52 protein-coding genes and 3 pseudogenes (1 of these 55 only partly in view) are annotated in these 56,940 nt (G+C 62.3%); 26 read left to right on the top strand and 29 right to left on the bottom strand.

Annotated elements, in window-relative coordinates; all coding sequences use genetic code 11:
* The 11 genes and pseudogenes from ABIE33_RS27580 to pcaF form a co-directional block, all read left to right on the top strand.
* Positions 1-82, top strand: partial view of a GntR family transcriptional regulator gene (locus ABIE33_RS27580; protein WP_429130983.1) — the final stretch only. 692 nt of this gene lie to the left of the window's left edge; the window shows 82 of its 774 coding nt (coding positions 693-774); the start codon falls outside the window, past its left edge; its stop codon occupies positions 80-82.
* Between the two features lie 107 nt (positions 83-189).
* Positions 190-711 (top strand): MarR family winged helix-turn-helix transcriptional regulator, encoded by a 522-nt coding sequence (locus ABIE33_RS27575; RefSeq protein WP_429131090.1) that lies wholly within the window; start codon positions 190-192, stop codon positions 709-711.
* Positions 712-932: 221 nt separating this feature from the next.
* Complete coding sequence (locus ABIE33_RS27570) at positions 933-3,254, top strand: bifunctional salicylyl-CoA 5-hydroxylase/oxidoreductase (RefSeq protein WP_429130982.1); 2,322 nt, start codon at positions 933-935, stop codon at positions 3,252-3,254.
* Positions 3,251-4,027, top strand: a complete 777-nt coding sequence (locus ABIE33_RS27565) for an SDR family NAD(P)-dependent oxidoreductase (protein ID WP_429130981.1) — start codon at positions 3,251-3,253, stop codon at positions 4,025-4,027. Before ABIE33_RS27570 ends, ABIE33_RS27565 begins: the two co-directional genes overlap by 4 nt.
* A gap of 2 nt (positions 4,028-4,029) precedes the next feature.
* Positions 4,030-4,872, top strand: a complete 843-nt coding sequence (locus tag ABIE33_RS27560) for an enoyl-CoA hydratase family protein (RefSeq protein WP_429130980.1) — start codon at positions 4,030-4,032, stop codon at positions 4,870-4,872.
* Positions 4,873-4,874: 2 nt separating this feature from the next.
* A complete protein-coding gene (locus tag ABIE33_RS27555; RefSeq protein WP_429130979.1) occupies positions 4,875-6,071 on the top strand; it encodes an acyl-CoA dehydrogenase family protein in 1,197 nt (398 codons plus the stop codon).
* Between the two features lie 58 nt (positions 6,072-6,129).
* Positions 6,130-6,267: pseudogene (locus tag ABIE33_RS27550) on the top strand (acyl-CoA dehydrogenase); the annotation flags it as partial.
* A 51-nt stretch (positions 6,268-6,318) separates the two neighbouring features.
* The gene (locus ABIE33_RS27545) at positions 6,319-6,747 is read left to right on the top strand and encodes an acyl-CoA thioesterase (RefSeq protein ID WP_429130978.1); all 429 of its coding nucleotides are present in this window, start codon (positions 6,319-6,321) and stop codon (positions 6,745-6,747) included.
* Positions 6,725-7,120, top strand: a complete 396-nt coding sequence (locus ABIE33_RS27540) for a RidA family protein (protein WP_429130976.1) — start codon at positions 6,725-6,727, stop codon at positions 7,118-7,120. Before ABIE33_RS27545 ends, ABIE33_RS27540 begins: the two co-directional genes overlap by 23 nt.
* Before the next feature lie 11 nt (positions 7,121-7,131).
* A complete protein-coding gene (locus ABIE33_RS27535; RefSeq protein WP_429130975.1) occupies positions 7,132-9,114 on the top strand; it encodes a 3-hydroxyacyl-CoA dehydrogenase NAD-binding domain-containing protein in 1,983 nt (660 codons plus the stop codon).
* The gene (pcaF, locus tag ABIE33_RS27530; RefSeq protein WP_429130973.1) at positions 9,107-10,309 is read left to right on the top strand and encodes a 3-oxoadipyl-CoA thiolase; all 1,203 of its coding nucleotides are present in this window, start codon (positions 9,107-9,109) and stop codon (positions 10,307-10,309) included. The genes ABIE33_RS27535 and pcaF overlap by 8 nt, the downstream gene beginning before the upstream one ends.
* Positions 10,310-10,871: 562 nt before the next feature.
* Here pcaF and ABIE33_RS27525 read toward each other — a convergent pair.
* The 12 genes from ABIE33_RS27525 to ABIE33_RS27470 all read right to left on the bottom strand — a co-directional run bounded on the left by ABIE33_RS27525 (position 10,872) and on the right by ABIE33_RS27470 (position 24,184).
* Complete coding sequence (locus ABIE33_RS27525; protein WP_429130971.1) at positions 10,872-12,989, bottom strand: carboxy terminal-processing peptidase; 2,118 nt, start codon at positions 12,987-12,989, stop codon at positions 10,872-10,874.
* An 82-nt stretch (positions 12,990-13,071) separates the two neighbouring features.
* The gene (locus ABIE33_RS27520) at positions 13,072-13,221 is read right to left on the bottom strand and encodes a hypothetical protein (RefSeq protein WP_429130970.1); all 150 of its coding nucleotides are present in this window, start codon (positions 13,219-13,221) and stop codon (positions 13,072-13,074) included.
* Positions 13,222-13,467: 246 nt separating this feature from the next.
* On the bottom strand, positions 13,468-14,391 hold the full coding sequence (locus ABIE33_RS27515; protein WP_429130969.1) for an FAD:protein FMN transferase: 924 nt from the start codon (positions 14,389-14,391) through the stop codon (positions 13,468-13,470).
* 5 nt (positions 14,392-14,396) lie between these two features.
* Complete coding sequence (locus ABIE33_RS27510) at positions 14,397-14,978, bottom strand: nitrous oxide reductase accessory protein NosL (protein WP_429130967.1); 582 nt, start codon at positions 14,976-14,978, stop codon at positions 14,397-14,399.
* Positions 14,975-15,796 (bottom strand): ABC transporter permease, encoded by an 822-nt coding sequence (locus ABIE33_RS27505; RefSeq protein WP_429130966.1) that lies wholly within the window; start codon positions 15,794-15,796, stop codon positions 14,975-14,977. The genes ABIE33_RS27510 and ABIE33_RS27505 overlap by 4 nt, the downstream gene beginning before the upstream one ends.
* Positions 15,793-16,692: an ABC transporter ATP-binding protein gene (locus ABIE33_RS27500; RefSeq protein ID WP_429130964.1), complete on the bottom strand. Its 900-nt coding sequence runs from the start codon at positions 16,690-16,692 to the stop codon at positions 15,793-15,795. The genes ABIE33_RS27505 and ABIE33_RS27500 overlap by 4 nt, the downstream gene beginning before the upstream one ends.
* Entirely contained in the window at positions 16,658-17,986 is a 1,329-nt protein-coding gene (locus tag ABIE33_RS27495; protein ID WP_429130962.1) for a nitrous oxide reductase family maturation protein NosD, read from the bottom strand. Before ABIE33_RS27495 ends, ABIE33_RS27500 begins: the two co-directional genes overlap by 35 nt.
* A 3-nt stretch (positions 17,987-17,989) precedes the next feature.
* Positions 17,990-19,921: a TAT-dependent nitrous-oxide reductase gene (nosZ, locus tag ABIE33_RS27490; protein ID WP_429130961.1), complete on the bottom strand. Its 1,932-nt coding sequence runs from the start codon at positions 19,919-19,921 to the stop codon at positions 17,990-17,992.
* A gap of 33 nt (positions 19,922-19,954) precedes the next feature.
* A complete protein-coding gene (locus ABIE33_RS27485; protein ID WP_429130959.1) occupies positions 19,955-22,111 on the bottom strand; it encodes a 4Fe-4S binding protein in 2,157 nt (718 codons plus the stop codon).
* Between the two features lie 501 nt (positions 22,112-22,612).
* Complete coding sequence (gene ric, locus ABIE33_RS27480) at positions 22,613-23,320, bottom strand: iron-sulfur cluster repair di-iron protein (RefSeq protein WP_429130958.1); 708 nt, start codon at positions 23,318-23,320, stop codon at positions 22,613-22,615.
* Positions 23,321-23,645: 325 nt separating this feature from the next.
* Complete coding sequence (locus tag ABIE33_RS27475; RefSeq protein WP_429130956.1) at positions 23,646-23,975, bottom strand: DUF6522 family protein; 330 nt, start codon at positions 23,973-23,975, stop codon at positions 23,646-23,648.
* Positions 23,969-24,184: a hypothetical protein gene (locus tag ABIE33_RS27470; RefSeq protein ID WP_429130955.1), complete on the bottom strand. Its 216-nt coding sequence runs from the start codon at positions 24,182-24,184 to the stop codon at positions 23,969-23,971. Before ABIE33_RS27470 ends, ABIE33_RS27475 begins: the two co-directional genes overlap by 7 nt.
* Positions 24,185-24,384: 200 nt before the next feature.
* On the opposite strand from ABIE33_RS27470, the gene ABIE33_RS27465 reads away from it, so the two are divergent.
* The 5 genes from ABIE33_RS27465 (at position 24,385) to ABIE33_RS27445 (ending at position 30,341) form a co-directional block, all read left to right on the top strand.
* Positions 24,385-25,410 (top strand): BMP family protein, encoded by a 1,026-nt coding sequence (locus ABIE33_RS27465; RefSeq protein ID WP_429130953.1) that lies wholly within the window; start codon positions 24,385-24,387, stop codon positions 25,408-25,410.
* 130 nt (positions 25,411-25,540) lie between these two features.
* A complete protein-coding gene (locus tag ABIE33_RS27460; protein ID WP_429130951.1) occupies positions 25,541-27,070 on the top strand; it encodes an ABC transporter ATP-binding protein in 1,530 nt (509 codons plus the stop codon).
* Positions 27,060-28,109: an ABC transporter permease gene (locus ABIE33_RS27455; RefSeq protein WP_429130949.1), complete on the top strand. Its 1,050-nt coding sequence runs from the start codon at positions 27,060-27,062 to the stop codon at positions 28,107-28,109. The genes ABIE33_RS27460 and ABIE33_RS27455 overlap by 11 nt, the downstream gene beginning before the upstream one ends.
* Position 28,110: 1 nt before the next feature.
* Positions 28,111-29,052: an ABC transporter permease gene (locus ABIE33_RS27450; protein ID WP_429130947.1), complete on the top strand. Its 942-nt coding sequence runs from the start codon at positions 28,111-28,113 to the stop codon at positions 29,050-29,052.
* Positions 29,049-30,341, top strand: coding sequence for an amidohydrolase family protein (locus ABIE33_RS27445; protein ID WP_429130945.1), 1,293 nt, complete (start codon positions 29,049-29,051; stop codon positions 30,339-30,341). The genes ABIE33_RS27450 and ABIE33_RS27445 overlap by 4 nt, the downstream gene beginning before the upstream one ends.
* Positions 30,342-30,370: 29 nt before the next feature.
* On the opposite strand, the gene ABIE33_RS27440 is transcribed toward ABIE33_RS27445, so the two are convergent.
* Together ABIE33_RS27440 and ABIE33_RS27435 are read right to left on the bottom strand one after the other, a co-directional pair.
* Positions 30,371-30,496 carry a hypothetical protein gene (locus ABIE33_RS27440; protein WP_429130944.1) on the bottom strand — a complete coding sequence of 42 codons (126 nt, stop codon included), beginning with the start codon at positions 30,494-30,496 and terminating at the stop codon, positions 30,371-30,373.
* Between the two features lie 125 nt (positions 30,497-30,621).
* Entirely contained in the window at positions 30,622-31,473 is an 852-nt protein-coding gene (locus tag ABIE33_RS27435) for a LysR substrate-binding domain-containing protein (RefSeq protein ID WP_429130942.1), read from the bottom strand.
* A 135-nt stretch (positions 31,474-31,608) separates the two neighbouring features.
* Here ABIE33_RS27435 and ABIE33_RS27430 point away from each other — a divergent pair, with 135 nt between their 5' ends.
* The 5 genes from ABIE33_RS27430 (at position 31,609) to ABIE33_RS27410 (ending at position 37,732) form a co-directional block, all read left to right on the top strand.
* Positions 31,609-33,135: an ABC transporter substrate-binding protein gene (locus ABIE33_RS27430; protein ID WP_429130941.1), complete on the top strand. Its 1,527-nt coding sequence runs from the start codon at positions 31,609-31,611 to the stop codon at positions 33,133-33,135.
* Between the two features lie 68 nt (positions 33,136-33,203).
* Positions 33,204-33,875 (top strand): dimethylsulfonioproprionate lyase family protein, encoded by a 672-nt coding sequence (locus tag ABIE33_RS27425; protein ID WP_429130939.1) that lies wholly within the window; start codon positions 33,204-33,206, stop codon positions 33,873-33,875.
* Positions 33,872-34,825 (top strand): ABC transporter permease, encoded by a 954-nt coding sequence (locus ABIE33_RS27420; protein ID WP_429130938.1) that lies wholly within the window; start codon positions 33,872-33,874, stop codon positions 34,823-34,825. The genes ABIE33_RS27425 and ABIE33_RS27420 overlap by 4 nt, the downstream gene beginning before the upstream one ends.
* Positions 34,822-35,715, top strand: a complete 894-nt coding sequence (locus tag ABIE33_RS27415) for an ABC transporter permease (protein WP_429130937.1) — start codon at positions 34,822-34,824, stop codon at positions 35,713-35,715. The genes ABIE33_RS27420 and ABIE33_RS27415 overlap by 4 nt, the downstream gene beginning before the upstream one ends.
* Before the next feature lies 1 nt (position 35,716).
* Positions 35,717-37,732 carry a dipeptide ABC transporter ATP-binding protein gene (locus ABIE33_RS27410; RefSeq protein ID WP_429130936.1) on the top strand — a complete coding sequence of 672 codons (2,016 nt, stop codon included), beginning with the start codon at positions 35,717-35,719 and terminating at the stop codon, positions 37,730-37,732.
* A gap of 319 nt (positions 37,733-38,051) precedes the next feature.
* On the opposite strand, the gene ABIE33_RS27405 is transcribed toward ABIE33_RS27410, so the two are convergent.
* From ABIE33_RS27405 to ABIE33_RS27375, 7 genes and pseudogenes are all read right to left on the bottom strand, one after another.
* Positions 38,052-39,107, bottom strand: a complete 1,056-nt coding sequence (locus tag ABIE33_RS27405) for an ABC transporter substrate-binding protein (protein ID WP_429130935.1) — start codon at positions 39,105-39,107, stop codon at positions 38,052-38,054.
* A gap of 17 nt (positions 39,108-39,124) precedes the next feature.
* A complete protein-coding gene (locus ABIE33_RS27400) occupies positions 39,125-40,267 on the bottom strand; it encodes an NAD(P)/FAD-dependent oxidoreductase (RefSeq protein ID WP_429130934.1) in 1,143 nt (380 codons plus the stop codon).
* Positions 40,264-41,661 carry an FAD-dependent oxidoreductase gene (locus tag ABIE33_RS27395; protein ID WP_429130933.1) on the bottom strand — a complete coding sequence of 466 codons (1,398 nt, stop codon included), beginning with the start codon at positions 41,659-41,661 and terminating at the stop codon, positions 40,264-40,266. Before ABIE33_RS27395 ends, ABIE33_RS27400 begins: the two co-directional genes overlap by 4 nt.
* Positions 41,654-41,962 (bottom strand): (2Fe-2S)-binding protein, encoded by a 309-nt coding sequence (locus tag ABIE33_RS27390; RefSeq protein ID WP_429130932.1) that lies wholly within the window; start codon positions 41,960-41,962, stop codon positions 41,654-41,656. The genes ABIE33_RS27395 and ABIE33_RS27390 overlap by 8 nt, the downstream gene beginning before the upstream one ends.
* An 8-nt stretch (positions 41,963-41,970) precedes the next feature.
* Positions 41,971-42,765: pseudogene (locus tag ABIE33_RS27385) on the bottom strand (ABC transporter permease).
* A 4-nt stretch (positions 42,766-42,769) separates the two neighbouring features.
* A complete protein-coding gene (locus ABIE33_RS27380) occupies positions 42,770-43,645 on the bottom strand; it encodes an ABC transporter permease (RefSeq protein WP_429130931.1) in 876 nt (291 codons plus the stop codon).
* The gene (locus tag ABIE33_RS27375) at positions 43,642-44,703 is read right to left on the bottom strand and encodes an ABC transporter ATP-binding protein (protein WP_429130930.1); all 1,062 of its coding nucleotides are present in this window, start codon (positions 44,701-44,703) and stop codon (positions 43,642-43,644) included. Before ABIE33_RS27375 ends, ABIE33_RS27380 begins: the two co-directional genes overlap by 4 nt.
* 327 nt (positions 44,704-45,030) lie before the next feature.
* Between ABIE33_RS27375 and ABIE33_RS27370 the strand changes: the two genes are divergently transcribed.
* The 4 genes and pseudogenes from ABIE33_RS27370 (at position 45,031) to ABIE33_RS27355 (ending at position 47,469) form a co-directional block, all read left to right on the top strand.
* Entirely contained in the window at positions 45,031-45,864 is an 834-nt protein-coding gene (locus ABIE33_RS27370) for an IclR family transcriptional regulator (protein WP_429130929.1), read from the top strand.
* A gap of 57 nt (positions 45,865-45,921) precedes the next feature.
* Positions 45,922-46,065, top strand: a pseudogene (locus ABIE33_RS27365) (IS3 family transposase); the annotation flags it as partial.
* A 152-nt stretch (positions 46,066-46,217) separates the two neighbouring features.
* Positions 46,218-46,556: a ferredoxin gene (gene fdxA / locus ABIE33_RS27360; RefSeq protein ID WP_429130928.1), complete on the top strand. Its 339-nt coding sequence runs from the start codon at positions 46,218-46,220 to the stop codon at positions 46,554-46,556.
* Between the two features lie 25 nt (positions 46,557-46,581).
* A complete protein-coding gene (locus ABIE33_RS27355; protein ID WP_429130927.1) occupies positions 46,582-47,469 on the top strand; it encodes a dihydrodipicolinate synthase family protein in 888 nt (295 codons plus the stop codon).
* Here the strand turns inward: ABIE33_RS27355 and ABIE33_RS27350 are convergent.
* The 8 genes from ABIE33_RS27350 to ABIE33_RS27315 form a co-directional block, all read right to left on the bottom strand.
* A complete protein-coding gene (locus tag ABIE33_RS27350; RefSeq protein WP_429130926.1) occupies positions 47,454-48,851 on the bottom strand; it encodes an amidohydrolase family protein in 1,398 nt (465 codons plus the stop codon). The two genes, ABIE33_RS27355 and ABIE33_RS27350, sit on opposite strands and share 16 nt — an antisense overlap.
* The gene (locus ABIE33_RS27345) at positions 48,848-49,771 is read right to left on the bottom strand and encodes a LysR family transcriptional regulator (RefSeq protein WP_429130925.1); all 924 of its coding nucleotides are present in this window, start codon (positions 49,769-49,771) and stop codon (positions 48,848-48,850) included. The genes ABIE33_RS27350 and ABIE33_RS27345 overlap by 4 nt, the downstream gene beginning before the upstream one ends.
* 44 nt (positions 49,772-49,815) lie before the next feature.
* Positions 49,816-50,589: an enoyl-CoA hydratase-related protein gene (locus ABIE33_RS27340; RefSeq protein ID WP_429130924.1), complete on the bottom strand. Its 774-nt coding sequence runs from the start codon at positions 50,587-50,589 to the stop codon at positions 49,816-49,818.
* Positions 50,586-51,743: a CaiB/BaiF CoA transferase family protein gene (locus ABIE33_RS27335; protein WP_429130923.1), complete on the bottom strand. Its 1,158-nt coding sequence runs from the start codon at positions 51,741-51,743 to the stop codon at positions 50,586-50,588. The genes ABIE33_RS27340 and ABIE33_RS27335 overlap by 4 nt, the downstream gene beginning before the upstream one ends.
* Entirely contained in the window at positions 51,740-53,095 is a 1,356-nt protein-coding gene (locus ABIE33_RS27330; RefSeq protein ID WP_429130922.1) for an FAD-dependent oxidoreductase, read from the bottom strand. The genes ABIE33_RS27335 and ABIE33_RS27330 overlap by 4 nt, the downstream gene beginning before the upstream one ends.
* A 110-nt stretch (positions 53,096-53,205) precedes the next feature.
* Positions 53,206-53,979 (bottom strand): ABC transporter permease, encoded by a 774-nt coding sequence (locus ABIE33_RS27325; RefSeq protein WP_429131088.1) that lies wholly within the window; start codon positions 53,977-53,979, stop codon positions 53,206-53,208.
* A gap of 62 nt (positions 53,980-54,041) precedes the next feature.
* A complete protein-coding gene (locus tag ABIE33_RS27320) occupies positions 54,042-54,854 on the bottom strand; it encodes an ABC transporter ATP-binding protein (RefSeq protein ID WP_429130921.1) in 813 nt (270 codons plus the stop codon).
* Between the two features lie 4 nt (positions 54,855-54,858).
* A complete protein-coding gene (locus tag ABIE33_RS27315) occupies positions 54,859-55,893 on the bottom strand; it encodes an ABC transporter substrate-binding protein (RefSeq protein WP_429130920.1) in 1,035 nt (344 codons plus the stop codon).
* A gap of 268 nt (positions 55,894-56,161) precedes the next feature.
* Here ABIE33_RS27315 and ABIE33_RS27310 point away from each other — a divergent pair.
* Positions 56,162-56,940: aldehyde dehydrogenase family protein (locus ABIE33_RS27310; RefSeq protein ID WP_429130919.1), on the top strand; the 779-nt coding region annotated here is incomplete at its 3' end.

Below are 56,940 nucleotides of genomic sequence, written 5' to 3'. Positions count from 1 at the left end.
CAATGTCTATGTCCAGTCCGAGGATGGCCGCCGCTCCTCGCCGGCCGGGCGTCAATCATTGCCGCGGCATGCGCTCAAATGACAGCGCGTGACAGCCTGTCCAAGAGCCGAAAACGTCTCTAAAAGCAAAGGGACGGGCAAGTGCCCACCGATGTGTGGGCGCAGGATGAGAAGCGGACGTTTGCTATGATGGGTGAAGACAAGTTCGACACTTCGGCGGAATGGGTGGATGGCGAGACCAAGGCGCTCGAGGCTCCGGGCGATCACCGCGCCGAGCTCAGGCTATGGCTGCGCTTGCTGACCTGTTCGACGCTGGTCGAGAGCGAGATCCGTCGTCGGCTCCGGGAGGAATTCGACTCGACCCTGCCGCGTTTCGACCTGATGGCGCAACTCGAGCGCGCGCCTGATGGTATGGTGCTTGGTGAAGTTTCCAAACGCATGATGGTCTCACCGGGCAACATAACGGTTCTGGTGGAGCGCCTCACCGAGAGCGGCCACATCAGCCGCACCACCTTGCCGACGGATCGGCGCGTGCAGGTCATCGCGCTGACACCCTTCGGCCGCACCGAGTTCGAGAAGATGGCAGCAACGCATGCGGACTGGATCTCCGAACTGTTCGCGGGCGTTTCGCCCAAAGAAGGCGGCGTGCTGATGGATGAACTCGCCAAGCTCAAGCGCTCCGTTATCTCCGCGCTGGCAAGAAGCACCTGAGACGCTTCCCGCTTCGCCTGCCATTTTTTTAAACGCCTGAGAAACGGCCCGCCGCCATCGACCCGTGCGGCACATCCACGCTTGGGGAAGGCATTCGCGCCAAACAATTTTAAGCTTGAAATTTCTTCTGAACGAGTCCAACCTGCCTCCAGCAGTTCGGGATGACGGCCAACGACATCTCGGCAGCGACGCGCGCGGCCGGAGCTCGGGAGGAGAACGACATGCGGATCGTCTGTATCGGTGGCGGGCCAGCCGGCCTTTATTTTGCGCTGCTCATGAAGCGCCAGCACCCGGAACACCACGTAACGGTCGTCGAGCGGAACCGCGCCTTCGACACGTTCGGCTGGGGGGTGGTCTTCTCGGACGCGACGATGCAGTCGATGCGCCAGTGGGATCCGGAGACGGCTGAGGCGATCGAGATCGCCTTCAATCATTGGGACGATATCGAGCTGGTCTTCAAGGGCCGCAAGATCAGGACGACGGGTCACGGCTTCGTCGGCATCGGTCGCAAGAAGATGCTCAACATCCTCCAGGATCGTTGCCTCGCGCTCGGTGTCGAACTCGTGTTCGAGCAGGACGTGGAAAGCGACGAGCAATTTGCCGATGCTGACCTCATCATCGCCTCCGACGGGGTCAACTCCAGAATCCGAAACAGATACGCCGATATCTTCCAGCCGGATATGGTCGTACGTCCTAACCGCTATATCTGGCTCGGCACCGACAAGCGCTTCGACGCCTTCACCTTCGACTTCCAACGCACCGAACACGGCTGGTTCCAGGCGCATATCTATCGTTTCGACGAAGATACCTCGACCTTCATCGTCGAGACCACGGATGATGTTTTCCGAGCCCATGGCCTCGACCAGATGGACCAGCAGCAGTCGATCGCGTTCTGCGAAAAGCTGTTTGCCGAGACGCTCGATGGTCACAAGCTGATGACCAATGCGCGCCATATGCGCGGTTCGGCCTGGTTGAACTTCGGCCGGCTGATCTGCGAGAAGTGGAGCCATTTCAACGGCAATAGCCACGTCGTGCTGATGGGCGACAGCGCCCACACCGCGCATTTCGCCATCGGTTCGGGCACCAAGCTTGCGATCGACGACGCCATCGAGCTCACCCGCCAGTTCGATACGCTCGGCCACGACAAGGCCAACATCCCCGACGTGCTTTCGGCCTACGAAGAGATACGCCGGGTCGATGTCGCCCGCATCCAGAATGCGGCCCGCAATGCAATGGAGTGGTTCGAGGTCGTCGGCACGCGCTATGCCGATACGCTGGAGCCCGAGCAGTTCATGTATTCGATGCTGACCCGCTCGCAGCGCATCAGCCACGAAAACCTTCGCCTGCGCGACAAGGACTGGCTCGAAGGCTTCGAACGCTGGTTCGCCGAACGCGCTGGTGTTGCGCCTGCGGCAAACGGGGCCGTCCCGCCGCCGATGTTCACGCCGTTCAAGCTCCGCGGCCTGACGCTCAGGAACCGCATCGTGGTTTCACCGATGGCGATGTATTCGGCGACGGATGGCGTACCGAACGATTTTCATCTGGTGCATCTGGGCGCGCGCGCCATGGGAGGTGCCGCTCTCGTCTTCCCGGAAATGACCTGTGTATCGGCCGACGCCCGCATCACCCCGGGATGCCTGGGTCTGTGGAACGACGAGCAGACCCAAGCTTTCAAGCGCATCGTCGACTTCGTGCACCAGCAGACCCCCGCCAAGATCGGGATCCAGCTCGGCCACGCCGGACGCAAGGGAGCGACCAAACTGGCCTGGGAGGGGATCGACCAGCCCATGAGCGAAGGCGCCTGGCCGCTCATTTCGGCGTCGGCCCTGCCCTACCTCAGGCATTCGGATACGCCGCGCGAAATGACGAGGAGCGATATGGACCGCGTCGTTGCCGACTTCGTGCAGGCGACCGAACGGGCCCGCGACCTCGGCTTCGACATCCTCGAACTGCACGTGGCGCACGGCTACCTGCTGTCGAGCTTCCTGTCACCGCTCACCAACCTTCGCACGGACGACTATGGCGGCGACCACGCCGCTCGCGCCCGCTTCCCGCTCGAAGTGTTCCACGCAGTTCGCAAGGTTTGGCCCGAGGACAGACCGATGTCGGTGCGTCTGTCGACGCACGACTGGCACGAGGGCGGCAACACGCCGGAAGACGCGGCAGTCTTCGCCCGCCTGTTCAAGGAAGCTGGCGCCGACATGATCGACTGCTCCTCCGGCCAGGTGGTCAAGGAAGAACAGCCTGTCTACGGCCGGCTGTTCCAGACACCCTTTTCCGACAAGATCCGCAACGAAATCCAGGTTGCGACCATCGCCGTCGGGGCGATTTCCGAAGCGGATCACGCAAATTCCATCATCGCTGCCGGCCGTGCCGATCTCTGCGCAATTGCCCGCCCGCATCTGGCGGATCCGTCCTTCGTCATGCACGAGGCAGCGAAAATCGGTTATGACGGCCAGCCCTGGCCGAAGCAGTATCACTCCGCCCGCGCGCAATATGTGAACAACCTGGCGCGCGCAGCAACGACGGCAGGCAAGCCATGAACCGCAGGCACGCTCTCGTCACAGGTGCTGGAAGCGGCATCGGCAAGGCGATCGCGATCGCGCTCGCAGCCAATGGCCATATCGTCAGCCTTGCCGGGCGCCGCGCAGCGCCGCTCGAAGCCGTGCGACAGGAAATTCTGTCATCAGGCGGCGAAGCCCATGTCCACCCTGGGTTCGATGTGACCGACCCGGCAGCGGTCGAGCAAGGCATCTCGGCTGCGATTGCGACGAGTGGAGAGATAGCCGTTCTCGTCAACTGCGCCGGCGAGGCCCCTTCGGCGCCGTTCGAGAAAACCGATCTCTCACTCTGGCAACGGGTGCTCACGATCAACCTGACCGGGGTCTTTCTGGTGACACAGGCAGCACTTGCCTCCGTGCGCCGTGCCGGAAACGGCCGGATCGTCAACGTCGCGAGCACGGCGGGCCTCACCGGCTATTCCTATGTTTCGGCCTATTGCGCATCGAAGCACGGCGTCATCGGCCTGACGCGGGCGCTGGCACTCGAGCTTGCGCGCACCGACGTCACGATCAATGCCGTCTGCCCTGGTTTCACGGACACGCCGCTGATCGACGGCGCCCTCGATACGATCCGTGAGAAGACCGGCCGCTCGCGCGAGGAAGCGCGTGCAAGCCTGGCGCGGGCCAATCCGCAAGGGCGCCTGGTGACGCCTGACGAGGTTGCCGACACCGTCTCCTGGCTCGTGTCGGAGAAGGCGACCGCGATCACCGGCCAGGCCATCGCAGTCGCCGGTGGCGAAGTTCTCGGAGGATAGAGATGACAAACCCGATGCAGGCCAAGAAGCGCCCCTTCAGGGATCACAAGGCCAAGCAATTCCTGTTCGAAACGGATGCCGACGGCCGGGTCGCCACGATCACGCTCAACCGTCCGGAAAAGAAGAACCCGCTCACCTTCGAAAGCTACGAGGAGCTTTGTGATCTTTTCCGGGCACTCGGCCGCGCCAGCGACGTGCGCGCCGTGGTGCTGACCGGCGCCGGTGACAACTTCTCCTCCGGCGGTGACGTCTTTGAGATCATCGAGCCGCTGACGCGCATGCCGATGCCCGACCTCATCGATTTCACCCGGATGACCGGCGAACTGGTGCGCCAGATCCGCGCCTGCCCCCAGCCGGTCATATCAGCCGTCGACGGCATCTGCGCCGGGGCTGGCGCGATCCTGGCGATGGCCTCCGATTTCCGTGTGGCGACGCCGGAAACGAAAACCGCCTTTCTCTTCACCCGCGTCGGGCTCGCGGGAGCAGACATGGGCGCCTGCGGCATTCTTCCCCGCATCATCGGCCAGGGCCGCGCCGCCGAGCTTCTCTTTACCGGCCGGGTCATGACAGCGACCGAGGGACATGCCTGGGGCTTCTACAATGCACTGCACGAGCGCCCGTCGCTGCTGACCGAGGCGCAGAAATTCGCACGCAATATCGCTGATGGCCCATGGTTCGCCCATGCGATGACCAAAAAGATGCTCGATCAGGAATGGGCGATGGGCATCGACCAGTTGATCGAGTCCGAAGCGCAGGCCCAGGCAATCTGCATGGCGACCGGCGATTTCCGCCGTGCCTTTGAGGCCTTTGCCGCCAAGGCGAAGCCCGAGTTCAAGGGAAACTGAGGATGAGCTCCCCTGCGACGAGTCCAGGTCAGCCGACCCGCGATCATCTCGACTGGCCGTTCTTCGAGGGGAGCCACCGCGCCCTTGCGACGGAGTTGGACGCGTTCGTCGCCCGTGGCGGTCTCGGCGAGATCGATCACGCAGATGTCGATGCCGCTTGCCGGCATCTGGTTAGCGCGCTCGGCGCCGCCGGCGTGCTTCGCCATTGCGTGCCGAAGGCGTTCGGCGGCGCCAGCGAAGTGATCGACAGCCGATCGCTCTGCCTTATCCGCGAGACACTTGCCTACACCGACGGCCTTGCCGACTTTGCCTTCGCCATGCAGGGGCTTGGCACCGGAGCGATCAGCCTTGCCGGCTCGCAGGCGCTGAAGCAGGCCGTTCTGCCCAAGGTCGCCCGCGGCGAGTGGATCTCCGCCTTTGCACTTTCCGAGCCCGATGCGGGATCGGATGTCGCGGCATTGGCCTGTGCTGCCCGGCGTGACGGAGAGCACTTCGTGCTCGATGGCGAGAAGACCTGGATTTCGAACGGCGGCATCGCCGACGTCTACACGGTCTTTGCCCGCACCGGCGAAGCGCCCGGCACACGCGGCATCTCCTCCTTCGTGGTGTTCGCCGACACACCGGGCTTCGCGATCACTGAGCGCATCGAGACAATCGCGCCGCATCCGCTCGCCCGGCTTCGTTTCGACAATTGCCGTATCCCGGCATCACATCTTCTCGGAAGCCCCGGCGAAGGCTTCAAGATCGCCATGCGCACGCTCGACATTTTCCGCCCGTCTGTCGCTGCGGCCGCGATCGGCTTTGCCCGCCGTGCGCTCGACGAGGCAGTGGCGCATGCGAAAAACCGCAAGATGTTCGGCGCCACGCTTGCCGACCTGCCGACGGCGCAAAGCACGCTCGGCGAGATGGCAACGGCAATCGACGCCGCAGCCCTTCTGACCTGCCGCACGGCATGGCAGCGCGACGTGCAGAAGCGGCCGACCACGCGGGAAGCGGCCATGGCCAAGATGACGGCGACCGAGAATGCGCAATGGGTCATCGACCAGGCGCTGCAGCTCTTCGGCGGTCGCGGCGTGCGCGTCGGCGAGATCACCGAGCGGCTCTATCGCGAGATCCGCGCATTGCGCATCTACGAGGGCGCGACCGAGGTTCAAAAGCTCATCATCGGCCGTGAGCTGATGAAGGGCGCGGGACGATAACGAGAGGGTGTCGAATATGCATGGTTCAAGGGCGTCGTTCGGCTGGCAGGACCCATTCAACCTGGATGCGCTGGGTTGCCTGCGCCTTGGGCGGATGAAGGACGAAGGCAACCCGCCGGTCGAACTGACCTCGACCCTTGAGCGCAACTCCTGTGGCAAGGCGCTGGAAATCGCCAGAACCGCGCGCGACATGCTCAGCCGTGCCATTCCCGGCATCGCCGTTTTCGCGAACTGAGGTCCGACGCAAATGTACAGGACCAAGAGACCGCTGCGGTTCGGAGACTGCGACCCATCAGGGATCGCCTACTTCCCGTCCTACCTCAACATCCTCGTCGGGGTGACGGAAGACTTCTTTGGGTCGCTCGGCTTTGCCTGGAAGGCGATGAACGACGAGCGGCGGATCGGCATACCGACGGTGCGCCTCGACCTCACCTTCGTTCGGCCGGGCTTTCAAGGTGACGAGCTTGATTTCGCGCTAACGGTCAATGGCATCGGCCGGTCGTCGCTCGACATGGAGCATACGGTCTCTGCACGGGACATGGTGCTCTGGACCGCGAAACAGCGCGTCGTTGCCACCTCGCTCGACAATCACGCCTCACTCGCCTGGCCGGCTGATATCCGCGCCGCGCTGTCACAACATCTGGAGACGACCAATGCACACCATCCTGCAACCTGAAGGTTGGGCAAAGCCCATCGGTTACGCCAACGGCGTCGCTGCCAAGGGCCGCACTGTTTTCGTCGGCGGCCAGATCGGCTGGAACGAGCAATCCGAGTTCGAAACGGACGATTTTGTCGAGCAGGTGCGCCAGACGCTGAAGAATGTCGTCGCAGTGCTCGCTGCCGGAGGCGCCGGGCCGCAGCACATCACCACGATGACATGGTACTTCACCGACAAGCAGGAATATGTCGGCAACCTCCGCGGCATCGGCCAGGCCTATCGCGACATCATCGGCAGGCATTTCCCAGCCATGGCGGCGATGCAGGTGGTCTCGCTGGTCGAAGACCGCGCCAAGATCGAGATCCAGGTCACCGCCGTCATCCCTGATTGAGGCTTGCCGATATGGCCGACATCCAATTTTCCAAGAGCGTTTCCGCTTGCGCTCAAGACCGTGCTTTCGTTGTCACTATCGATAACCCACCCGTCAACGCCCTCTCCGCACATGTCCGGTCCGGCTTGATGGCGGCACTCGATCATGCTGCCAATCTCCCGGCGATAACGGGCGTCATCATCACGGGCGCCGGCAGCACCTTCATCGGTGGAGCTGATATCAAGGAGTTCGGCAAGCCGCCGGTCGGGCCCACGCTTCCCGAGGTGACCGAGCGTATCGAGACTTTCAACAAGCCGATCGTCGCTACGGTAAATGGCGCTGCCCTTGGCGGAGGCTGCGAGGTGGCTCTCGCCTGCCACGGCCGTATCGCCGGCGAGAAGGCATCGTTCGGGCTGCCCGAGGTGAAACTCGGGATCGTTCCGGGTGCCGGCGGGACGCAGCGTCTGCCACGCTTGATTGGCTTGGTCGCAGCTATCGACCTCATCGGTACGGGGCGTGCCGTCAAGGCGGGCGAAGCTGTGACGCTTGGGCTTGCCGATGGCATCGCCACCCATCCCGTTGGCGCGGCCATCGCGCTCGTGCACGAATGTGCCGAAAAGCCGCTGCGTCGGACCGGTATGATTGGCGTTCCACCCACGGACCCGGCAGCGGTCAGTGCGGCGGAAGCGAAAGTGCTGGCGAGGGCGCGCGGCCAGTCCGCTCCCGCGGAGGCCGTTCGTCTCGTCAAGGCAGCAGGCGAACTTGACCTCAGACAAGGATTGGCCGAGGAACGCGCCACATTCCTGCGTTTGCGCGATTCCAGTGAGTCCGCTGCCCTGCGGCACGTCTTCTTCGCCGAGCGCGCCGCGGGAAAGGTCGAGGGGCTCGACATAGCCGCGCTGCGCAAGATCGCGACCGTCGCCGTCGTCGGCACCGGGCTCATGGGATCCGGCATCGCAGTCTCCGCCTTGACCTCCGGCCACCGCGTGATCGCACTCGAGCAGACTCCCGAAGCAGCAGCCGGCGGGAGGGCGCGCATCGCCGAGACCCTCGACAAATCAGTGCGCTCCGGACGGCTGACCGCAGATGGACGCGACGACTGCCTTGCTCGATTGCAGACGACCACTGAGGCCGCGGACCTCGCAAAGGCCGACCTCGTCATCGAAGCGGTGTTCGACGATCTCAAGGTCAAGACAGATTTGTTTCGCAGGCTCGACGGCATCGTCGCCCCCGATGCCATTCTTGCGACCAATACGAGTTACCTCGATCCCGATGCCATTGCTGCGGCCACGGCCGATCCGTCGCGCGTGGTCGGGCTACACTTCTTCTCGCCCGCCAATGTCATGCGGCTTGTAGAAGTCGTCGATTGCGCCAAGACCTCGCCAGAGGTCCTCGCCAGTGTCCTCGCTTTTGTGAAACGCCTCGGCAAGCTGCCCGTGGTCTGCGGCGTCACCGAAGGTTTCATCGGCAACCGTATCTTCTCCGCCTATCGCCGCGAGGCGGAATTCATGCTGGAGGATGGGGCGCTCCCTCAAGAGATCGATGCCGCACTCGAGGCCTATGGCTTTCCGATGGGTATATTCGACGTCAACGACATGGCCGGGCTGGAGATCGCCTGGGCACGCCGCAAGCGCCAGGCCGCGACGCGGGATGCTGACGCACGTTATGTCGAAATCGCCGACAGGCTTTGCGAGGCGGGTCGCCTCGGCCGCAAGACCGGTCGCGGCTGGTATGCCTATCCCGAGGGCGAGCGGACCATTGATCCGGAAGTGACGGCAGTGATCGAGGCGGCGCGGGCAGCCAAGAATATCACGCCGCGCAGTTTCACCGCCTCTGAGATCATGAGCCGGCTTTTGAAGGCGATGGTCGATGAAGGAACGGCACTGCTTGCCGACGGCGTCGCCGCGCGTCCCGGCGATATCGATCTGGTGATGATCAACGGCTACGGATTTCCGGCACACAGAGGCGGGCCGATGTTCGCCGCAGAGCAAACCAAGGACCAGCCCCATGCGTGAGGCCTATCTCATCGGCGGCGTGCGCACGCCGATCGGCCGCTATGGCGGCGCCCTGTCGAGCGTGCGGGCAGACGATCTCGCCGCCCACGCGATCCGCGAGGCGTTGGCGCGTTTTGCAAGTGTTCCGGCCGAAGCCGTCGACGAGGTTGTCTTCGGTTGCGCCAACCAGGCGGGAGAGGACAATCGCAACGTTGCCCGCATGGCGGCCTTGCTTGCGGGGCTGCCGGACACGGTGGCGGGGACGACGATCAACAGGCTTTGCGGTTCGGGCCTGGATGCCGTCGGCTATGCCGCACGCGCGATCCGGCTGGGCGAGGCGGAGATTGTTGTCGCCGGCGGCGTCGAGAGCATGTCACGCGCGCCCTTCGTCATGCCGAAGTCCGAAAGCCCGTTTCAGCGTAGCACCGAAATCCACGACACGACCATCGGCTGGCGCTTCGTCAACCCGCAGATGAAAGAGCGATACGGTATAGACGCCATGCCCGACACGGCCGAAAACGTCGCGACCGAGTTTTCCATCTCACGCGAAGATCAGGACGCCTTTGCATTGCGCAGCCAGACGCGCGCGGCGACCGCGCAAAAGAACGGGCGGTTCGCCCGCGAAATCGCTCCCCATCCGATCAAGGGACGAAAGGGCGATACGACATACGTCGACCAGGATGAACACCCACGCGAGACGACTATCGAGAAGCTCGCCAGCCTGCCGACGCCCTTCCGCGCCAATGGCACGGTGACCGCCGGCAACGCGTCCGGCGTCAACGACGGGGCGGCCGCGCTCGTCCTCGCCTCGGACCGCGCCGTCGAGCGCTACGGCCTCGAGCCCCTCGCCCGGATCGACGGAATGGCAACGGCGGGTGTTGCGCCACGCATCATGGGCATCGGCCCCGTCAATTCAACACGAAAGCTCCTGGAACGTCTGGGCCTTGGCATCGGCGACATCGACATCGTCGAGCTCAACGAGGCCTTCGCGGCGCAGGCCCTCGCCTGCATGCGGCAACTGGGGCTCGCCGACGATGCGCCCCACGTCAACCCCAATGGCGGCGCCATCGCACTCGGCCATCCGCTTGGCATGTCGGGCGCGCGCCTGGCGCTTACGGCTGCGTTGGAGCTTGAGGCTCAGGGCGCGAAGCGCGCGGTTGCGACCATGTGTATCGGCGTCGGACAGGGCATCTCGATGCTTCTGACGCGACCGTGACGCCCGCCTCGTAGAAGTATTCACCTTCAACGTCCGGCCCGATCGCCGGTGGACATCATTCTCGATCGGCCCGAACACCCACGGGCACCGGACATCAGATCCGACGCGTGTGCCACTGACAAATCGCTAGATGGCCGGACATGCTCCCGAAAGCATGGGCCTCCCAGCCTTGCGAGCGGGAGGAGAAGAAGGGCAATGCAACGACCCGCTCCAGAAGCGGCCGTCCGACCTCGTTAGGACGGCCCGGCGCCAACCTGGTGAAAGCTGGTTAGATCCCCTGCTAATTAGGCGTGTCGCCGAAGGCTCCGGCGCTCTCAAGGGCGCTGATCCGGAACGATGTTTGGTCAATTCGCGTTCGGCTGAAGCTGTCGCACTCGCTTGCCATTATCCGCAAAGGCCACCGGGCCTCGGAAAATGAGTTGGTCGAGCGACCGGTTTGCCCCAATGCAGATGTTCGTCGGCATTGCGAAAGTCGCCGTGGCCGACGCTTTTAATCCCTCGCCGTGAAGGGATCTGAACCCCAGCCCCATCATGCCGAGTTTGTTGCGCCGGCCGGGTGCGATTATTTTCCGTCCGTGTTTCCCGATTGTTTGGTGGCCGCCTTTAGCACGCCTTGCTGCAAGTCCGCCTGATCGGCAAGAATGGCGGCGGCCTCGTCCAGCAAGACGTCTTTTGCGTTCTTGCGGGCATTCTCAATGGCAATATCAGCACTCAGACTACGCTCGTTTGCACGCAGGCCGTCATCTGCACCGGTATTTTCGCCATCGCTCACTTGTGCTCGAGATTTGAGGCGATTTTCTCGAGCGGTCAATTCTCTGCGACGTTCGGCTTCATTGAGGGAGACAACCCCTTTTTCGCGCTGCGCTTTCAGGTCCCCAATGTCTTGTAACAGGCCTTGGAAATCCGGATTGCTCTCAACCCGCGCATCATGGCGGCTTTGCAGTGTCGGCAGCAACGCCTTCAAAGTGTCGGCCGGCGCATAGCGGGCAGGCTTGATTTGCGCCCACGGCAGCGCATTGTCATAACTGGTCTCGCCAAAGCTCGTCGGATCGGATAGTCCCGGCAAATTGATATCAGGCGTAACACCGCGCAGCTGCGTCGTCCCGCCATTGATCCGGAAAAACTGCGCAATCGTCACTTTCAGCTCACCGAATTCGGGTTTTCTGTTGCGAACCATCTCGTCAAGATTCACGACGGTTTGAACGGTGCCCTTACCGAAACTGGGTTCGCCAACGATCACGCCCCGACCGTAATCCTGGATTGCCGCAGCAAAAATCTCCGAAGCCGACGCCGATCCGCGATTGATGAGGACGCCGACGGGGCCTGTCCAGACAGGCGCTGGAAAATCTGCGCTTCTTATTGCGACCTGGCCGTCGCTATCGCGTTGCTGAACGACCGGGCCGGTGCCGATGAACAGGCCGGTCAAATCAATCGCCTCGTCCAGTGAACCGCCGCCATTGTTGCGCAGGTCAATGAGAACGCTGTCGACCTTCTCCTGCTTCAGTTCGCCGAGAAGCTTTGCGACATCGCGACTGGCACTTCTGTAGTCCTTCTCTCCCTTGCGCCGGGCTTCAAAATCCTCGTAGAAAGCCGGTAGAGTAATCACACCGATCTTGCGTCTGGCTTCGCCCACTTTCACAGACAGCACAGCTTTCTGGGCAGCCTGCTTTTCGAGGCTGATTTTATCGCGCACCAGGCTGATAACCCGATGGGTGCCATCGGCTCCGGCATCCGCCGGCAGGATGTCCAAGCGAACGACGGACCCTTTTTTTCCTCGTATCATTTGCACGACTTCATCAAGCCGCGTGCCAACCACTTCTTTTATCGCCCCATCCTTGCCTTGACCAACGCCGGTAATGCGGTCTCCGACCGAGAGCTTGCCGGACAACTGCGCCGGCCCCCCAGGCACAAGCTCACGGATCGTCGTGTAGTCGTCGCGTTCCTGCAGCACCGCACCGATACCAACCAGCGAAAGCTTCATAGCGATATTGAAAGCGTCCGAAGCGTTCGCGCCGAAGTAGTCCGTGTGCGGATCGACCGACGTCGTATAGGCGTTCATGAACGACTGGAAAACGTCATCGCTTTTATACTTGTAAGCGCGCTCGAGAGCGTTTGCGTATCGTTTGGAGAGCGTTTCGCGAATAGCCGCGTCGGCCTTGCCGCCCAGTTTCAACCGCAACCAGTCGCTCTTTACGCGCTTGCGCCACAGCTCATCGCTCTCGGCTTCCGACTGTGGCCAGGGCGCTTTATCGCGCAGCACGGAATAGGTTTCCTGCGCACCGAAATCGAAGTCCTGCTTCAGCAAGTTGCGCGCATAGTTCATGCGGTCGACAACGCGCTTTCCATATACGTTGAAGATCACAAACGGGATCTGTAAGTCCTCCCGTTCGACGGCGTCGTCGATCTCGCTGCGGTCAGACATGAAGCTGTCGATGTCCGCCTGCAGGAAGAGCATGCGATCCGGATCGAGCGATTCGATGAATCGATCCATGATCCTTGCCGACAAGGCGTCGTCGAGCGGAACGGGCGTGTAGCTGAAACGCGTAAGGAATTTTGCACTCAACTGGGCGGCTTGTGCCTGTTGCTTAAGCGGCTCCAAGACAGGCGGTGAGGCGACTTCAGCATATGCGGACTGTACGATTGCAAGAAATGCAACAAGGAAGACATGTGATATGCGCATTCAGCGTTGATCCAATTCGTAATGCCGAGTGTCGATGCGCGATCTAGGTGAAGCAATTATGGCTTTTTGGCAACCGCGTGGATCATGCGCGGACGCAAGTGCCGAGTGTCGGCGTCATCACCTTCAGATGCTCGCCGATCCGCTCAAACACTTTCGGGACGACAGCCCGTTCCGGAAGACCCCACCAATACTCGTTGACGCGTTCAACGATATCGATGACCGCCTTGAGCATACCAGGCGCCGGCAGCGCCGCTGCCAGAGCCAGTTCGCGCGGCTCGACCAGGATCCTGACACAGCGGTGCGGAGGGAAATAAGATGTAACTCTACCACGCGATGTTCGGACTGCTTACGCTATCTGTTTGCTCACCCCTGCAGCACGCCAACCTGACGGAGCTTCGTGACGTTCCCTTCTGCCTGGTGTCGTTTCATTACCATTTCAATGTCCGTCCTCCGCTCATAAGCGATACGTCAAGAAGGTTCACTCTTCAGCGGCAGACAACCCTTCCAGGCGCGCACCCTCAAAACGCCCGACCATAGTGAGGATCGATCCTGCATCTGGCATCAGGCAGGCGGCTGTTGCCAGCGCGTCGGCTATGGCGGCGGAATGGGCCGAGACCGAAATCGCGTGCCAGTTTGCTGGAGCAGGCATCCCGGTCGCAGGATCGAGGATATGACCGTCTCTTCCGGCCTGATCGAAGGTTGTGCCCAGAGGAGCGGAGGTGGCGAGCGCACGCTGGCGCAACGCCAGACGCTCGCCCGTTTCCAACCGCACCGGCCATTCGCCGCCCTCCGGCCGTCCGCCGAGCGCACGGAGCTCGCCGGTATCGATCAGGATGTCGGTCAGGCCCTCAGCATTCAGAAGCACGGCGACCCGGTCAGCGACATAACCTTGGCCGATCCCATTCAGCGTCAGCGCCATGCCTGGGTGCAGGGTGATCGCTGCTGCTTCGAACTTCACCTTGTCCCAGCCGGTATTGGCCCGCGCTCGAGCGACTGCCGTCGGATCGGGCCGCCCGCCGCTTGCTGCGGATTCGGCCCAGAGCCTCCAGAGCGGCTGTACGGTCGGATCGAACCGGCCGCCGCTCGCCCGATGGACGGCACCGGCCAGCGACAAACATTCCAGCAGCTCGAAGGGCGGGGCATCAAGATGACCATCGCGGTTCAGCCGCAAAAGCGCGCTCTCCGAACGGTAGAGACTGAGAATGTTTTCCAGGCGGTCGACCTCGGCCATGACGCGGACGGCGATGGCCTCGGCATTTGGATGGTCAAGCCGGATCGAGGCGCGTGCGCCAAGCGCCTGCCCTGCCCACAGGCGGGCAGTGCCCGTATGGGTAGCCGCGGTGGCGGGCAGAGCGGCCAGAGCGGCGGAAATGGCGATCAGGCGGCGTCGAGTGAGCATCATGGGGGTCAACCTCCGGCTGGATGGGGCAGAGCGCGCAGACGGCCGAGATAATCATCGTCGTCATTTCTTTGGTCCGCGCCGGTTTCCACCGGGGTCAGAACCATGGCGTCGGTAATATCGGCGAGCGTCAGCACACGGCCGCCCTGCGCAAGGGCGAAGGCCGCAGCCCCCTCCCGGCTGGAAAAGGGCACAGTTTCGGGGGCACCCATCCCACCCCGCCGGGCCGAGCCAACGACATAGAAAGCCTTGTCGGCTGCAATCCAGTTGCTGTCACCAGGCTGGTCCCATGTCGCCCCTGCAGCCCCCATGTCATTGACATAGATGGCGAGGATCGGCGCAATCTGCTCTGGCCCGCGAGCGTAAGCGATGACATCGCGCACCTGACTGAAGAACAGCGGCGCAGAGCTTCCTTCAAGGAAAATCTGCGCCTTGGGGCCGGGATGCTCCAGAAGGTTCATCTGGCAGTAATGGCCGAGGGTCTCGGGCGTCATATCCAGCGGCGCGATGCTTTGGGCGACGTCCTCCTTGCAGGCGGAAAGCAGCGCCAGCGCGGTGGCGATCATCACGAAGCGAAATCGGTTCGTCATGGGGTCACCTTTCGGAAGGCGGCGACAGCAAGAGCGATGGCGGCCAGCGGCCAGAGGAAAAGCGAAGCGGCCGATTGCCAGAGCGGGATCGCGCCCGCCGCCCCGCCTATGCCGCCGGCGGCAGCCACGGCTTGCGCCGCCGAGAGATTGAAGACGCGAAAGGCGTCGGCCGGATTGGCGAGCAGAGCGACAGGCAACGCCTGCGTGGTGAAGGCTCCGCCTCCATCTGTGACGATAAGCGCCAGGAGGGCGAGGTCGTAGAGGACCACCGCCACCAGCCAGAGGGCTATGGCCAGCCCCGCGGCCCCGGACGGCCGCCGCGCCAGCGCGGAGAGAGCATAGCCCGCGCCGACAAAGGTCGCGCCGAGCAGGACCGAAGACCAGATCAGCCGCCATAGCGCGCCGAGCCCCTTGATTGCTTCCGGATCGGACCAGACGGCCACCAGCGCCGCCGCACCATATCCGAGCGTCACTGCAAGACCGAGGATCGCCAGATGCGCCAGCAGTTTACCCAGCAGGATCTGCAGGCGCGAGACGGGATAAGTGAGCAGAAGCGGCAACGTGCCGCGCTCCACCTCGCCAGCCACCGCGTCAAAACTCATCAGCAATGCCAGCAGTGGAACGAGATAGACCGCAAGCGAGGTGAGCGAGGCGACCGTCACGGAGAGCCGGTCGACGCCGACATCACCAGTCGGGGCTGAGCCGGCGGCGGCAAGCACCAGAGCGAACAGCACCATCATGCCGGTGGCGATAGAGACCCAACGATTGCGGAAAGCGATGCGGAATTCGCACACAGCGGTGGCGAGGATGCGGTTCATTGCCCGTCCCTCCGGCTGAAATGACTGTAAACATCCTCGAGGCTGGGCGGGATCACGTCGAGATCGACTACGGCGTTCCCGAGCGCTGCGATGCGAGCAAGGAGCGGCAGTTTTTCCGGCTGCGAGCAGCAAAGGCGCAAGAGACCATCCTCGCCCTGCGCGCCTTCGGGAAGGGCCGCCGCCAGCGCCGCCGATTGGCCGGGCGCGGGGCGAACGGAAAAGGCAACCGGAAGCGCAGCGCAGGCCCGTAGATCGGCAAGCGTGCCTTCCGCCACCAGTTCCCCGCCGGAAAGAATGAGAATGCGGTCGGTGCGTGCCTCCACCTCGGTCAGTACATGGGAGGAGAGCAGGATGGCTGTTCCCTCTGCAGCTAGCCCGTCGAGCAGGTCGTAGAAGTCCCGTCGCGACACCGGGTCGAGGCCCGAGGTCGGCTCATCCAGCACCAGGAGGCGCGGGCGACCGATCAGCGTCTGGGCCAACCCCACACGCTGGCGCATGCCCTTGGAATAGGTGCCGATCCGCCGCCGCGCGGCATGGGCAAGGCCCACCCGCGCAAGAAGCTCTATGGCCTGCCGCGGGTTCTCGCCGCGCAGTGCGAGATAGTGGCGAAGCTGCTCCTCCCCGGTCAGGGCTGGATGGAAGGCGACATTTTCCGGCAAATACGCCACCTTCGCCCGCGCGGCGGGCGAACCAGGCGCGGTGCCGCAGACTGAGACTTCGCCACTGTCGAAGGGGATGAGGCCAAGCACGATTTTCATCATCGTCGACTTGCCCGCGCCATTATGGCCGAGCAGCGCCGCGCGCCTTCCCGGCTCCAGCGTCAGGGAGGCAGACTTCAGCGCTTCCACCGATTGGAAGCGCTTAGTGAGCCGAGAGATTGTCAGGGTCGGTGTCATCATAATTTCCTTCAGTCCAACGCCCGGTGGCCTCTGCCTCATAGGCAAGGATTTCGAACGGAACAGGGATGGTCAGGGGCCGCATCAGCGGCGCGCCGTCGCGCACACCTCCGGGCAGCGTGGCGGGAAAGTCCCGCTGGCTCCAGCGCACGATCTGCACGGCGGGCGAGCCTATGAGCAGGCTCGCCGCCGGCTGCGACCAGAGGATCTGGTCCATCAGGTCGTTGGGTCGATAAAAGCTGTCGGCGATGCCGTCGCCGTTGAGGTCGAAGGCCGGATGGTCGGACCAGAAATTGCCCCGGCCCTCATGGCTCCACTCCATGTTGTGGGTGCCGACATATTTCACCTGCTCGCGGTTGGCGATGAAGGCATTGCCGGTCAGCACGTTCTTCTCCGAGCCGGCGGTGAAATGGATGCCGATGCCGCAGCCCTCGAACCGGTTGTTCCAGATCAGATTCTTGTGGGCATTGTAGATGAAGAGGCATTTCTTCGTGCCGCCGCGCACCAGATTGCCGGTGACATCGGCATTGTTGGCATAGTTCAGCATCAACCCGTGCTCGCGGTCGCCGAGACTGAGATTGTTCAGGATCTTTGCCCGGTTGGAGAACATGATAGCGAAGCCGAGATGATTTCCCACCGAGACATTGCCGGAGACCTCGGTGTTGCGGGTGTACATGAAGTGCACGGCGAAACGCAGGTCGCGCATGGTGTTGCCGCGATAGACACTGTCGGCGCTGGCATTGGAAAAGATGCCGTCGCGACCGTAGCGGATGACATTGCCCTCCAGCAGCGTGCCGGGGCTGTTCCAGACATAGATGCCGTTGCCGCGCTCGTTCATGCGGGGACTGCGGGTGCCGACGATGTCGTTCGCCGTGACAGTGGCGTTGCGACCGCCGTGCACGTCTATGCCGTGCATGTTGTCGATGACGAGCAGTTTTTTGATGCGGGTACGGTCAGCGCCCTCGAGGATTTTCACACCTGAATCGAGGTCCTGGTTCACGCGGCCCGAGCCGGTGACGGTGAACCCTGTCAAGGTCACGTCCGGCGCGGTGATCGTCACCACGCTGCCCTGCCCGAGCCCATCCACGATCGCCTCGCGTGGGCCAATGATGGTGAGTGGCCGGTCGATGGTGACGGGGCCGGCATAGGCCCCGTCGGTCAGTGTGAGCACATCGCCGGATTTAGCGCCGGCGATGGCGGCAGCGAGACTGCCCGTACCCGGCACGACCGCACGCTCCGCCGCCGCGAGCGGCAAGGCGACAAGAAGTCCGATCAGGAAGACGGGCAGGCGCATCGATCAGGCGCCCTTCGGTTCCACGAACATGCGGCCGCGCATTTCCATGTGCAGGGCATGGCAGAACCACTGGCAATAGTACCAGTAGACGCCGGGATTGGCCGCGACGAAGGTGACAGAGCTCGTCTGCTGCGGCCCGACCTCCATCGCCACGCCGTGATTGCCCATGGTGAAACCGTGAGTGAGGTCGTCGATCTCGTCGAGATTGGTGACGATGATCGTGACCTCGTCACCCTCCTTCACCGTAAAGCTTTCCTGGCTGAAGCTGGGCGCGACCGAAGTCAGGTAGACGCGAACCTTATTGCCGTCGCGGATCACGGCATCGGTCCATTCGTCGATGTTGACCTCATCGGCCTCGGCCTGCTTGCGCGTTTCGGCCCATAGCGGGTCCTTCCGTTCCCAGACCGAACGGATGTTCGGCAGGATCGAGGGGGCGACGGCGATCGCGTCATGCGGTTCGGCGAAGTTCGGGCCGTCATGCACCAGCACCATCTTGTCACCGGAAATGTCGATCAACTGATCGTTTTCGGGCTTCAGCGGACCGACATTCAGGAAGCGGTCCTTCGAGAACTTGCAAAGGCACACCAGCCAGTCATTGGAGGCGTCCAGCGTCTCGCCCATCACCGTCTTCAGGTGGCCGGGCTGGTACTGAACGTCGAGTTTGTCCTTGATCGGGTTGATCTTTTCGCCGGCATAGGCGCGGATGGCCTCCTCGATGTTCCACTTCACCACCTGGCTGTCGAGGAAGAGCGAGGTATAGGCGTTGCCGCGCCCGTCAAAAGCGGTGTGCAACGGGCCGAGGCCAAGTTCCGGTTCCGCCACCACGGCGCTGCGCGGCTCGGCATTCTCGTAGAACAGGGCATCGAATTTCGTCACATCCAGCACGGTGACGGTAGGCGAAAGCTTGCCGGCGACGCACAGGTGCTTCTTGTCCGGCGCCATGTTGCAGCCGTGCGGATTGTTGGCGATTGGGATGTAGCGCGTGAAAAGGGATTTGGCCTCCTTGCGCCCGTCCACCACCTTGACGCCGTTGATCTCCTCGTACTGCCCAGCCGCAATGGCCTTCTCGATCTCAGCGAGGTTGAAGACGACGACATGGTCCATCTCGGATTTGGTCATCTCCTCCAGCGACATGCCCATTTCCGAGTTGTAGCTGGTCGAGAACGCCCACTTGCCCTCATAGTCTGCATCGCAATTGTCGAGGTTGCCCGATACCTTCACCTGCCAGGCCACGTCCCATTTGTCAGCGTCGACGGCGGTGAAGATGTTCACATAGGTCGATACGTCCTTCATGGTCGAGCCGTCATTGACGAGCGGCGCTTCGTCCTCGCCGTTGCAGAACACGTAGTTCGAACGCGGCCATTTCTGCGGACGCATGCCATGGATGCCCTTGGCGTTGGGTATCTCCAGGATGGCGTCGGTCTTCATCACGTCGCAGCGCACGCGCGCCACGCGCGTATTGGCCTTATCGTTCATGAACAGGTAGCGGCCGTCATATTTGCCGTCGGTGAAAGACATATGGACGTGGTGCAGGTCGCCGTTGTCGTGAATCTTCTTGCCGTTGGCGGCAAGCTGCTTTTTCGTCTTCTCCGTCATCGTGCGCTGGTGGATGTGGATCGATTCATTGGTCTGACCCCAGCCGGTGGCCGAGCAACGATTGAACACCGGAACCCGCATCAGTTCACGCATCGAGGGGATGCCGAGAATGCGCATCTCGCCGGTCTGACCCGAGGACCAGAAGCCATAATAGTCGTCCAGCTTGCCGGGTGCGACCGAGCCGTCTGATCCGGCAGCGGCACGGGCCGGGGTAGCCAGCCCTGCAGCTCCGAGGCCCAGCGCGGTCGGCCCCATCGTGCCGGCCAGGATGGCGCTGCCTGCCGTGGCGCTGAAAAGTGCTCGGCGGCTTAGTCCCTTGTTTTCCTTTGATTCCATCATCGGGTTCCTTTTTTGTTTGAACCTTGGCTTCGATTAAACTTTGGCGGCGGGTTGGTGGATCGGGGCACCCCCCGGGCTTGCCGCCAGCTTCGCCCGCGACTTCAACTTCTTGATCACGACGGGGCAGACGATTTCGGACTGATAGAGCACCTGGCAGTGCAGGCAGTTGATGCACTCGTTTGGATTGATCTCGCCGGTCCGATGGATCGCTTGCACCGGACATTGGTTGGCGCAGCTCTGGCAGGGGTTTCCGCATTCATGGTAGCGTTTGAGCCAGTCGAACATTCGCATGCGCGCGGGGATGGCCAGCGCCGCTCCCAGTGGGCAGAGGTAACGGCAGTAGAACCGTTCGACGAAGAGCCCGGCGACGAGTAGTGCTGCGGCATAGGCCACGAACGGCCAGGCGCGGATGAATTTCAGGATGATCGCGGTCTTGAACGGCTCGATCTCGGCCAGGTGTTCGGCCTGCTCGACGCTGATCAGCGAGACGCCGAAGAGGCCGAGGAAGATCATGTATTTGATCGGCCAGAGCCGCTCATGCAGGCCCCAGGGAAGCGTCCATTGCGGGATACGCAGTTTGCGCGCAATCTGGTTGGTCAGTTCCTGCAGGGCACCGAAAGGGCAAAGCCAGCCGCAATAGGCCCCCCGTCCCCAGAAGAGCAGCGCTGCAGCCACGGCAAACCACAGGATGAAGGTGAGCGGGTCCAGCAGGAAAGCCTGCCAGCTGAAGCCGTTGACGAAACTCCCGAACAGCGCCATCAGGTTGACGACCGAAAGTTGTGCGTTGGCGTACCAGCCGAGGAAGACCAGCGTTACCGCCAGGAAGCCCATGCGGAAGATGTAGAAGGCCTTGGCGCTCCTGACCACATAGGTCTGGAAGAAGAACACCCCCGTCAGCACCACAAGCATGGCGCCCAGCACGACAATCTTCAGCTTCGAGTCGTTCCAGATGCGTTTCCACAGGTCGGCCTGCGCCGCCCCCTCGCCACGGTCAACGACAGCGGCAACGTCCTTTGCCGGCGGCGCAGCGGCGCGCAGGTATTTCTGCGGCAACTGGTAGCCGAGATCGAATGTGTGGAAGACCTTCTCGATTGGCCCGACCTCACGCTGCGCCAGAAGCTGGATGCGGAAGGGCTTTGCCGGATCGAAGCCGAGGCCGGCGGGAATGCGGAACAGGTCCATCTCGTTGAATTCCGGCGCGCCGGCAAGCGCGATGGCTCCGAGGCGACGATGGTCGCGATCACGAAAGCGAACGGAAACATCGTCCTGAATCAGCACGATGCGATCGAAGATGCCGCCGCGCACATAGCCTGAGCCCTTGAAGGAATAGAGCCCGCGCCCCATCAAGGCGACCGCGTGCTCGCCCTCGCCCAGCCAGCCCTGGAGGTTGGCCTCCTCGGCCGACCCGAGAACGGCCTTGCCGATGGAGGGGACCGAGACCAGCGCCGCCTGCATCTCGATAAACGTGCTTTCCGGAGCTTGCGCGATCGCGCGGTCGCGCGCGCGCTCGTCTGGATGCCCGGCGAAAGCCGTATTGACCTGCGCCACATCAAGTGCCAGCCGGCGCAGCGTGCCGTCACCCTCTGCCTCGGCCCAGTCGGCCGGCGAGGCGGCTGCGGGATCGATCATAAAACGCGGGCCGGCATTGTCCGTTTCCGGCGCCAGTCCGCCAAGGCCGTGCGCACGCGCAACCTTAAGCCCCGAGCGGACGATCGAATCGTCGATCACCATGACGGTCACGGTCGCGCCCGAGATGATATCCACCTCATGCGCCGTGCCGCCGGATTTCGCCTCGGCGACGAGGTCGAGACCGGCGTAACCGGCAACCAGCGCCTTTACCTTGGCATCCGGAATGCCGATGAGGACGATGGGTTCCGAGTGTTTCACCAAGCGGACGCCAAGGATCTTCGCATCCTTGTCCACCGCCACGAGGGCATGGATCGGCTTGCCGGAATAGCCGGTCGTTCCGACGAAATCCGAGGTGATAAAGACCCAGGCCACCGTCTGCCCGCCCTTCAGAACGGGGGCAACCGCCAGATCGTCGCGCACGGCACCGAAACCGTCCGCTCCCGGCACAAGATCCGAAGCTGTGGCAGCGGGCAGATACTCCTGCAACACCGCAGCCGCGCTGGCGGATACCGCGACGCACAGGCTGGCGCAGAGCAGAAGGACAAGACGGAAGAGTTTCATTCCAAGGCGTTTCCCGCAAATCGTTGTCGGAGCATTGGAACGTTGGCGCAGAGCGGTCGTTGATCTGGCTCAAATAAGCGCTGCTTGGTCGACCGAAGTCTGAGGTCGGCGCAAAATTTCGTGCGCGCAGCGGTTGCCAGGCGGACTTGAAGGGGATTTGCGTCGCTTTCCCCATGGCCGGCGCGAGAAGATGTGCTTTCGAAGCGGGTTGTGCCGGCTTATGGCCTGTCCCTCCACTCCCCCAATGGTTGCGAGAGAATAGCAGGCGGTACGTCCCGCCATAGCAATCAGGCGGGGTGCGACGAATTGGGCTCAGCTTGTGGAACAGGAAATTGACCGCCGCCATGACTGATAAGGTCACGACGGCAACGGCGCCGCCTTGGAACAGTACAAGCGTTTCCGAGATCAGGCGCCGGCCGGATTGTGTGCGCGAACATTCCTTAAGCCCCGCCTCGTCGAGTTGGGCAAAAGCGAAACTGCTGGACAGATCTGTTGGAAGCCTCACTCAACCGAACGCGCGGTCGGTGGCGCGGCGACGCTGGCAGATGCTTCACTCCTGGAGAAACGAGGAAACAGAATCTCGTTTTCCAGATGCATATGCGTGACCAGATCGTCGCATAATTTTCGAAGACCGATGTAAAGAGCCGTCCAGGACCGACAGGCGTCGCCCGGAAGTGTAAAGCCATGCGTCAGATGCTCGATCGCGGCGAGGCTTCGGCCTTCGCCCGTGTGATCGTCTCGCATGCTGGCGATCAAGTGTTCGATATCCGGATCCGGCTCGTGGCGCATCATCGGAAAGAGAGCGAGCTCTTCCCGAGCCATGTGGGGGAGAAGGTGATCCTTAAGATCGACCAGTGCCTCTGCAAGGCCCAGGGGCGCGGAGCTATGCGAGCCGTGAACGTGCTCTACCTTTTGGGAAAGCGGGATCAGCCATTCCAAATCGTTGCGGTGCGTCTGGTGATATCGCTCAAGAATGTGTGTGATAAGCTCGCTGGTGCCATCCGGGGCGTCGCGCCTTGCTGCAAGCTCGAGCGCCTGAAGACGAGCAAGAAGATCATCCGCTTCTATGCCGGCATCTGCTGCCGCATCCGCAAGCGACACGTCGCCGCCACAGCAAAAGCTGATACCTTGCTGCCGGAAAAGTTCGGCTCCGCCCGGAAGTTCGCATGCGATCACTCCGACCGCGGTGTCCAAGTTATATTCAGTCAATGTGCTCTCCTTGATGCCTGAGAGGTCACGATCCGCAAGAGATGTTGAGGCGGGACCGATTCATGACCCTGTGATCGAGCGAGAAGCTGAGGTACTTTGTCTGATCGTTCTTTGTCGAAACGCAACTTCAATGGAGAGGCCGCACCATTGCCGCATTTCCCCCTACTCAGGCACGAAGGCATCTAAGAGATGGGATCGCCGCTGCTGCCGAGCCCTGCGCGCGCGTCGGTGCAGCCGAACCTCTCCCTCCCGTTCTGACGGGTCGAGATATCGTTCGAGCAGGGATTCGCGGACGCAACGACAGCGATGACGATCTGAACGATAGTCAGAAACCCTGGCCGGCACTTAGGTGACGGCGGCGCCAGTTGGCCAGGCGCTCGCGATCAAACGAGAAGACTTCGTCGATCACGGTGCCATCGGCAGACACGGTCCCCGTCCAGAGGCGACCGCCGCATCGCAGCGTCAGCCTGAATGTTCCAAGGTGCTCCCCCTGACCGATCTCAACCTGGCTCTTGACTTCTCCGCGGCTGAGGCGGCTCCTCAGCTCCGTCGGCGGCAGACGCAACGCCGATGACATCGTTGCCGCCGGCACGGAAAAATCCCCACCGGTATCGCGCTCGACGCGCAGAATTCGCCGGTTTGTCAATGTCAGCATTGAACTGCTCTTTCCGACGATGCGTCTTTTACCGCGCTCCGCGGTATGCCAGGTCGCTGCAGACGATCGCGCGATATCTCGAGGCGAAGCGCAAGATGATCGAGCAAAGATCCAGCATCGACGCCAACGGCCGGCATGCTGGCAAACAGTTCGGCGACCTCAATCGTGCAATCGCATAACGTCTGATCCATCTCTTCCATCTCGATCATTTTGCCCCCTCCGCTGTGCTCGATCGTCCTGCAGACTGACGCTCTTCGGGAAATCTTGCGATCTTTGTTACGCTTGAGACGGTGCGCCCTCTTTGCGCTGACGCAAACACCCAATTGCTGCAACCCCCAACTTCACCTACATTGACCAAGTGGTAAAAAAGACGCGTTCCAAGACGCGCAATCAATCAGAGGGGAATTTGATGCATAGCAATTCCTTCACTTTCGCCATTTCCAGAAGAACCCTGATCAAAGCTGCCGGCGCCTCCGCCGTGGTGGCCGCGGCGGGTCTGCCGAGTCGTCTGTTCGCTGCGGACCCGATAAAGGTGGCGGCCATCTATACCGTCCCGGTCGAGCAGCAGTGGGTCAGCCGTATCCACAAGGCAGCTAATGCCACCAAGGAGCGCGGCGACATCGAATATGTCTATTCGGAAAACACCGCGAACAACGATTACGAGCGCGTCATGCGCGAATATTGCGAGGCCGGCCACAAGCTGATCCTGGGCGAGGTTTTCGGCGTCGAGGATGCCGCCCGGGCCGTCGCCAAGGACTATCCTGATGTCGCCTTCCTGATGGGCTCGAGCTTCAAGCCCGATGCCGCCGTACCGAACTTCTCGGTTTTCGACAACTATATCCAGGACGCATCCTATCTGTCCGGCCTTATCGGCGGCGCGATGACCAAATCCAAGAACATCGGCATGGTGGGAGGCTATCCGATACCGGAGGTCAACCGGCTGATGAACGCATTCATGGCAGGCGTGAAGGAAGTGGCCCCGGACACCAAGTTCCAGGTCGCCTTCATCGGCTCGTGGTTCGATCCGCCCAAGGCCAAGGAGACCGCATTCGCTCAGATCGATGGCGGTGCGGACCTTCTGTATGCCGAGCGTTTCGGCGTGTCCGACGCCGCCAAGGAGAAGAAGATCCTGGCCATCGGCAATGTCATCGATACACAGGCGGACTATCCGGACACCGTTGTCGCCTCGGCGCTGTGGCATTTCGAATCGACGCTCGACAAGGCGATCGCCGAAGTGAAGGCCGGCACTTTCAAGGCCGACGACTACGGCGTCTATTCCTTCATGAAGAACGGCGGCTGTTCGCTAGCACCTCTCGGCACCTTCGACAGCAAGGTTCCGGACGACATCAAGGCCAAGGTCGCGGAGAAGGAAAAGATGATCAAGGACGGCTCGTTCACCGTCGAGATCAACGACGCCGAGCCGAAGTCGAGCTAGCCCTCCCTTCCTCCCGTTCATGGGAAAGGTGGGTGGCAGTGCCGGACGAGGGATTAGCCTTCGCGGGCAGCGACCTTCTCTCCCTGGACGGGAAAAAGCCTCTCCCGCAACGCCACATCCGGTCACCGACGTGTCCAGCAATCCCGCCCTTCGTCTTTCCCGCATCAGCAAGCGTTTCGGCCCGCTCAAGGCCAACGACGCCATTTCCTTCGAGCTGAAGCGGGGCGAAGTCATCGCACTTCTTGGGGAGAACGGTGCCGGCAAGACGACGCTGATGAACATTCTCTTCGGCCACTACGTCGCCGACGAGGGAACCGTCGAGGCCTTTGGCAAGCCGCTTCCGCCGGGAGATCCGCGCGCGGCCCTTGATGCCGGCATCGGCATGGTCCACCAGCACTTCACCCTCGCCGACAACATGACGGTGCAGGAAAACATCGCGCTTGGCACGCAGAGCCTCTGGCGCATGCGGCTCGACCGGGCCGCAGCGCGGCGGCGCATCGAGCAACTGTCCGCCGATTTCGGCCTCGCCGTCGATCCCGCAGCCATCGTCTCCACCCTTTCGGTCGGCGAACGCCAGCGCGTCGAGATCCTGAAGGCCCTTTATCGCGAAGCACGCATCCTGATCCTCGACGAGCCGACGGCCGTTCTGACACCCGCCGAGACCGACGCACTTTTCCGGACGCTGAAGCTGCTCGTCGCCAAGGGCCTGTCGATCATCTTCATCTCCCACAAATTGCACGAAGTGATGGCTGTCAGCGATCGTGTGCTGGTTCTGCGCTCCGGCCAGCTCGTCGGCGAGCGCGAAACAGGCTCGACCGATCGCAAAGAACTGGCGGCCCTCATGGTTGGCCAGGAGGTCAGGCCGGCGGAGGTCAGCCCGGTGACACTGGGTGCACCGCTGCTGGCGCTCGAACGCGTCTCCACGACGCCTTATAACGGGGCCGGCCTCGATGAGGTATCGCTCACGCTCACAGCCGGTGAAATCACCGGCCTTGCCGGCGTTGCCGGCAATGGCCAGGCTGTCCTTGCTGCCCTCATCGCCGGCACCCGGCGTCCAACCGGCGGCGGCATTTCCATCGCCGGGCGGGAAGTCGCCGACTGGTCGCCACGCGTCGCGCTCGCCCATGGCGTGGCCCGGATTCCGGAAGACCGCCACGCTTTCGGCAGCATCGGCGACATGAGCGTGACGGAGAATGTCATCGCAGAACGCTACCGGAGCCCGCGGTTCAGCCGCATGGGCTTCCTGAACTGGAAGGCTGCCCGCCGCTTCGCCGAGAAACTCATCACCGACTACGAGGTCAAATGCCCCTCGCCCGAGGCCCGCATACGCCTGCTCTCGGGCGGCAACATGCAGAAGCTTATCCTCGGCCGGGCCCTTGATCCCGACCCGGCGGTCATCCTTGCAAGCCAGCCGACCCGCGGCCTCGACGTCGGCGCCGTCGCCTATGTACACCGCATGCTGCTTGAAGCGCGAGCCAGGGGCGCGGCGATATTGCTGATTTCGGAAGACCTCGAGGAAGTCCTGGCATTGTCCGACCGCATTATCGTCATGTCCAAGGGACGCCTTTCGACGCCGTCTTCGCGCGGCGAACGCAGCATTCGGGAACTGGGAGAGTTGATGGCAGGTCATAGCGGGGAGCACAGCGACCATGCGGCTTGAGCCGAAGCCCGCACTGTCCTTGGCGGTCACCTTGATGTTTCCGCTGGCAGCCATCGCCACAACGCTGTTGCTGACGTCGATGCTGGTTCTCGCCGCTGGCGCTTCGCCACTGTCCGTCTTCTATCTCGTGGCCAGGGGCGCGGCCGGCTCACAGTTCGCGCTCATGGAAACCCTGACCCGCGCGACGCCGCTGATCTTCACCGGCCTAGCGGTAGCCGTCGCCTTTCGGGCCAAGCTCTGGAACATCGGCGCGGAAGCCCAACTCTACATCGGTGGCGTCGTCACCGTGGTGCTGGGAACCGGCGCACTGCCGCTACCTTCGGTCATTCTGATCCCGGTGATCATGGTCGCCGTCATGGCCGCAGGCGCGCTGCTTCTGCTCGGCCCGGCCGTGCTGAAGACCCGCTTCGGCGTCGACGAGGTGGTCACCACGCTGCTGCTCAACTTCATCGTCCTGCTGTTCGTGTCGATGCTGCTTGAAGGTGTGCTCAAGGATCCGATGGGGCTCGGCTGGCCGCAATCGCAGAAGGTCATCGCTGAAGCCCAACTGCCGCGCCTCATCCAGGGCAAGCGCCTGCACTACGGCTTCGTCATCGCCCTTGCTTCGGCCGTTCTCGTGTGGGTCGTCATGAAAAAGACGGTTCTCGGCTACGAAATGCGCGCCGTCGGCCTCAATCCCGAGGGCGCACGGTTTGTCGGCATTCTGGTCAACCGGACGCTGATGAAGACGGCGTTGCTTTCAGGCGGTTTGGCAGCCCTTGCGGGCTTTTCCGAAGTCTCGGGGCTCAAGGGCAACCTGACGCTCGACCTGTCGCCGGGCTACGGCTACACCGGCATCGTCGTCGCGATGCTCGCCATGCTCAATCCGCTCGGTGTCATCGCATCGGCCATCTTCGTCGCCGGCATCTTCGTCGGCGCCGATGCCATGAGCCGTGCAGCCAAGGTGCCGAGTTACATAGCCGACGTCATGGTCGCCACCTCGCTGCTGACGATGGTTGTCGCGATCCTTCTGACGCGATTCCGGATCAGGTGGAGGTGACATGGACGCTCTCGAAATCCTCTTCACCGCCTCTTTCTGGGTTGCCGCCATCCGCATAGCATCCCCGCTGATCTTCGCGACCATGGGCGAGTTGATCTGCGAGCGTGCGGGCGTTCTCAACCTGGGCATCGAGGGGATCATGACGGCAGGCGCTTTCGCCGGCTGGTTCACAGTATATTCCGGCGGCGATCTTTGGACCGGCGTGCTGGTCGCAGCGCTTGTTGGCGCCATCTTCGGCCTGTTGCACGCCACGCTCACGGTACCGCTCGGCCTGTCACAGCACGTCGTCGGCATCGGCGTTACGCTGCTTGCCACGAGCCTTACCTATTTCACCTATCGGCTTGCACTGCCCGAGGTGACCTCGCCGCCAAAGATCGAGCCGTTCCAGCCCCTGCCGATCCCGGGCCTGTCCAGCATTCCCGTCGTTGGCGAGGCGCTGTTTACCCAGACGCCGCTGACCTATCTCGCATTCGTATCGGTCGCTGCCGTCGCCTGGATCCTCTATCGCACACCCGTCGGCCTCGCCGTTCGCGCCGCCGGCGAAAACCCGTCGGCGGTCGAGGCGCAGGGCATTTCGGTCACCGGCATCCGCATGGGCGCCGTCGCCGTCGGCAGCGCGCTGATGGCGGTCGGCGGCGCCTTCCTCACCATCTCGGCCTTCAATTCGTTCTTCTTCCAGATGATCAATGGCCGCGGCTGGATCTGCATCGCGCTGGTCGTCTTCGGCTCATGGCGGCCAGGTAAGGCGCTGATCGGCGCCATTTTGTTTGCCGCCTTCGATGCCTATCAGGTTCGCCTGCAGCAGATATCGGGCGGCATCGTGCCCTATCAGGTTTTCCTGATGATGCCCTATGCGCTGTCGATCCTGGCGCTGATCCTGGTTGCACGCCGCGCCACCTATCCCAAAGCTTTGATGATCCCGTACCAGAAAGGCGAAAGATGAGCTTCGACCTGATCGTAAAGGGCGGCACGCTGCCCGATGGAACCGTCGCCGATATCGGCATCAAGGGCGACAGGATCGCCGCGATCGAGCCCAACGTCGATGCCGAGGCCGGTCGTGTCGTCGATGCCTCGGGCAACCTCCTCAGCCAACCGTTTGTCGATCCGCATTTCCATATGGACGCAACGCTGTCCTACGGCCTGCCGCGTACCAATGCCTCGGGCACGCTGCTCGAAGGCATAGCGCTGTGGGGCGAGCTCAAGCCGACCCTGACCCACGAGGCCGTCAAGGATCGTGCGCTGGCCTATTGCGACTGGGCAGTCTCGATGGGCCTCCTCGCCATCCGCACCCATGTCGATACCTGCGACGACCGGCTCCTTGCGGTGGAAGCGCTGCTCGAAGTCAAGAAGGAGATCGCGCCCTATATCGATCTCCAGCTCGTCGCCTTCCCGCAAGACGGGCTCTATCGCTCGGCGAATGCGCGCGAGAACACCATCCGCGCCCTCGACATGGGCGTCGACATCGTCGGCGGCATCCCGCATTTCGAGCGGACCATGTCCGACGGCACGCGTTCCGTTACCGAACTTTGCGAGATCGCGGCCAAGCGCGGCCTGATGGTCGACCTGCATTGCGACGAGACCGACGACCCGCTATCGCGCCATATCGAGCAGCTTGCCTATGAAACCCAGAGGCTCGGCCTGCAAGGCCGGGTGGCTGGCTCGCACCTCACCTCGATGCATTCGATGGACAACTACTACGTCTCGAAGCTGCTACCGCTGATTGCGGAAGCCGGTGTCTCGGCGATCCCCAATCCGCTCATCAACATCATGCTGCAGGGGCGGCACGACACCTATCCCAAGCGCCGCGGCCTGACGCGCGTGCCCGAGATGCTGAAGGCCGGCATCCGCACCGGCTGGGGTCAGGATTGCGTGCTCGATCCGTGGTACTCCCTCGGCACAGCCGACATGCTCGACGTCGCCTTCATGGGATTGCACGTCGCCCAGATGTCCTCGCCCGCGGACATGCGCACCTGCTTCGACATGGTCACAAAGGTCAATGCCGAGATCATGGGGCTTGATCATCTCGGCCTGGCCGTCGGCAAATCGGCAAGCCTCGTCGTGCTCGATGCGGGCAACCCCATCGAGGCGGTGCGCCTGCGCGCCGAGCGGCTCTGTGTCGTCGCGAAGGGCAAGGTCGTGGCTGAGCGCGAGAAGCGCGATACGGCCCTCTCCATCAAGGGCCGTCCGGCGACCATCAACCGCCGCCACGTCGTGCCACCGCAAGCGCTTTGAACGGACTGGACGAGAAAAGCGTCAATACCTCAATGCGCACGCGCCCCGGCTCGATCGAGAGCCGTCGCAAAGCCTTGCAACGAGATCGAGAAAAGAACGGCCGCACCGCCATCGGCGGGCTTGAGCTTCAAAGTGATGCGGGCGGCCGTTTTCATGGGCCGCGCCCGCAGCAAATGTAGGATAGAAGCTCGATACTTCCTCGTTGCCAATCTAGCCGAAGTCGCAACCAAAGCCCGGCGGTCGGGCCCGACCTGATCGACGGGTCGTCTTTCCTTGCCTGTCACTGGCTCCGGATCCACTGCAGGAACTTGCGGATCGCCTTTTCGTTGCCTCGGCGCTCGAGATGGGTAAGGTACCAGCCGCCCGGCTGCATCACGTCGGAGTGAAGCGGAGCCACCAGAGCTCCGCTTGAGAGATCCGGTCCAACGAGGAACTCGGGGACCACCACAACCCCTTGACCGCTGATCGCCGCTTCGATCGCAAGTAGGTTGCTGTCGAAGAGCGGCGAGGTTTTTTGCGATAACCCGGTTGCGCCGACGCTGGCAGCCCATGTCTCGGCGTCTCCAGTCGTGCCGCTTACCGCGAGAAAGGGGAAATGGCGCAGATCCTCCGGCGCTTTGATCGCACTGGCGATGTCCGGCGAACAAACCCCGACAAGTTTCTCCTGCCTCAATAAGGTGTAGGTCACGCTCGGTCGGTTGGGTGCTTGCGTGTAGATCATCCCGATGTCGGCCCGATCGGGGTTGAATTCCCAGTCCAGAAGGCTCGCATCGAGGCTGATAGCGATTTCCGGCGATGCTTCCTTGAATCTTTGGAGCCGAGGGATGAGCCAGCGGACCGCAACGGTCACGTAGACCTGAACAGTCAGGGAGGCCGGCGTATTCGTCTGGCGGATAAGATCGGTGGTGAGCGCAATGCGGTCCAGAGCGTCCTGGACTACAGGAAAGTATAACGCACCCTCCTTGCTCAACTCGACACGACCGGGAAGGCGCACGAAGAGCGGAATGCCCAGATTGCGCTCCAGAGAGGCGACCTGATGGCTGATCGCCGACTGTGTGACGCGCAGTTCCTCGGCCGCCGCTTTGAAGCTCAGCAGGCGCGCCGCCGCTTCAAAGGCCCTGAGCGTCGTCAAGGGAGGCAGTATCCGCCGGACCATTCTCGCAAATCCACATGAATTTTACTCATGTAGACGTGATTTCTAATCGTTTGCAAGGCGACGGGCCGGTTTTCATACTGCTTGCATAAATCCAAAAATGGGGAACCCGAGATGACACAACATCTTCTGAAGGGCACGGCGCTTGCCGTGGCCATGGCCAGCTGTTGGCCTTTTGCAACCACCGCCTTCGCGCAGCAAAGCTGCGTTCGTGTACTCGGCTACGAGTCCGACGGCGAGAAACAAACCATGGACCCTGCCGCGCTGATCGGCACCGACAGCGTCTACCATATCCGCGCGGTCTACGATCCGCTCGTCGATCGCAGCAACACGATGCAGCCCGTCCCGGTTCTTGCCGAATCCTGGGAATCGAATGCCGATGCGACGGAATGGACCTTTCACCTCCGGAAGGGCGTGAAGTTCCATGACGGTTCCGACTTCGACGCCAAGGATGTGGTCTATTCCTATCACCGTCTTCTCGATCCCGCAGTGTCACCAGGCGGCTTTTCGACGCTCGCCTTCCTGGACGCAGACGGCATCACCGCCGTGGACGATCACACGGTGCGCTTCAAGCTGAGGCAGCCTGTCGTCGAACTGCCGATGCTGATCGCGACAAAATATGCGCTGATGGTTCCGGAAGGGGCCAAGGCCGAAGAGCTACGCGTGAAGGGCAATGGCACCGGCCCATTCATGCAGGAGACCTTTGTCATCAACGGTGCGCAGCGTGTCATGCGCCGCAATCCCGCCTATTGGCGCGCCGACCTGCCGAAGGCCGACTGTCTGGAGATCACCACGAGCCTTGAGCCGACTTCCCGTCTCTCCGCGCTGTTGTCGGGCACGGTCGACCTTTCGCTGACGGTCGATCCGGCGAGCCTCATCACGCTCAAGGACAATCCGGCGGTCGAGCTTGTCGCAACGTCGGGTGCGACGTCGCTCTATCTCGCAGTCTGGACCGACACCCCACCCTTCGACAACATGAAGGTGCGAGAAGCTATGAAGCTCGTCATGGATCGCAAGACGATCCTCGACACTGTGCTGCTCGGCTACGGCGAGATCGGCGCCGATACCCCGATCCCGCCGAGTTCGCCGCTCGGTCTTGGAACGTCGGCAAAGCCGTCCGATGTCGAAAAGGCAAAGGTGCTGCTTGCGCAGGCCGGCTATCCGGATGGTATCGACTTCGATCTCTACACGTCGGACTCCTATCCCGGCATGATGCTGCTTGCTCAGGTCTATGCCCAGATGGCTGCGGCCGCGGGGATCCGAGTCAATGTGATTACCTCACCGGCGGAAGGTTATTGGGACACGATCTGGCTGAAGAAGCCAGCCGTCATCTCCTACACCAGCGCCCGGCCGCCCGCCGAAGCTCTGACACTCTCGCTGAGCAGCAAGTCCGAATGGAACGAGACGCACTGGAAGCGCGGCGATTTCGATGCTCTTGTCGTTAAGGCCGGACAAACGGCTGACGAGAAGGAACGCAACGAGCTCTATCGCGACGCCCAGAGGATCGTCGCTGACGAAGGCGGCATGATCCTGCCTGTCTTCACCTCTGTCGTGGCGGGCCTGCGCAAGGGCTGCACGGGCTACCAGCCGAACGTCGACGTGAACCGCATCGACTATGCGGAACTGAGCTGCGCCGACTAACCGCCGCCTTCCCTCACACAGACAACCGCATCCACGGAGCGTGCCGCTCCGTGGAAGAGGACAGTTGCATGACGATTTCCGCCCTCACCAACTTTATCAACCACTTTGCCGATGCGCTCGACGACGACACGCGCGCCGTCTCGCACGCACATGCGGCAAGGCTGCGCCGGCTAGCCGGCCGTTTGCCGCCCGTCAGGGCCGTGACGCCAAACCGCGTACCGATCCAGTCCGCCTGCGAGGCTGAGCTTCAGTCCTACAGCCCGCATTCACCGCTTGCCCGCGCCCTGGCCACGCTCCTCCCCTCAATCCACGTCACCCGCAGCAAAAACTATCTCGCCAATCCGCCCAGCCGCGATTTCGGCGAAAACTACGGCTATGGCGTCATCTGCGGTCCGGATGGTGGACCACCGGCTCTCATCAAGGATGCAGACATCGCCTTCGGGCTGATGTTTCTGGGGCCGAAAACGCACTATCCCCTTCACCATCACCCTGCTGACGAACTTTACTACACTGTCACCGCTCCCTCTTTCTGGCGAGCTGGGGAAGAGGGCTGGAACGCCCGCGGCGTCGACGAGATCGTCCATCACCCGCCGTGGCTTCCCCATGCAACGCTTTCAGCGGAGCGACCGCTGGTGCTGCTCTATGTGTGGGAAGGCGATCTCCATACCGATGCCGCCTTCATTCCCGACACCGTGACGGCGGATGCGGCACTCTCTTTTGTGGGGCTCGTTGCCAAATGAGCGTCTTTCGCCTTATAGCCAGTCGGATCCTGTTTTCGGCCCTGACCCTTCTCCTCGTTTCGATCGTGATCTTCCTGATCCTCGAGGCGCTTCCGGGTGACGTCGCCACGCGTATCCTGGGGCGCGACGCGACCGCCAAGGCGCTCGAAGTGCTGCGCGGCCAGCTCCATCTCGATGAGCCCGCCCTTACTCGCTATTTTCAATGGCTCGGCGATTTCCTTTGGGGAGACCTCGGAGTGTCGATCGCAACCGGCAGACCGATCGCAGATGTTCTCGGCCCCCGCATCGTCAACACGGTGCTTCTGTCGCTCTTCGCCTTCGCGATCTATCTGGTGTTGGCAGTGGTTCCGGCAATCGTCCAGGCGACGAACCGGGGCAAGGCGATCGACAACATCATTTCGGTGGTCACTCTCGTCTTGCTGTCGCTTCCTGATTTCCTGCTCGCCACGATCCTGCTCTTCCTCTTTGCCGTCGCTGTGCCGATCCTGCCGGCGCTGGCAACGATCTCGGAAGCCAGCACGTGGCAGGAGATCCTGCGCGCCATGGTTCTGCCCGCGGTCACGCTTGCCATCATGATGGCCGTCTATGCCATCCGCGTCCTGCGCGACAGCCTGATCGAAGTGCTGCGATCGGATTACATTCGTCTGGCCGAACTCAAGGGTTTGCGCGCCCGTGCGGTGCTCTTTCGCCACGCATTGCCGAACGCAATCGTGCCGGCACTCAACGTCACGGCGCTCAACCTCGGCTTCCTGATAGGCGGAGTGGTCATCGTCGAGAGGGTATTCTCCTATCCGGGGTTCGGCACGCTGCTCATCGATGCCCTGCAACTGCGCGATATTCCGTTGATCAAGGCAACCGTGATGATCAGCGCCGCCGTCTATGTCGCCGCCAATCTCGTGGCGGATATCTGCGCCATTCTGCTTCAACCGCGCCTGAGGGCAAGCCGATGACCCTGATCACTTCCAACCCGCCCAAAAGTGTCGCCGGCCGCTGGTTAGATGCCGACCGCTGGCGTGCGACACCTGGCCCATTCAAACTCGGAGCGATCATCCTCGTCGCCCATGTTCTCTTCGCGATCATCGGCGTCGTCTGGACCCCTTATGGCTTTGCCCAGATGGGAACCGGCCTGCCGCTTTCAGGCGCGTCCTGGCAGCACCCAATGGGCCTCGACCAGATCGGCCGTGATGTCTTCAGCCGCTTCATGCATGGCGCGCATATCGTGCTGCTGCTCTCCTTTGCCGGTACGATGCTGGGCATGGTGGCCGGAACCACCCTCGGTCTGCTGTCAGGCTATATCGGCGGCTGGTTCGACGAGATTACTCAGCGCATTGTCGAAGCCATGATCAGCATCCCCTTCCTCGCGCTCGCCCTGGTGATAATCATCGCCGCCGGACCGGCGCTTGCGGGTGAACCGGTGCTCATCGTCTTCGTCGTCGGTCTCGTCTATGCACCCCGTATCACCCGCATCGCTCGTGCCGCTGCGATGGAGATCGCGACACGCGAATATGTCGCCATTGCTGAACTGCGTGGCGAGGGCGTTTGGTCCATCGTCTTCCGCGAGATCCTTCCCAACGCCGCCAACGTGCTGCTCGTCGAATTTTCGCTTCGCCTCAGCTATGCGCCGATCTTGATCGGGGCGCTCGGCTTTCTCGGCTTCGGAATTCGCCCACCCACACCCGAATGGGGGCTGATGATCAGCGAAAACCGCAACCTTCTGATCGCCTCGCCCGTGACGGTTTTCGGGCCTGGCCTTGGCCTTGCCTCCCTCGTTATCGGTTTCAACCTGTTCACCGACGGCCTGTCGCGCATGCTCGGCCAGCGACCCATCGCGGGAGCCTGATATGAAAAGCCTTATCGAAATCCGCAATCTCAACATCGCCTACGGCGGACCCTCCGGCTGGACCAATGTTGTCCAAGACGTGTCCTTCGAAATCGGCCGGGGCGAAGCCTTTGGCCTTGTCGGGGAATCGGGCTGCGGCAAATCCACCGTCGCTTACCGCCTGCTTGGCTACGGCACGATCAACAGCCTGGTTCAGACCGGTGAAGTCCTGTTCGACGGAACCGACCTTCTGAAACTCGACGCCGGTGCCTTGGCGCGACTGCGCGGCAACCGGATTGCGTTCGTGCCGCAGAACCCGACGACCTCGCTCAGCCCCGGGATGCGGGTCGGGTCGCAGATCCGCGAGATGATTGCGACGCATCGGGCACTGCCGGAGGGCATGACGATGGAACGCCGCATCGTCGAGCTCTTTGCGCTGGTCGGTCTGCCGGACGTCAGCCGCCGGTATCCGCATGAGCTTTCCGGCGGACAGCAGCAGCGCGTGACGATCGCAATGGCGGTGGCCTGCAATCCTGATCTGCTGGTGCTCGACGAACCGACGACCGGCCTCGACGTCACCACGCAGCGCCAGATCATCCAGCTTCTTCGCGATCTTAGAACCCGGATCGGGATGGCGATGCTCTACGTTACGCATGACTTGGCGCTGCTGGCACAGATCGCCGACCGTGTGGGCGTCATGTATGCCGGCCAATTAATTGAGGTCGCGCCGTGCGACAGACTTCTGCAAACCCCGGCACACCCCTATTCCCGCGGTCTGATCGGCTCGATCCCGACCATCGACGGCACGGACAGGCAGGCGCTCGGCCTGCGCGGCGTGCTGCGCCGCGACCAGATGGCCGGCGGCTGCAAATTCGCGCCGCGCTGCGATTTTGCGACCGCCGCATGCCGCACCATGCCGCAACTGCTGGAGCCGATCGGGGTCGCACGGTTCATCGCTTGCATGAGGTGGCGGGAGGCGGCCGCGCCACAAACAGCGGCCAGTGCGGTCAGGTCTGGGATAAAGGGCGCCCTGAAGAGCGATCGCCTGCTCGCGGTAACCGGCCTGAACCTCTCATACGGGGATCCCGGCATCCTCGATCGGCTTGTCGGTCGGACGAGCCCCTCCGTCGTACGCGAAATCGACCTTGAACTGCGCGCCGGCGAGGTGGTCGCTCTCGTCGGTGAATCCGGCAGCGGCAAGTCGACGATAGCTCGGGCGATCAGTGGCCGGCTCCCACCACGCGCTGGCGTGATCAGCCTCGATGGCAACCTTCTCACGTCGACCTTGAAAAACCGCTCGGTCGAGCAACTGCGACAGATCCAGTACATCTTCCAGAACCCAGACGCGTCGTTGAACCCCCGACGCCCTATCCGGGCGATCCTCCAACGCCCGCTGAAACACTTCGGCATCGGGTCCGACGGTCAGACGCTTGAAGGCGTGCTGGAGAGCGTCGGCCTCCATGCAGGTTATCTCGACCGCTTTCCGGAGCAGCTTTCGGGCGGCGAGCGCCAGCGCATCGCCATCGCCCGAGCACTTCTGGTCCGCCCCAAAATTCTGATCTGCGACGAAATTCTGTCGGCGCTTGACGTCTCGGTGCAGGCAAGGATTGTCGAACTGCTGCGCTCGCTCAAGGAAAAGCACGCTGTCGCAATGCTGTTCATCTCGCACGACCTTGCTGTCGTGCAACAGCTCGCAGACCGGGTCACTGTGCTTTATCGCGGCGAACTCATGCAGCTCGGTGACACCGCCACGCTTCTAGAGAACCCGCTGCATCCGTATACCGAAATGCTGCTCGAAGCGGCGCCGGCACTCAAGAAGGACAGCTACGTTTCTCGCCCGCCGACCGTGCCGACGTCGAAAGGCGCACCGGGCATCGGCTGTCCGCTTGCCGGGCGCTGCCCACGTCAGGTGGGTAGCATCTGCGCCGATATGCCCCCACCAGTGCAAAAGACAGGCACCGGGTATATCCGCTGCCACATTCCTGTAAGCAAGTTGCCGACCCGGGTGGTTCAGTCAGAACAAAAACAACTGGCGTGAGACAAACAGCGGCACCACGCTCGTAATGATCACAGATCGAGCTTCGGGTCGGAGCGGCTTCTCCCTGTGGTCAATTGAGCGTGCTCCGCAAATCGTGACGATGGGCTGGTGCTCGTCATCCTCATCTTTCGCTCAGCCCGGCGCTCGGCGCTTTCGGGATCGGTCGCAGGCCGAGGGGTTCGGCCTGCAGGCAATGATCGGCATCGCGGCCAACCTCTTTGCGTCGATCGTATGCGCAGCGCTGCCCGCGCGTCCGATTCAATCAGCCCTCCGCCAATAGGGGGCGGAGGGCCAAGGCACAAAAGACTGGTGGAGAGGCTTACCGCTCGATCATGCGGTTCCAGCGCTTGTTCCACTCCTGGCGGCTCTTGTTGATCGCATCCCAATCGAGAACCTTCGCCGTTTCCATGTTCGTCTTGAAGGTGGCGAGCTTTTCGTTGGCCTCGGCCGTGCCGGCCTTGGCGTTCTTGTTGGACGGGATGATGTTGCCGTGGTCGAGCGCAAGGCCCTGCGCTTCTGCCGACAGGAGATAATGCGCAAGCTTCTGGCTCAGCTCCGGTTCGCTGTTGTTGGCGATCACGCATTCGGTTACGGCGAGAACGACGGAGCCTTCCTTCGGCTGCGCGTATTCGACCGGAATGCCCTTGTCTTTCAAGTTGTTGACTGCCGTCGGTGTCAGCGGGAAGATCGCGGCTTCGCCGGTCTGGACCATCTCCGAGATCTTGGCGGAGCTCGGAATAAACTCGATGACGTTCTTGCCGATCGTATCGGAGAACGTCTCGAAGCCGGGCTCGACATTGGTCTCGTCGCCGCCCTGGATGCGGTTGAACATCAGGAAGGCATGCAGGCCGAAACTCGAGGCCGAGGCGGACTGGAACACCACGGCATTTTCGAACTTCGGATCGGCCATGTCCATCCAGGAGCTCGGTGCCGGCCAACCCTTTTCGTCGAAAAGCTTCTTGTTGTAGGCGAGGCCCGTCATGCCCATGTCGACGCCGATGGCCATATCGTCCTTGAGACGGGCGGCCGGCTGGATATCGGCAAGCACCGGATCGTCAGCGATCTTCTGGCAAAGCCCGGCGCCGATGGCGCGCACCATGACGCCGTCGTCGAGCAGCATGACGTGCATTTGCGGATTATCCTTGGCAGCCGTCGCCTTGGCGAGAATGTCGGCGGAAGTGCCCGGAACGATCACAACCTTGACGTCGTTGGCTTTCTCAAAGGGCGGCAGCACGTGCTCGGTATAGGCACGCTCGAAATTGCCGCCGTTCATACCGATGTAGAGCGTCTTGGTTTCCGCCTGGGCGGCGGTCTGCTGAAGGGCGAGCGCAAGCAGCGCGAGGCCCGAAGTTGTCATAAGGCGTTGGTCAATCATGGTATTCCCCTTTCTGTTTACAACGAGACTGCAGTTTGAGCCGCTGCGTGAGCGAAGCGACCGATGGAAAAGGCATCGATGGGCGTGGTGCTGCGCCCAGTGGTGACGAGTTCGCAAAGCACCTCGCCGACGGCAGGCGCGATCTGGAAACCGGCGCCGCAGAAACCGAATGCGTGGAAGAGGCCTGATGTCGTCCGGCTTGGACCGATCACCGGGTTACCGTCCGGCATCTCCGCTTCCGTTCCGGACCAGAAGCGGATCACCTGGGCATTGGCCAAATGCGGAAAGAGCGTGATAGCGCGCTGCATGACCGATGAAGCGGCAGTGACCGACGGCCGCGAGAAATCGGGATTGGCAAGGGCCGCCCCGCGCCCGCCGCCCATCACGTAGTTGCCGCGCGCCACTTGGCGCCCATAAAAGCTGCCGCCCTGCTCGCCCATACTGACCGGCAAGCGCAACGGCAGTGGCTCGGTGACCACCATGGAGGGATAGATGCGCTTTAGTGGAACGCTTTCGCCGAACTGTGCGGCGAACGTATCGGACCAGGCGCCGGCACTGTTGACGATCTGGCGGCTGCGAATTTCAACATTCTCTCCCGCCAGCACGGCAAATCCGCTGCCGGTCTGACGCACGTCACGAACCGAGGTCTGTTCGAAGACCTTTACGCCCGCCCGTTCCGCTGCGCGGGCAAAGGCGGGCGAGACCAGCCTGGGGTTGGCGTGGCCGTCACCGGAGCAAAGCGATGCGCCTGCGCCTGCCGCCGACAGCCAGGGGAACCTTGTCCTCAGATCTCGCGCGCCGACCAGTTCCAGATCGAGCCCGTAAGGCTTGGCCATCTCGGCATAGGCTTCAAGCTTGGCAAAATCCCTTTCGGTGCGCGCAAGCTTCAGGTGGCCGGACGGTACGTATTCTCCGTCGATGCCGACCAGCGCCTGCAATCGCGGCCAGATGCCGTGTGCGCGCTGGGAGAGCGGCAATTGCTCAGCAGGCCTGCCTTGCCGGCGTACGCCGCCATAGTTGACGCCGCTTGCCTGCGCACCGCAAAAGCCCTTGTCGAGCAGCACGACGTCAAGCCCTGCCTGACGCATGGCCAGCGCTGCGGAACTGCCGACCAGCCCGCCGCCGATGATGGTGACATCTGCCGAAATGCGCTGGATCATCGGCTTGCCTGCGTATCGAGCGGACCGCCAAAGCCGAGCGGAATGGGCTTCACCGGCGCCTGTGTCCGCAGACGACCGGTCTCTTTCGGTTCGACCTTGCGGATGCCGCTCAGCACCTCGACGGCCGCGGCCGAACACATCCGCCCCTGGCAACGCCCCATGCCGACGCGGCTCAAAGCCTTCATGCGGTTGATTTCGCCGATGCCGCCAGCATCGACGGCACTGCGGATCTCGCCGATGCTGATCTCCTCGCACCGGCATAGCGTCGTCTCTGGCGGTACCGTCTCGAACCAGTCGCGCGGGAAGGGAAAGGCACTTTCAAGGATTTCGCGCTGGCGCAGGATCCGTGCCCGGGCAGCCTTCAATTGCCGGGGACGATCGCCAGCAACCGTCTTGCCGAGATCCTCAAGGATCGCCAATGCTGCCAGCTGGCCATCGATTTCGGCTGCATCGGCACCGGCAATGCCGCTGCCATCGCCGGCGACGTAGACATCCTCACGACTGGTGCGGCCGAGCGCATCGCGCTCAGGCAACCATGCCCGGTCGCGATCCTCAAAACGGAAACGACAGCCGGCGAGATCGGCGAGCTGCGTTTCCGGACGCAAGGCAAAGCCGTAGCCGATCGCATCGCATGCGAGCTCTTCCGTGCGGCCGCCTGCGCGAAAACGGATGCCCTCGACCCGTTCCGGACCGAGCACGATTTCCGGCCGCACGCCGTAGCGAACCTTGACGCCCGACAGCTGGAGTTGAGCGCCATAGAGCAGGCCGAGTGCGACGATGCGCGGCGCTCGGACGAACAGCGAGGCCAGATGCATTTTCGAGCGGAACGGCGCGGTATCGAGCACCGCGGCCACCGTCGCACCCGCCTTCATGTATTGCCAGGCGACGAGATAGAGCAGCGGGCCGGAGCCCATGAAGACCAGCCGATCGCCGATCGTGCAGCCCTGCGCCTTCAAGGCCGTCTGCGCGGCGCCAAGCGTATAGACACCCGGCTTAGTCCAACCTGGAAACGGCAGAACGCGATCGGTGGCGCCTGTGCACAGCAGCAGCTTGGAAAAGGCGATCTGGCGATGCACGCCTGCGTGCAGCACATCGAGGTGACCATCGCGCTCCAGGCCGCTGACATTCCAGACAAGCGTTTCCGGACGATAATCGATCGATGGCCGCAGCCGCTCGAAAACCTGATGCAACCGCTCGGCCTTTTTCGCTTCCGAGCCATACCGGTTGCGGTAGGAGCGCCCGTCGTCGACCAGCGGCCGTCGGTAGATCTGCCCACCGGCGCGAAGCCCTTCGTCGAGAACGATCGGCCGAATACCCACCTCGACCAGTCTTTCGGCGGCGCGGATGCCGGCTGGGCCGGCACCGACGATGACGATCGGCAAGGCGTCAGTCATATTCTGCGCCTTCCACGGCGTTCGTGAGAAATGCCATGCCCGGCTCAAGCGCCGTGCTGCAGGCACGCATGCGGCTGCCATCCGCCATCATCACGAAGCAATCCTGGCAGGCACCGATCAGGCAGAAGCCTGCGCGGCTCTCACCGGTAAATTCCGTACGCCGCAGCCTGGTTTCGAGCGAAAGGATTGCCGTCATGATCGTATCGCCACGCCGTCCGACTTCGGGCAGACCGTTGAGCAGGAACGGGATCGTCTCTTCGTCCCGGCGGTACCGGCGCTTGAACAGGGCTTGTCTCGACATCGCCGTTCTCAGCCCTTGCCGACAAGAAGACGATCGAGCCCGAACATCCGGTCGAGAACGATCATGGTCACGGTCGCAAGCGCGATCATCATCGTGGAAACCGCTGCCATCATCGGGTCGATGGATTCGCTCGCATACATGTACATGCGGACCGGCAAGGTCACGGTCGAAGGCGACGTGACGAAGATCGACATCGTCAGTTCGTCGAAACTGTTGATGAAGGCGAGCAGCCAGCCGCCGCTGATCCCCGGCAACAACAAGGGCAAGGTGATACGCTTGAACACCGTCCACTCGGCTGCCCCGAGAGTGCGGGCGGCGTTTTCGGCATTGCGATCCATGCTCGTCAGCGACGCCAGGATAAGCCGCAGCGTGTAAGGCGTGACGATGATGGCATGCGTGGCGACCAGTCAGGTGAAGGAGCCGGTCATGCCCATCAGCGAAAACAGCCGGAGAAAAGCGACGCCGAGAACGAGATGCGGAATGATCAACGGCGACAGGAACAACGCGTTCAGCACATCGCGGCCACGAAACTCGTAGCGCGTGATGGCAAGCGCAGCCGGCACGGCCAACAGCGTTGAGATCGTTGCCGCGAGGAGCGCCAAACGAATGCTGTTGCCGAACGAGGACATGAAGTCGTTGTGGTGGAACACCGCCTCGAACCATCTCAGCGACAGGCCGTTCCACGGCATGGCCAACGTGTTTTCCGGAGTGAAGGCCACGAGGCACACCACGACCATGGGGGCCAGCATGAACACGACAATGAGGCTGTGAAAGACCAGCGCGACAGGACCGTTTCTCTGCATGACTTCAACCCAGCTTCCGTTTTGCCTGCTGCTCGATAAGCCTGTTATAGGCGAGCATGATCACAAGGTTGGCGACGAGGACGATGATGGCGATGGTGGCGCCGAGCGGCCAATTAAGCTCGATCAGGAACTCGTCGTAGACCAGCGTCGCCGCCATCTTCAGCCGCCGTCCGCCGAGAAGGCCGGGAATGGCAAAGGAGCTTGCCGACAGTGCAAAGACGATCAGACTGCCGGAGAGAATGCCAAGGGCGGCCTGTGGGAAGACGATCCGGCGCAGGGCAGTGAAGCGGGATGCCCCGAGCGTGAGCGCTGCCGCCTCGACCGTCGGGTCCAGCTTCTGCAACACTGTCCAGACCGGGATGACCATGAACGGCAGCATGATATGGACGAGGCCGATGACGATCGCAGCTTCGGTATAGAGCAATTGCACCGGCTCGAGGCCGACGGCGGCAAGTGCGCCGTTCACCAACCCGTTCTTGCCGAGCAGCATGCTCCAGCCGAAGGTGCGCACGACCACGGAGACCAGCAGCGGGCCGATGATGACGAGCAGGAAAATCGACCGCCAAGGCTTGCGCATGTTGGAGAGGATGTAGGCTTCCGGAACCCCGATCGCGACGGTGATTACGGTGGTGAGCAGCGCCAGTCGCAGCGTGCGCCAGAAGGTCGAGAGATAGTACTCGTCCTGCAGCACCGTAAGATAGTTGGCGAGCGAGAAATCGTTCTGAATGCCGGCGGTATAGTCGTAGCTGTTGAACGACAGGATGATCGTCAGCGCCAGCGGCAGCAGCACCAACCCGATGAAGAACAGTGTCGCCGGGCCCGAAAGGAACAGGGGGGCAAAGGCGCGCCGCGTCGCCGCAGGGGTCGCCGCGCCCGTCACTGGGCCGCTCCCGCAGCAAGAACGCGACAGTCGCCATGCTGCCAGGACAACCCTACATTTTCGCCTTCCAGCGGCGGCGGCGCTCCCAGATTGGGAACGGCAACCGCCAGAACGCCGGCGGGCGTCGTAGCGCTCACCAGCCACTGGCTGCCCATGAAGTAGCGCGTCGTGACGGTTCCCTGAAGCTGCCCGTCGGACGGCGTCGTCAGCCGCAGCTTTTCCGGGCGAATGAAGACCGAAACATCCTTGCTTGCCGGCCTGGCTCCCGTCTCGAACACGATGTCAGTATTGCCGATGGAAACGGTCGCGCCCGCGCCGTTTACGACCGCAGTCGCCGGCATGAAGTTCGACTTTCCGACAAAGGAGGAGATAAAATCGTTGCGCGGATGTTCGTAGAGTTCGTAGGGCGTGTCGACCTGGGTGATCTTGCCCTTCTCCATGACCACGACGCGGTCGCTGATCGAGAGCGCTTCGGCCTGGTCGTGCGTGACCATGATCGTGGTGATGCCGACGGCTTGCTGGATCCGACGCAGCTCGAACTGCATCTCTTCGCGAAGCTGGGCATCGAGGTTGGAGAGCGGCTCATCGAGCAAGAGAACCGGCGGATTGATGACCAGCGCCCGGGCAATCGCCACGCGCTGCCGCTGACCGCCGGACATCTCGCGCGGATATCGATCGGCAAGCGCCGATAGATGGACGAGGGCGAGTATGTCCTTGATGCGCGTCTCGCGCTCGGCCTTCGCGATTTTGCGCATCTCCAGGCCGAAGCTGACATTCTGCGCCACCGTCATATGCGGGAACAGCGCATAGCTCTGGAAGACCACGCCGAGCTGCCGTTGCGGCGGCGGCATGTGGGTAATATCGCGGCCGCCCATCATGATCGTGCCGGAGGAGGGGCGCACGAGGCCCGCGATCATCTGCAGCGTCGTGGTCTTGCCGCATCCGGATGGCCCCAGAAGCGAGATGAACTCGCCCTTTTCCACACCAAGTTCGAAATTGTGAACAGCTGCAACTGATCCGTAGAATCTGGAAACCTGCTCTAGGCTGAGGAAACTCATGCTCGCTCTCCCGTCACTCATTGCCTGGAGAAATCGCCTGCCCTGATTTTCTTGTCAGCGATCCATGCGGCAACGATACGTCGTCAAAATCCATTGGGCCTGCTCAGAGGGATTTCGAAGCCGGTAGCTGCGCTCGCTAAGTTTTGCGCACACAGTTTTCCCGGCGTGGACGAACGACGTCCGTCCACGCATTCAAACCATCACCTGAGAAAGGCTTGAGAGCTAAGTTCCGGAATTTGACAAAAAACACAAATCTAATTTTCTATGTTGAAATTTTTTATGAAAAAAGTCCATAATTCGGAATTCAAAGCGGGAAATAACATCGACATGGCGCCAATTTCGGAATCAGACACAGTTGGAAGCTCCAGCCTTTCGAAGGCAATCCATATCCTGAAAGATCTGGCGGCTCACTCGGTCGAAGGTGTGCGGTTGATCGATCTTGCGCGCAGGCTGAATCTCAGTCAGCCATCGGCGCATCGACTGCTGAAGACCCTGATCGCCGAGGGCATGGTCGAGCAGATGTCGGACAGCAAATCCTACCGTCTGTCCCTGGAATTCTTTTCGATCGCCTCGCAGGCGAGGCGGCGCGAAGGTATCCTCGAGATTGCCCGCCCATCGCTGCTAAGGCTCTCGGCCACATTCAACGACACGGTGTTCCTGCTGGTGCGCAGCAACTTCGATGCGATCTGCCTCGATCGCGTCGAGGGGCCATTCCCCATCCGCTCGTTTACCGGTGACATCGGCGGCAAGGTGCCGCTGGGCATCGGCCAGGGCAGCATCGCCATCCTCTCCTACCTGCCAGAGGAGGAACGCGAGGCCATCATCAAGTTCAACATGCCGCGCATCATGGATCGTGCGGCGATCGATGAAGTGGATCTGCGCATCAAGATTGAGGAAGTGCGCCGCATCGGCGCCGCGCAGATGAATTTCGAGATGATCGAGGGCATGGCGGGCTTGGGCGTGCCGGTGCTGGACCGAAACGGTATCGCCGTCGCTTCTCTGAGCATCGGTACCCTGGCGTCACGGCTGACTGAACTGCGCAGCGGAACGATCACCGATCTGCTCAAGTCGGAGGCGCGGGCGATCAGCAACAAGCTCAATCCGTTCGATCCGACCCTGCGTTATCCCGCATCCGCACTCCGCGCCCAATCGACGAGCTGACGTCCACGAACACATCCGCCTGGCCTGTCTCGTCGGGCGTAACTTCGATCGGATAGTGTGACGAGACGGCCACGCCGGAACCAAAGCCCGGCTTTCAAGGCGAAAGTGGCGCTGGCCGCGATCAGGATCGTTCAGGCGCTGGTGGAACCGTCCAAGCAGTTCGCGTGCATGCCAGTCAAGATCAAGAAGGGGCGCAAGCAAGCGCGAACGAGACGGTGAGTTGATTGCGGCAGAACGCTGCCAGCCGCCAGACGTTGCCATTTTGGCAATCGTCGCTGCGAATATCTCTGCTTCTTCGCCATGAGAAACTCTGAAACATTGGTCTGGCAAGCAACTCCTCAGAGGCAAGCAAGATGGCCTATGTCATTACAGAGCCCTGCATCGACGTGAAGGACGGCGACTGCACCGCGGCCTGCCCCGTGGACTGTATCTACGAAGGTGGCCGCACCTTCTACATCCACCCCGAAGAATGCATAAATTGCGGGCTCTGTCTGTCGATTTGCCCTGTCGATGCCATCGTCTGGGACCAGGAAATCCCTGACAGCCAGCGCCATTTCATCGCCGTCAACAAGGAGTTCTTCGGCTCCGACGTCACTGGAATGGGATCGCCGGGGGGATGGAGCAAGGAGTGCTCCACAGCGCTGGACCACCCGTTCGTTGCCGCCTTCGAGAAAGCCGCAACGGCAGCATAGCAACACTTCAGCAACAGGAACGAACATGTCTGTGACAGAATTCGGTGGCGTCGTTGCCGCCGTGCCGACGCCGTTCGACGATCAGGGCCGGATCGATACCGCAGCCTTTGTCGAACATGCCAGCTGGTGCCTGAACAACGGCTGTGATGGCCTGAATCTGCTTGGGACGACCGGCGAAGCCAACTCGCTCTCTTTCGAGCAGCGCAGTGCGGTCATGGTGGCTGCGGCCGAAGCGCTGGATACGAAACGGCTGATGGTCGGCACCGGAACGCCGGACCTCGAGACGACGATCGCCCTCACGGCCCTTGCCGATCGCCTCGGCTATGCGGCGGCACTGGTCCTGCCGCCCTATTATTACAAGCCAGCTTCGGACGATGGGCTCTTCGCCTGGTTTGCGCGGCTCGTCCAGGGCACCGCCAAAAGCCCGATCCCGATCTATCTCTACAACTTTCCGCAGATGACCGGCATCACCTTCAGCCCTGCTCTTGTCGCGAGACTTGCCGAAGCGTTTCCCGACCGCATCAAGGGCGCCAAGGACAGCTCAGGCGATCTCGACTACGCCCGTCAGCTGGCCGAGATCCGGAGCTTCGCCGTCTTCCCCAGCAACGAGGCGACGCTCGCCGATGCTGGCGCCGACAACTACGCCGGCACGATATCCGCAACTGTCAATATCGCTCCGGTCCTCTCGGCCAAGCTCTGGAAAGACCAGGCTGATGCTCCCTTGCAGGATCGCGTGCTCCGGCTGCGGCAGGCGATATCCGCCAACCCGCTGATCCCGGCCGTGAAATACCTGGTGGCAAAGAGATCGGGAAATCCGGTCTGGTTGAATGCCGCGCCGCCGCAGCCGCTGCTTGCTGCCGCGCAGCGGTCGTCACTGGATCTTCTCGCAGCTCAGGTTCACCAGCCGGAATAATAGGCCCGCGTCGCAGCGGCGAGCTTGGTCACGCGCTCGCGCTCGCCTTTCAGCCGAGGAAGATCGGCGCGTGCCTGTTGCAGGAGATCGGCCCGGGCACCTTCGTAGTCGACCCGGGTCAACTTTCCATCGCGCATGATCTCGCGTCCGCCGACGTAAAGACCCTTCGCGTGGGTCGCCGTCATTCGGGCGAGCAGAACCTCCGCCTCATCCAGATCGTCGGTCAGGCTGTCGGCGATCAACGCGTCGTAATCAACGAGCACCAGGTCTTCGTTCACCAGCGCATTCAATACCTTTGCGCCGACCTGGATCGCCGCGTCGAACACCCGCGCCGACGTAAAGGTCCGCGTCACGTCTTGGCCACCATGTAGCAGATGGGCAAGGCGCAATTCCCGCCAGAGATCCTGATCGTCGTCGAAGCCTGTCCCGTCGAGACCGAAGGCGAAAGCAGGTCCATGCACCAGCATGTCGGCGACCGGTGCCACACCTGAACGCAGGCGTAAATTTGCCGAGGGATTGGAGACGAGCTGCACACCACGTGCAGCCAGCAGTTCCAGTTCATCCGGCCGCAACTGAACCCCGTGGGCAACCGCCAGGCGCGACGAGAGGAAGCCGATATCGTCGAGGTACCGAACGATCCCTTGCGGGAAACGTCGGTCCAGCCACTGCCTCTGCCTTGGGCTTTCGAGCAGATGCATATGAATGCGCCGGCCCGTTGCAGCAGAGGCCTCGGCGATACTTTCGAGCAACGTGTTGGAACACCACTGCGGCCCGATCGGACCGTACTGGACATCGATCAGCGGGCTGGTGTTTGCGGCAGCGACGGCGTTTGCGGCCGAAATCTGGACCAAGGGCGGCGCATATTTCGGGATCGAGGCACTGAGCTCGTCCCAGTCTGGCGGAGCGAGAAACGGCCGTAGTCGTTGCGGCCCGCCATCATAGGCCCACGGGTCGTAGTCGAGCAGCGGACAGGAGAGCGCGAGCCTTATGCCTACATCGCGAGCGGCGCGCATCACGGCGCCAGCCTCCTCCACCAGCCGGTCGATGTTCAGCGAGTTATGGCAATGCATCGTCGCGCCGATGCCCGTCTGCGCCAACCGGGAGAACGCCACGAGCGCTTCGAGGTAAGGGTCGGTCCGCGGTCTGAGCCGAAGGCCCGGGATCCAGACCTCCAGGGCATCGTCGATGCTGCCAAAATCGAGCGTGCGGATGCCATAGCCGTGGTCATGGGCGTTGACGGGCGGCGGCATGAGGAGAGCATTGGCCGGGATTGTTGCCGGTGAGACACCGTCCGGCAGATGACGCAAGAGATCCGTCTCGCGCCGCGCAGCCTCATGACCGGGGCGCAAGAGAAGGCGCCCCGAGGTCGCGCCTGCGTTCATGGGCGGATTGCCTCCATGATCTGATCGCTGAACCTCAGCAATTCGGCGCCGACGAACTCGATGACGGCCTCGGCCGCGTGCGTGCGCTGGCGACGCCGCTGCACGAGAATTCCGACGTGCAGGTTTTGGAGACGCGACCCGGAAAGCGGTATGGCCACCAGATCACCCGCCTTGATCTCCGCCAGAAAGCCGATCGGCGTGAAGAAGGCCACGCCCTGGCCGGAGATCATGAAGGGCTTGAGCATCATCTGACTGTTCGACAGCACAAAGGGTCGTCCGGTCCGCTCGAAGACGGACAGTTCGATTTCGATGAGCGAACGGATCGGCTGGGTGTCGAGTTGCAGCAAAAGATCGTACTGGGCGCACTCGGCGAGCGAAACCTCACGCTGTCTGGCCAGGGGGTGTCCACGCCCGACGAAAGCCATAAGCGGCATCGGTACGCGAAAGAGCATCTCCGTGTCGTCCGGCCTTGCCAGATCGAAGGTCAATCCCATGTCGACATCGCCTTCGGCCACCAGGCTACTGATGTTGCCGTGACCGGCGGTGTGGATATGGAAGCTCACCCCGGGATGGATGCTGTGGAACGCGTTGACCACGTCCGGCAGAAACTGGATGGCCAGACTGTCCAGACAGGACATCTGTACGCGACCGGTCTTCTTTCCCTGTAGTGCACCGAGGTCACTGCGCAGAAGCTCGAAATTCTCGAGCGTGACCCGGGCGTGGCGCAGCACATTTTCCCCGGCAACGGTCAGCTTCAAACCGTTCGAGAGCCGCTCGAACAGAGCGATGCCGAGTTCGTCCTCCAGTTTCTTGATTTGGCGACTGACCGCCGAGGACGCCACATGAAGCTCCTCGGAGGCCTTGCGAATAGATCCGGATCGCGCGACCGAGACAAAGTATTTCAGGATGCTGGCGTGCATTCGATTGGAACCTCCCCTCCCCTGGGCCCCGACCTATAGCACGCTCACCGTCCCCTCCAAACGGGCGCGCGCTTCTGCTGGAAGGCACTGACCCCTTCCAGAGCGTCCTCGCTTTTGAGCGCCCTCACAAGCGCCGGCGTGCGCAGCGCTTGAGCCTCGGCGGGAGAAAGATGCCCGGTTCGATTGACGGTCTGCTTGATCGCCCGGAGCGAAAGCGGTGCACAGGCGACGATTTCATTGACCCAGCGCGCAACTGCAGCGTCGAGTTCGCCCGGTTCGGCGACCTCGTTGACGATGCCAAACCCTTGCATCTCGGCTGCGGAAAACCGCCGGCCCGTCAACAGCACGCCCATTGCGAGATTGTGTGGGATCCGGCGCTGCAAAAGGACCATGCCGCCATCAAGCGGCAGGCGTCCGACGCGCGCCTCCGGCAAGCCGAACGCCGCCGTCGTCGAGGCGACGACGATATCGCAGCCGAGTACCATCTCAAACCCGCCGCCGAGCGCATAACCGTTGACCTTTGCGATGACGGGAACATCCAGCGAGCGACGAAAGGCCAAACCACCAAAGCCGTTCGGCCGGCTTTCGCTCCAGTAATCGAGGCCGCTCGTCTCAGGCCCCTTCAGGTCGGCCCCGGCACAGAAAGCCCGTTCGCCGGCGCCCGTCAGCACGACGCAACTTACGTCGTCGCGCGCTTCTATCTCTTCCCAGATCGCCTCGAGCTCGCGTTCGGTCGCCGCGTCCACCGCATTCATCCGTTCCGGACGGCAGAGCGTGACGCTCGCCACTCGCTCCTCTACGACAAACTCGACGCTCATGCGGCATCTCCCTGACGGACAGCAAGCGCCGAGAAGATCTCGTCGTTATGCTCGCCGAGCCTCGGCGGGGCGATACGCACCGTCACGGTCGCGGCTGACATGTCGATCGGCGAGCCAACCAGGCGCACCGGACCGGCTTTCGTTTCGCCGGCGTGCAGGATCATGCCGTTGATCGTCGTCTGCTCGTCGCCAAGAGCTTCGGGAAGCGAGCGCACCGGTGCGCAGAGAATGTCGACTTGCTCCAGGCGGGCAAGCCAGTGTGCACTGCTGTTCGTTGCAAAGGTCTCGCGAAAGACCTGCTGCAATTCCGGACGGCGCTGCATCTGGGCGTCGAAATCGGCAAATTGCACCTGCAGGGACAGGTCCTCGATCTCCAGAGCGGTGCAAATGTCCCGCAGCGGATTCGGCTTGAAGGCGCCGACCATGACGATGGCGCCGTCGGTGGTTTCGAAAACGCCCGTCAGAGGAAAGGCACCCCAGTTCAAGTCCTTCTCCCGCATCATGTGCGTGGTGCCCTCCTGCATCTGCATGGCGAGCATGGAACTGTAGAGACTGACCGCGACCTGTTGGCCCTCGCCGGTCTTGTTGCGGTGCAACAGGGCAAGCAGGATGCCCTGCACCAGATGCATGCCGGCCGAGTAGTCGGCAAGCGGCGTCGCATAGATCGACAATGGATGGTTCGCATCCGACTTGCGTCGCATGACACCCGAAAGCGCCTGGGCGAGAATGTCCTGTCCCCCCTTGTGCCGATAGGGGCCTTCCAGGCCGAAGCCGGTACCGACGGCGTAGATCAGCCGCGAATTGGTCTTCCTGAGCTCTTCATAGCCAAAACCCATACGCTCCATGACATCGGGGCGAAAATTGTTGACGACCACGTCCGCCGTGTCGATCAGGGCGCGCACCGCGGCACGCGCCTCGTCCTGCTTGAGGTCGAGCGCCAGGCTCTTCTTGTTGCGGTTGAGCGACGAGAAGACAGGATTGTTGAGGCCATCAGGGTCCGACCCAAGCGACCAGCGCGAGAGGTCCCCGATCTTGGCCTTTTCGACCTTGATGACCTCTGCGCCGTAGTCGGCCAGCATTTGCGTGCAGCAGGGACCAAGCATGACCTGGGTGAAATCGACGACGCGGATACCGTCGAGGGGAAGTGATGTCATTCTGCGGCCTCCAGATAGGTTGCATTTTCGGATGGCACGTCGCCTGGATCGGCGCCCTGGGCTCGCAGCTGCTTTTGGATCGCCCTGACATCCGCGTCTCGCACCTTCACGCCGGCGTTGAGCGCCACGGTGGCTGCGACGCCGGCCGCCTCGCCCATCGCCATGCACGGCGGTATCTCGCGGCTCGATTTCTGCGCCTGGATCGTTGCGGAGTAATGCCGGCCCGCGACGATCAGCTGGTCCACCTCCTTCGGCAGCATGGCCCGGTAAGGCGTGTAGTAGTCACGGCCACGGCAGACAGTATCGGCGAAGTGACGGCGGTTCATCACGTCGTCCTTGGTGACGACATACTCACCCTGGAGCAGTCGCGACTGGCGCACGCCCGTCTGTGGCGCGAAATCGATGACATGGGCATTTTCGAAGCCCGGTAAGTTCGCCCGGGCGAAATCGAGCAGGCGAGCGATGCGGGTGCGCCCCTCGAGTTCCGCATAGGTCAGGTCTTCGACGTTAAGACCGGAGAGCTTCGGCATGTGCGGGCAGTTCAGCCAGATAACGCCGGGGAGCGGCGTCTTCAGCCACCAGAACGACCAGCAGCCGCCGATCAGTCGCTTCGCCTCATGATCGAGTGCCTTGAATTTTTCCGGTTCCTCGAACTCGAAACGCTCGGCCGCTTCGGTGTCGATACCGCCCCAGCGGGAAACGGTCGTCAGGATGAAGTTGCCGTCCGTATGCTGGGCGCCGGCGTCGGCAGCGACGTCGAGGTCGCCCGATGCGTCGATCACCACGTCGCCCATGATGGCCTCGCGCCCGGCCTTGGTTTGGCAGACCACGCCCTTGATCGTGCCGTCCTCGACGATCGCCGACGAGAACCAGCTGTGCATCCTGAGTTTGACACCGGATTCGCGAAGGATGTCATAGGCGACACGCTTGAAAGCGTCCGGATCAAACGCGGCCGCATAGCAGATCGGATGCGGCGCGGACGGTGTGTGGAAATCGAACAATCCCCAGCGTGCCCAGCGGCGCCATGCTTCCGGCGTATCGCGAAGATCGAGCTGCCGGTCGCCATCCGTCGGGGTGACGCAGAGACCGAGCGTCTTCATCCGTTCGATCATCTCCATGCAGATGCCGCGCACGGTGATTTCCACATGATTGACCATGTCGTCGAGCACGAGAACCATCCCTCCCGCGGCAAGGCCACCCACATAGGGATAGCGTTCGAGCAGAGTGACGCTGGCGCCCATGCGCGCCGCCGACACGGCGGCGGAAATACCTGCCGGACCGCCGCCGACCACGACCACGTCCGAGCGGTCGACGATCCTGGCGTTACGCAAAGGTTCCCTGATTAATTCCATTGTCTTTCCTCCATAGGGGGCGTGTCCGGCGAAATGTGAGGAAGCTCACAGCCAGGGACGTCGTCGGTTGGCCGAACCGGGTACCCGGTCCGGCAGCAAAGGTTTGGGGGTCAGTGGTCCGTCGTCGGCTTCCAGCGGACGATCTTCGATTCCGCGAACGAAACGGCGAAGAAGAGAACCACGGCAAGCGAGGCGGCGATCACCACGGTCGCATAGAGCAGCGGCGAACGGAAATTGTAGGTCGCCTCGATGATCAGCGCGCCAAGGCCGTAGCTGGATCCGATCCACTCTGCGACGATAGCACCCATGACGCTGCTCGTTGCCGCGATCTTCAGCGCGGCGAAAAGAAAGGGCAGCGAGCTTGGAAGACGAACCTTCCAGAAGATCTCGGAGTTGCTGGCGGACAGGATGCGCATCAGATCAAGCATTGCAGGGCTCGCTGACTTCAGTCCCTGCACCATGTTGACGAGCGTCGGGAAGAAGCAGATCAGGCCTGCGATGATGATCTTCGGCGCTATGCCGTTACCGACGAGGAGCACGAGGATCGGCGCAAGAGCGATGATCGGTATCGACTTGATGATCACCGCGATCGGATAGAACGCTCGCTCGGCGAGCGGGCTGTAGACGAACCAGACCGCCAGCAGCACGGCAACGAAATTGCCGAACACAAAGCCAAGAACCGCCTCCATGAGCGTCGGCCAGAAATTCGTCCACAGGACGCCGGCGTTTTCGCCGAAAGCCTTGATTACATCAAGCGGACCGGGCGCCATGAACGTTGGCACCGAAAAGCCCCAGACGACGAGTTGCCATAGCAGGATGCAGCCAAGGATCGCGAGCGTCGCCGGCAGGTGACGCAGGGCCGCAGCTGCGGCGGCATCGAGCATCCTGAACCTGTTGCCGTCTACCAAAGCGCGGCCTTCCGCTTGCGAAGGAAGGGCATTAGCCATCAACATTCTCCCAAAAGTTTGCGCAGGTGGGCGGTCACGCGAATGAACTCGACCGTGTCACGCATCGCGAGCGATCGCGGATAGGGCAGGTCGACCTTCATGAACTCCTTGACCCGGCCGGGATGAGCCGCAAGCATCAGGACGTGCTGACCGAGAAACACTGCCTCGGGGATCGAATGCGTGACGAACAGGATCGTGGTTCCGGTTTCCTGCCAGAGGCGCAGCAATTCCTCATTCAGCTTGTCGCGCGTGATCTCGTCGAGCGCTCCGAACGGTTCATCCATCAACAGGATGCGGGGGCGGGTGACCAGCGCCCGGGCGATCGCCACGCGCTGGCGCTGACCGCCCGACAGTTCGTCCGGCATCGCCTTTTCGCGTCCCTTCAGTCCGACGAGGGCGATCAATTCTTCCGGATCGGCGTAGGTCACGCCTGCCTCGCGCTTTCCCACCAGCAGCGGCAGGCGCACGTTGTCGATCACATTGCGCCATGGCAGCAACGTCGCTTCCTGGAAAACGAAGGCGAAATCGCGGCCCTCGCGCGCCTTGCGCGGCGTCTGTCCATGCACGGATACCGAGCCATCGCTGATATGCACGAGGTCAGCGACCGTCCGCAACAACGTCGACTTGCCGCAACCGGAAGGGCCGAGCATGGTGACGAGCGAGCCGGCCGGTATCTCGACCGAAACGTCGGAGAGCGCGGTGAAGCTGGAATCATTCGCGCCGAAGCGGATATGAAGGTTCTTCACCGATACGGCTGAGCCACTGGGGTTGCCGACCGATGCCTGCTTGGGTCTGCTAAGCGTTTCCAGCATCGCCTTATCCTACGCTCTTGCGGACGTCGGCGGTGGCATCGAGGATTGCCATCGTGTAGACATCGTTAGCGTTGGGGACCGGGCCGTTGAACTGACCGAGGTCCGCATAGGTCTTGATCTGCTCCTCCCAGTTTGCACGCTCCATGCCGCCCCAGCCGACGGCAGTGGTGGTTTCGTTGAACACGAATTTCATCAATGGCCCGATGGCCTCGAGTTCGCTTGCCTTGTCCAGGTTCGGATAGGATTCGAGCAGGATGTCGACGGCCTCCTCCTGGTGTTCGCGCGCATAGCCCCATCCGCGTGCCGAACCCGATACGAATGCCGCAAGATGGTCGGCGTGATTTTCCAGCTGGTCGTCAGTCGTGTAGTAGACGTTGGCATAAAGCCGGATGCCGCCGTCCCAGAGGGTCAGATCGACCCGGTCGTCGCCCAGGACTTTCAGGGCGTTGACATTGGTTAGCCATCCACAGACCGCATCCGCCTGGCCTGTCACCAGCTGGTTCATGTCCGAACCCATGTTGACGATCTTGACCTGATCTTCCGATATCCCGTTCTTGGCGAGAAGCGCGCGCAACAGGATAACCGAGGTCGGGATCGCAGCGATCGTCTTGCCGATCATGTCCTGCGGCTTGGCGATCGGATTTGCCTTGCGGGAGAAATAGGCGAAAGGATGCTTCTGATAGCCTGCCGCGAATGCCTTGATCGGCGCACCGGCCGAACGGGCGAGCATGACCGACGGGCTGGAAGAAATCTGGCCGATCGTCGACTGGCCGACCGCCACGCCGGCGACGCCGTCGACATTCGGTCCGCCGGGTACGATTTCCAGCTCGACACCGTTCTCGGCGTAGTAGCCCTTTTTGCGAGCGACGAGTTCTCCGAGAAGCCCGTTTGAGGGCAGCCAACCGAGCTGCATCCGAATCGTGGCGGGCTCGGCAGCCCGGCCGACCGAAACATTGACAAGACTGTGGGTCGCGGCAATCGCCCCCACTGCGGCTGCATTTGAAAGGAAACCCCGGCGGTTCATCATGAAATGAGACATATCGTTCCCCTTGCTTGTTATGGGAGCGATGAGATCTTGCTGCTCAGGGTTAGATGCCCTCTCATCGCCGGGAACGATGATGATGGAATTTGGCATCTCATAAAGCACAATTTTTAGCGGTAAGCATTGCCGATACGGCAACACGCAGAGATCACGAGGCTTTGCCTTTTCGGCAATAGCGGGCTCGAAAGATTGTTCTTTGTTCGCGCCCGGTCCCGTCGGATAAGCGAACGGATATTTCAAGCGCTCACCGCCGTGGAGGACAGATATGATGCACAGCAACCTGATCAATGGGGAATGGATCACCGGCAACGAAGCGGTCCACAACATCAATCCGTCCGACACCAACGACGTGATCGGGGACTATGCCCGCGCCTCGGCCGAGGATGCCAAGGCTGCGATCGCTGCGGCCAAAGCCGCCTTTCCGGCCTGGTCGCGCTCCGGCATTCTCGAGCGCCATGCCATCCTTAGAAAGACCGCCGACGAGATTTTGGCGCGCAAGGACGAGCTTGGGCGGCTGTTGTCGCGCGAAGAGGGTAAGACGCTGGCCGAAGGCATCGGCGAGACCGTGCGTGCCGGCCAGATCTTCGACTTCTTCGCCGGCGAGGCGCTCAGGCTGGCCGGCGAGGTCATTCCCTCGGTGCGCCCGAACATCGGCGTTGAGATCACCCGCGAGCCGGTCGGCGTCGTTGGCATCATTACGCCGTGGAATTTCCCGATCGCCATTCCCGCCTGGAAGATCGCGCCGGCGCTGTGCTATGGCAACACCGTCGTCTTCAAGCCGGCCGAACTGGTGCCGGGCTGCTCGTGGGCGATCGTCGACATTCTCGTGCGTGCCGGCCTGCCGAAGGGCGTGTTGAACCTGGTGATGGGCAAGGGCTCGGTCGTCGGCCAGACGATGCTCGACAGCCCCGATATCCAGGCGATCACCTTTACCGGCTCGACCGGTACCGGCAAACGCGTGGCGCTGGCCTCGGTCGAGCACAATCGCAAATACCAGCTGGAGATGGGCGGCAAGAACCCGTTCGTGGTGCTCGACGATGCCGA

The organism is Ensifer sp. 4252 (assembly GCF_050434565.1).
Lineage (GTDB): Bacteria > Pseudomonadota > Alphaproteobacteria > Rhizobiales > Rhizobiaceae > Ensifer.
The sequence above is the reverse complement of the archived record's forward strand: the minus strand, read 5'-3'. Positions and strand labels throughout refer to the sequence as shown.

Excerpts from the sequence above, each read along its gene's own strand:
- ABIE33_RS27410 (WP_429130936.1), top strand. The coding sequence starts at position 35,717 with ATGAAAAGCCTTATCGAAATCCGCAATCTCAACATCGCCTACGGCGGA.
- ABIE33_RS27425 (WP_429130939.1), top strand. The coding sequence starts at position 33,204 with ATGACGATTTCCGCCCTCACCAACTTTATCAACCACTTTGCCGATGCG.
- ABIE33_RS27570 (WP_429130982.1), top strand. The coding sequence starts at position 933 with ATGCGGATCGTCTGTATCGGTGGCGGGCCAGCCGGCCTTTATTTTGCG.
- ABIE33_RS27415 (WP_429130937.1), top strand. The coding sequence starts at position 34,822 with ATGACCCTGATCACTTCCAACCCGCCCAAAAGTGTCGCCGGCCGCTGG.
- ABIE33_RS27525 (WP_429130971.1), bottom strand. The coding sequence starts at position 12,989 with ATGCGCATATCACATGTCTTCCTTGTTGCATTTCTTGCAATCGTACAG.
- ABIE33_RS27450 (WP_429130947.1), top strand. The coding sequence starts at position 28,111 with ATGGACGCTCTCGAAATCCTCTTCACCGCCTCTTTCTGGGTTGCCGCC.
- ABIE33_RS27515 (WP_429130969.1), bottom strand. The coding sequence starts at position 14,391 with ATGATGCTCACTCGACGCCGCCTGATCGCCATTTCCGCCGCTCTGGCC.
- ABIE33_RS27545 (WP_429130978.1), top strand. The coding sequence starts at position 6,319 with ATGTACAGGACCAAGAGACCGCTGCGGTTCGGAGACTGCGACCCATCA.
- ABIE33_RS27395 (WP_429130933.1), bottom strand. The coding sequence starts at position 41,661 with ATGACTGACGCCTTGCCGATCGTCATCGTCGGTGCCGGCCCAGCCGGC.
- ABIE33_RS27335 (WP_429130923.1), bottom strand. The coding sequence starts at position 51,743 with ATGACATCACTTCCCCTCGACGGTATCCGCGTCGTCGATTTCACCCAG.
- ABIE33_RS27370 (WP_429130929.1), top strand. The coding sequence starts at position 45,031 with ATGGCGCCAATTTCGGAATCAGACACAGTTGGAAGCTCCAGCCTTTCG.
- ABIE33_RS27440 (WP_429130944.1), bottom strand. The coding sequence starts at position 30,496 with ATGAAAACGGCCGCCCGCATCACTTTGAAGCTCAAGCCCGCCGATGGC.
- ABIE33_RS27500 (WP_429130964.1), bottom strand. The coding sequence starts at position 16,692 with ATGACACCGACCCTGACAATCTCTCGGCTCACTAAGCGCTTCCAATCG.
- ABIE33_RS27320 (WP_429130921.1), bottom strand. The coding sequence starts at position 54,854 with ATGCTGGAAACGCTTAGCAGACCCAAGCAGGCATCGGTCGGCAACCCC.
- ABIE33_RS27560 (WP_429130980.1), top strand. The coding sequence starts at position 4,030 with ATGACAAACCCGATGCAGGCCAAGAAGCGCCCCTTCAGGGATCACAAG.
- ABIE33_RS27555 (WP_429130979.1), top strand. The coding sequence starts at position 4,875 with ATGAGCTCCCCTGCGACGAGTCCAGGTCAGCCGACCCGCGATCATCTC.
- ABIE33_RS27485 (WP_429130959.1), bottom strand. The coding sequence starts at position 22,111 with ATGAAACTCTTCCGTCTTGTCCTTCTGCTCTGCGCCAGCCTGTGCGTC.
- ABIE33_RS27455 (WP_429130949.1), top strand. The coding sequence starts at position 27,060 with ATGCGGCTTGAGCCGAAGCCCGCACTGTCCTTGGCGGTCACCTTGATG.
- ABIE33_RS27510 (WP_429130967.1), bottom strand. The coding sequence starts at position 14,978 with ATGACGAACCGATTTCGCTTCGTGATGATCGCCACCGCGCTGGCGCTG.
- ABIE33_RS27325 (WP_429131088.1), bottom strand. The coding sequence starts at position 53,979 with ATGCTCGATGCCGCCGCAGCTGCGGCCCTGCGTCACCTGCCGGCGACG.
- ABIE33_RS27345 (WP_429130925.1), bottom strand. The coding sequence starts at position 49,771 with ATGCACGCCAGCATCCTGAAATACTTTGTCTCGGTCGCGCGATCCGGA.
- ABIE33_RS27495 (WP_429130962.1), bottom strand. The coding sequence starts at position 17,986 with ATGCGCCTGCCCGTCTTCCTGATCGGACTTCTTGTCGCCTTGCCGCTC.
- ABIE33_RS27540 (WP_429130976.1), top strand. The coding sequence starts at position 6,725 with ATGCACACCATCCTGCAACCTGAAGGTTGGGCAAAGCCCATCGGTTAC.
- ABIE33_RS27420 (WP_429130938.1), top strand. The coding sequence starts at position 33,872 with ATGAGCGTCTTTCGCCTTATAGCCAGTCGGATCCTGTTTTCGGCCCTG.
- ABIE33_RS27535 (WP_429130975.1), top strand. The coding sequence starts at position 7,132 with ATGGCCGACATCCAATTTTCCAAGAGCGTTTCCGCTTGCGCTCAAGAC.
- ABIE33_RS27405 (WP_429130935.1), bottom strand. The coding sequence starts at position 39,107 with ATGATTGACCAACGCCTTATGACAACTTCGGGCCTCGCGCTGCTTGCG.
- ABIE33_RS27465 (WP_429130953.1), top strand. The coding sequence starts at position 24,385 with ATGCATAGCAATTCCTTCACTTTCGCCATTTCCAGAAGAACCCTGATC.
- ABIE33_RS27430 (WP_429130941.1), top strand. The coding sequence starts at position 31,609 with ATGACACAACATCTTCTGAAGGGCACGGCGCTTGCCGTGGCCATGGCC.
- ABIE33_RS27390 (WP_429130932.1), bottom strand. The coding sequence starts at position 41,962 with ATGTCGAGACAAGCCCTGTTCAAGCGCCGGTACCGCCGGGACGAAGAG.
- nosZ (WP_429130961.1), bottom strand. The coding sequence starts at position 19,921 with ATGATGGAATCAAAGGAAAACAAGGGACTAAGCCGCCGAGCACTTTTC.
- ABIE33_RS27445 (WP_429130945.1), top strand. The coding sequence starts at position 29,049 with ATGAGCTTCGACCTGATCGTAAAGGGCGGCACGCTGCCCGATGGAACC.
- fdxA (WP_429130928.1), top strand. The coding sequence starts at position 46,218 with ATGGCCTATGTCATTACAGAGCCCTGCATCGACGTGAAGGACGGCGAC.
- ABIE33_RS27350 (WP_429130926.1), bottom strand. The coding sequence starts at position 48,851 with ATGAACGCAGGCGCGACCTCGGGGCGCCTTCTCTTGCGCCCCGGTCAT.
- ABIE33_RS27400 (WP_429130934.1), bottom strand. The coding sequence starts at position 40,267 with ATGATCCAGCGCATTTCGGCAGATGTCACCATCATCGGCGGCGGGCTG.
- ABIE33_RS27520 (WP_429130970.1), bottom strand. The coding sequence starts at position 13,221 with ATGCTCAAGGCGGTCATCGATATCGTTGAACGCGTCAACGAGTATTGG.
- ABIE33_RS27340 (WP_429130924.1), bottom strand. The coding sequence starts at position 50,589 with ATGAGCGTCGAGTTTGTCGTAGAGGAGCGAGTGGCGAGCGTCACGCTC.
- ABIE33_RS27470 (WP_429130955.1), bottom strand. The coding sequence starts at position 24,184 with ATGATCGAGATGGAAGAGATGGATCAGACGTTATGCGATTGCACGATT.
- ABIE33_RS27505 (WP_429130966.1), bottom strand. The coding sequence starts at position 15,796 with ATGAACCGCATCCTCGCCACCGCTGTGTGCGAATTCCGCATCGCTTTC.
- ABIE33_RS27315 (WP_429130920.1), bottom strand. The coding sequence starts at position 55,893 with ATGTCTCATTTCATGATGAACCGCCGGGGTTTCCTTTCAAATGCAGCC.
- ABIE33_RS27575 (WP_429131090.1), top strand. The coding sequence starts at position 190 with ATGGGTGAAGACAAGTTCGACACTTCGGCGGAATGGGTGGATGGCGAG.
- ABIE33_RS27475 (WP_429130956.1), bottom strand. The coding sequence starts at position 23,975 with ATGCTGACATTGACAAACCGGCGAATTCTGCGCGTCGAGCGCGATACC.
- ABIE33_RS27355 (WP_429130927.1), top strand. The coding sequence starts at position 46,582 with ATGTCTGTGACAGAATTCGGTGGCGTCGTTGCCGCCGTGCCGACGCCG.
- ABIE33_RS27330 (WP_429130922.1), bottom strand. The coding sequence starts at position 53,095 with ATGGAATTAATCAGGGAACCTTTGCGTAACGCCAGGATCGTCGACCGC.
- ABIE33_RS27375 (WP_429130930.1), bottom strand. The coding sequence starts at position 44,703 with ATGAGTTTCCTCAGCCTAGAGCAGGTTTCCAGATTCTACGGATCAGTT.
- ABIE33_RS27565 (WP_429130981.1), top strand. The coding sequence starts at position 3,251 with ATGAACCGCAGGCACGCTCTCGTCACAGGTGCTGGAAGCGGCATCGGC.
- pcaF (WP_429130973.1), top strand. The coding sequence starts at position 9,107 with ATGCGTGAGGCCTATCTCATCGGCGGCGTGCGCACGCCGATCGGCCGC.